Raw genomic sequence first — 54427 nt, 5'->3', positions numbered from 1 at the left:
CTTACGCACTCGGTTGTGGAATCAGGAAGCGCTGGACGACATGGAATGCGTACGTTGTTGGTAAGGCCAGCGCAATATACGTCTATATGATTTTCGAGTCTCACTTTCTCGGTGGCCTGGGCGTTTCGTCGGTTTTCCTTGGCCTGTTCGTCGGCCTTATACTTCTGTAGATTCGGACGGATCAGAACCAGAAATAAAAGCGGTTTCGGCACGCGATGCACTCGCAACCAGCCGGGCTGGACGGGTTCTCAGGTGGATCCAAACGAAAGGTCACAGTGGGGCCGATTCGCCACCCCACACACGGAGAAAGAACTGAATCTCAAGCCATCGGCTATCGGTTGCATATGGTGCCTCTGAGCTGAAGTCGAAGTTCGACATGGTGATTCCAAACAAAGAAGAAGCACATCGTCCGGATTCACGTCATCATCCTCATCCGGTGGCATAATGACTCGAACCGATCTGTGAGTTCACTTGCAAGATACTCGCCAAAGGGAAGCGACGACGTCAATCCCGGCGACACAGCATTGAGTACGTGAATGGAACAAGGGCCGTGTTCGAAGAGTAGATCCTTGATCAGTGTCCCGTCGTTAGGGAACTTGTTCAGTTCGGTAATACCCACGCTAATCATCTTTGGGGACGCGAACAACTTCCAGAATCCCTCGAATCCAAGCGTATCGAGGAGTTCAGATATATCAAATGGTGTGTTTTCGTATGCCTCACGGTCGAATGCGAGGACGGCGTTCGGACCGATAATCACTTTATCATCGGTCCGCCGGGTGTAGTGGACGCCCAGGAAGGGCAGGTCAGGATCGGGCCTTGGACAGATCATCGATCGTACCAGGTGGCGTTGCTCCGGGACCAGTTCGTAGTACTCGTCACGAAACGGAACGATCTAATACTCGGTTCCGACATCCATCTGATGGGCGAGTTCGTCTGCGTTGAGGGCTGCAGTATTGACCAGATACGAACTCGTGATCGTTCCGTTTGATGTCTGAATACGATGGCTATGATCGCCAGTACGGATCGCCTCAACCTCGTAGCCGGTGAAAAAATCCACGCCCATGTTCTCTGCATCTCCAGCAAGCGAGTAGACGTATTTCTGTGAGTCAACCGATGCAGCCTCCGGACAGTAGAGAGCAGTCACTCCAACAGCAACTGTTCCTGCTCTCGAATCGCGCCCTGGTCCTCGAGGAGTTCGGTTTTAACCCCGTTCTCGGGGCGGTGTTAACTTAGCCATTGATTCCACCAGACGGCGTGAGCTTGTAGCCATGATTCTGCGGTATCTGGATCAACGTGGCTGAAGCAGTTTGAAAACGAAGATGTTCGTCGTTCTACCTCACGAAAGACACGTTCGACGGCGTTTCGAAAGCCGTGTTGCTGGACGCGGTAGCTGAGATTTTCTCGTCGAAGGCCGGCGATGAGGTCATCTGCGTCATCGACGAGAAACACGGCGTCTGTGACGGCGTGTTTCTCGGTCAATTCAGTGAGAAACTCTCGTGCAATCGGCACCGTATACGTTGGGAACAGTCGTGAATGGAGAATTTTGTTGGATTCAGGATCAACCGCGGTGTACAGCCAGTATTGCTCGTCGTTGATCCGGATCGATTTTTGATCGACCGCAACTCGATCCAGATTCTCACCGCCGCTCGGCTGTAAATCCGCTTTTTGAACCCAGTTGTGAACCGCAGTGCGACTGCGTTTGACACCCGACTCCTCACGTAACACAACTGTATTCGAGAGTGATAGGCCCGCAAGATGGTGGCGAATACCCTTTTTAATGAGCTGCGGGGGTGTCCTCTCACGCTGCACAAACTCCAAGTCGATCCAGTCTGTAGATTCGTTGAGGCGGTCGGTTTCGGCCATGAACATCCGAATCTTCGACCGCCTCGTTCCTAACTTAACACGACCGTTCTCGGTGGCCTGAACCTGAAGTTCAGTGTGACGGTGTCGTTCTTCCTGATCGGTTGCGATTACTACGACACCGAGTTCATCGAGAGGGAGAATGTTGGCCCTGCATTACTCTTTCATTCGTCGAGTGCCCTCGGTTGCAAACCGGCTTTCAGTGACCCGGGTGGATAATTAAATCCGGGATGTAAGACCCCGGAGTTCCGACCGCTCTGGTGCTCGGCGAGGTGGTGCTCCTTCTCAATGACACAGATATCGAGAGACGAGTCCCTCGCCAGGTGGTACGCGACCGAACACCCCACGCAGCCACCCCCGACAATAGCAATGTCTTAGGTCTCCATATCTTAGAAGTAGATACTGTCTCCTTGAGTATTATGCACGAGTGAAATACTGAGGCTGTGCCTGACAAAGACGGGGGCACTCTCGCAGGTAATTAGTGCTTCGCTGTTTCGCTCGGCTGCTCATCAGTGAGAACGGTAAGGGTACGGAGACGCGCTCTCCCCTGACGAACCTTCTATCAACTCTTCATGCCGGGAAGAAACGGTAAATGTCATACTCACTCCGAAGCCACCTCCGTCGTTGAGCGCCTGTCCGGATGGCGGTCTCGTCGTCGTCGATGATTCATAATCGGTTCTCAGCCCCGCAAGAGAGTGTGGACAGACAGTTCGGATATGATCTAGGAGAAAAACTGGCAGTCGGAGCGAGCGACGAGCACAGAAAGGCGGAAAAGCAGGGAATCGCCTCCCACTGGTGGCTCGAAACTCTCGGCTCCGAAGCGGGAGACGTCAAAACTTCATAATCGGCTTGTAATGGCGAGTAAGCGTCTGTAGCGCCAGTATGGGACGCTCCGTCGTCGAGCAACCCAGCCCGGCAGATCATACGTCATACTCGACGAAAACGGAGGATAGACCGGATCTACCCGCTGGCTAACTGTGATACAGACGAGTGCCTCATGTCTTCTGACAGCCATCTCACGCCCGCAGAGGAGAAACCGATAGACGGAACCCGATTATGAAGCAGTCAACTGTGTGTTCGACGTCGACGCTCAAATCGTTGATTGTGGATACCGGGACCACAGACTGTCCACCCGCTCTGGAGGCCACTCTATCTCTTCTTGCCCTTGTGTGATTTCGTTCCTAGATCGGGGATCGTAGCTAACTTCTACACAGTACCGGACGTGAGAGCAGTATGATCGGTCCGTTACGACGTCTGAGCCACCTAGAGACTCGAAGGAGAACGCTCTGTATCGATCAGCAGCTATGTAAACGACCGTGGATTGGTCGGCTCGACTGGTACGTCCCCTACACAGAAACTACACGTAGTTAGTACAGCCACAAAAGAGGGTGAACACGAACTGAGCGAAACTGTTAGCTAGTGGCCGATCAGTACGTCGAACTGGCCGAACGCGACAGGTGACGAACAAATGTGAATACGCCAGCCGATCTCGACGCAGCGAGTGAATGGCTTGCGACACTGATCGACGTCAACAGGGAAACTTCATCGACAACGTGGTCCCGTTTCAGAGCCGATGAACTGGAATCTGCAGTTCACTCGTATCGAAGCGCCTCGATCGGATCAGTTCGCGCACCGTCCCACGCCGGATAGAGACCGGCGACCACACCGACGACGATACCGACGACTACCGCGATAACGGCCCATTCCAGTGGGAACGTAAACGGAAGATCCAGAACCCGTGTGACTGCATACCCGCCGAGTATCCCTACCAGAATTCCCACGACCGACCCGATCAGTCCGAGAATGACTGCCTCGACCAGAAATAGCTGGAGGATATCCCGATTCTGGAAGCCGACGGCTTTCATGATGCCGATCTCACGAGTCCGTTCAGTCACACTGACCAGCATGATGTTGGCAATACCGATCGCACCGACGACGAGTGAGATGACCGCGATACCGGTGATGAATCCCGTGAACGTGTTCAAAACGTTCTGGATCTGTTCGACGAACTGCTCGTTCGTTTGCACGGACGTCTCGTACGACGACGGGAGGAGTTCGCTTGCATCGGACTCGGACTCGAGATAGCCTCTGACTCTCTCGGCGACTGCGTCGACCTGGTCGAAATCCGTCGCGATAACTGTCAACCGCGAGTAGACCCGCTGGCGCTCGCCCGTAGATGGACTCGTAAGTTGAGATTGCGCAAAGGGATCGGTTGGTCCGTACACCTGTGGTCGACCGATGCCACCGGGTTGAAATCCCCCGCCATCAGTCGACGTCGCTTTGAGGACGCCCACGACCGCGGCGTCCACAGTCTCTCCGCTGCTGTACGTTATCGCAATCGTGTCTCCAACCGAGACATTTGTATCGAAGACCGTCGCCGCCGCGTCGTTGAGAACCACTTCGCGTTGACCGAGCGCAAAGGTTCCACCCTCAGAGAAGTTCTGGGTCCCCGTCGCTTCGAAGTAGTTCGGCGTGGTTGTGGTCATCGACCTGAGTCCGATGGTCTGGTTTTGAAACGTAACCCCTGATAGCGAAACGGTCCCCTCAGGAACGACTGATTCGACCCCTTCGAGGCGCTGAATCTCCTGAATATCGTGTTCGGTGAAGACCGCCTGACCGCTCTCTACGCCCGGACCACCCTGACCGTCTACTTGCTGGGCCGAGACGGCCATCGCAGGCGACTGTCCGGCGGCGACGTCACCGATGATCGCACCTTCCAGGCTGGCGCCGAGCATGACGAAGGTGATGACTGCACCGACGCCGATGACGACCCCGAGAGTGGTCAACGTCGAGCGGAGGCGATGACCACGGATCGACCGCCAGGCCATCCGAAAGCTTTCGAAGACCTCCATCAGTCTCCCTCCCCACTGTCAACTGTCGGCCGCCGTGGTGTCTCTATCCGTTCGATACGCTCCAGTTCGCCATCGAGGAGGTGGAGTATTCTGTCAGCATGTTCGGCGATTCGGCGCTCGTGGGTGACCACCAATAGAGTGTTCCCGGCGGCGTGGAGTTCGGCGAAGAGATTCATGATGGTTGCTCCCGTATCGGTATCGACGTTGCCTGTCGGTTCGTCGGCCAGAAGCAGTGTGGGGTCGTTGACGAGTGCCCGGGCGATGGCAACCCGCTGACGCTGGCCACCGGACAACTCGTTTGGCAAGTGATCGACCCGATCAGCCAGGCCGACCCGGCCCAGTAGCGACTGTGCACGCTCGACCCGCCGGTCACGAGACACGTTCCGAGCGACCATCGGCAAGGCAACGTTCTGCAGGGCGGTGAGCCGGGGCATCAGGTTGAACGTCTGAAAAACGAAACCGATCTCCTCTCCGCGTAGCCGTGTTCGCTCGCGGTCGGAGAGGCTTGTCACGTCCTGACTGTTCACGACGACAGTTCCTTCGGTCGGCGTATCAAGACACCCGATGAGGTTCATCAGGGTACTCTTCCCGGAGCCACTCGGCCCCATAACCGCCGTGTAGGAGCCACGTGGTAGTTCGAAGGTCACGTCATCAAGGGCATGCACGGGTTGACCGACGTAGTACGTCTTCACCACTTGCTGGACGGAAACTGCCGTATCTGAGTGACTGTCCGTCTCGGCAACGGTAGAATCGGTCATCTCCTGGCCCCACCTCCGCTTGGCGGGCGGCTAATGGGAGTTACCAACGCTAGCTGCAGCATACGAAAAGCTACGGCGAATTCACGGATATATGATTGTGGTGGGGTACAGTGATCGGCCAGACAAGGAGCAGATTACAACTTATCTGGGTTATTCGGCGCCTCTCGCCACTAGCGGCTGGCTTTGATACCGACGAAGGAACCGTCGCCGTATCCGTCTTCGATCGGTTCGGGATCGTCTATCTCATCGAGCCACTGATAGATCGTCTGGACGAACTCGAACTCACTGAAGCCGGCGGCTTCGAGTGAGTCGAGGAGGTCATCCGTCGAGACGAACGTCGCCTCCCTGTAGAACGGGTTCTGTTCTTTGTTCTCCTGGTAGATCCGGCCGACCGGACTGTCTTTGTCGATGTAGCCGATCACGAGTTGGCCCGACGCCGAGAGGATCCGGTCGGCTTCGGCCAGCGTTCGGGGAATATCGTCGACGAAGCAGATCGTCGTCACGATCAGCGCAGTGTCGAACGTGGCGTCCCGGACGGGGAGCTGTTCAGCGACGCCTCTGGCCACGTCGACTCCCCGCTTGCGGGCCCGTTCGAGCATCGCCTCGGCCGGGTCGATCCCGACGTCGATGCCAAGTGGGGCGGCGAAGCGTCCGCTCCCGACACCGATCTCGATGCCGCGGCCGGTCGCCGGGACGAGCCGATCCAGCGCAGCCAGTTCGGACTGGTAGGCGTCCTCGTGCTTCTCGAACCAACCCTCGTATCGTTCAGTGTGGGTCTCGAACGGCGCTGATTTCGGCATAGTCGGATATAGATTCCCCGGCACTACCAATGTATCCTTCTACTCCAGTTCCGAGAAAGCTTGTTACGAACCTGTTCCGTAGGCACCCATATGGCTGAGTCACGGGATGAGAACGATGGGTCTGCTATCGACGAGATGGATCGACCTCGCACGATCCACCGAGGGTCGTTCGACCCGGTTCGGATAGCCGATGGTGGGACCGCGTCGGGCGGTACGCTCCTCGGGATTACGACGGGAGATGGTGTACTCATGGCAGCAGATACACGCACGAGTCGGGGCACGGTCACGAGCAGTGAGGACGTCCAGAAGATGAGTCAGGTCCATCCGACCGCTGTACTGGGATCGACCGGGGACCTCGGAGAACTGCAATCGTTCGTCCGGACGATCAGAGCCGAAGCCGACCGCTACGAGACCGAACACGACGAACCGATGGACAGTGCAACGCTCAGCACCGTGACGGCAAGGGAGCTTCGAGAACACGCCGTATCCGATATAACCGTTCTCCTCGGGGGCGTCGATGACGGTTCGCACGTGTTCACCATCGGTCGGGACGAAGGCGTCGTCGAGGAGACGTATGCTGCCGTGGGAAGCGGTCGGGAGGCCGCCTATGGAATTCTCGACGCCGAAGTTCCACAGTCGCCGTCGCTGTCGGAAGCCCGACTGATTGCGGGTCGTGCCATCGAAAGCGCCATCGAGCGAGATGTCCAGACCGGGGTCGGGGTTCACGTCGCCGAAATCTCGCAGAGGGGTGTCGATATCGACCGATACGACTCCGTCGACGAATTTCGGTAGGGCATCCGACGGCTCAATCGGTTGGTCGTGTCGCCGTCAACAGTCCGTATCACACCGTCCGCGAGAACACGATGAACAACGCCAGCCCGACGCCGGCCAGAAATGCAAGCACCGAATGTGCTTTTTCGTACGACCGCGCCTCGGGAAGCAGATGGGCGGCGGAGACGTAGATCAGCACACCCGAGACGAAGCCGAGCAGGAGTCCGAGACGGTGTGCTTCCAGGCCGCTCACCAGCGGATAGGCGACGAAGGCCCCAAACGGCGTCGTCAGTGACGCGATGAAAAACGCGTATATCGCCGCGGTTCGCTCGCTGACGTTCCCTTTCAGCAAGACCAGGTACGTGATCACCCCCTCGGCGAACTCGTGGACCACCAATCCCGTTCCTGCAAGGACGCCAGTCAGGAGGGAGATGTTGAACGTAACCGTGTAGACGACGCCGTCTACGAGCGAGTGGATCCCGATGCCCTCCGCGGCCGTCACCCCGAACGCGAGGGTCGCCTCTCCGGTCCGGCGCTGGATCAGTTCGTTGGAGAGGTACATGAAGAGAAAGCCAGCCAGGGCGGTGAATCCCGCGTCAGCGGTGCTTCCGATCGCGTTCGGTAGCGCGTGAATCAGCGGCGTCGTGAGCAGGATTCCCGCGGCAAAGCACATGAGAAAGGGAAGCGTCTGTTCCGCCCGCTCCCGGTGTTGCAAGATTGCGATGATGCCTGCCCCGTTCACGACTGCGGCGACGATGGCAAACACCGCGATCCAGTAGAACTCCTCCTGAAACGCTAGCATGACCGATGTTTCGTCACCAACGGGAGATGCGCACTGTTGCTCCTGGCCACGAGAGGATGCCTCCTGCGCGGCGAGCTGTACCGCTCTGGTTGCGTCATACTGAGAACTATGCAGTCAGATGGTAAAACCACTGCTCGTCCGACTGTAGGGGCGGCTAGCTGACGGTGTTTCGGCCGGTATGGTCGTGTGGCCGTTTCTGATCTGTTGGAACCACCGTTTGTGCTTGCCCCCAGTTATCTCCCGGAAGTAACCTCCCGGCAACGAACCCGCACGTAGTTATTATGTCCGTTACGATGAGACCAGTATTGTAATGGTTGTTAACACACCGCGGTTGAAAGAGATGTACGAGGACATGGTGACGGCCAGGTATTACGAAGAGCGACTCCAGGAGGAGTACCTGGAGGGAAAGCAACCGGCCTTTGACATCTCGGCAGGACCGATCCCGGGCGAACTGCATCTCGCCGCCGGTCACGAGGCGTCCGGCGCGGGCGTCTGTCAACACCTGCGCGACGACGACACGGTGACTGCTCCCCACCGACCGCACCATATCGCCATCGCGAAAGGCGTCGATCTGAAGCCGATGACCGCCGAGATATTCGGCCGTGAATCGGGACTCGGGAAGGGCAAGGGCGGCCACATGCACCTGTTCGACCCGGACGTCAACTTCGCGTGTAGCGGCATCATCGCCGAGGGGTGCCCGCCTGCCGTGGGTGCCGGCCTCGCAGCCAAAAAGCGCAACGAGGACAGCGTTGCCGTTGCGTTCCTGGGCGAGGGCGCTATTGACCAGGGCGCTTTTCTGGAATCGTTGAACCTCGCGGCCGTCCAGAACCTGCCGGTCGTGTTCGTCGTCGAGGACAACGACTGGGCGATCAGCATGCCCAAAGATCGGATCACCGACGTCCGGGAGGGCTCCGACCGTGCAGGCGGGTTCGAGATGCCCGGCGTCCGCGTCGACCAGGACGACGCCATCGCTATCTACGACGCCGCGAGAGAGGCGATCGGTCGGGCACGAGACCGCAACGGACCGACGCTCATCGAGGTACAGGTACATCGGCGGATGGGCCACTTCATGGGCGATCCGCAGACCTACCGATCCGAAGCGGACCAGGAAGCCGCCGAAGAGCGGGACTCGATCGAGCGCCTCGCCGAGGATCTCCGAGCGGACGGCGTGGCGGACGAGACGCTCGAGGAGATCCGGACGGCTGCCCACGAGCGCGTCGACGAGGCGATCGAGTGGGCGAAAGACCAGCCAAAGCCGGACCCGGAAGAGGCACACGACGACGTGTTCGTGAACCCGCCGGCCGGCGTGACAGAGACCGAACCGGACTTCGAACTCACAGGAGGTGACGACTGATGGCACAACAGGAACCACAACGAACGATCGAGCGAGAACTGACGATGAGCCGTGCGATGGTCGAAGCGATCGGCCACGAGATGCGCGAGAACGACGACGTGTTCTACATGGGCGAGGACGTCGCCGATTACGGCGGCATCTTCGACAGCACCGAGGGCCTGCTCGACGAGTTCGGCTACGATCGGATCATGGACGTCCCGATCAGCGAGACGGCGTATCTCGGCGCGGCAGTCGGTGCCGCACAGTCGGGAATGCGCCCGATTGCGGAGCTAATGTTCGTCGACTTCTTCGGCGTCGCGATGGACCAGATCTACAACCAGATGGCGAAAAACACCTACATGAGCGGCGGGTCAGTGAACGTCCCGATGGTGCTCACGACTGCTGTCGGCGGGACCTACAACGACGCCGCCCAGCACTCCCAGACGCTCTATGGCACCTTCGCGCATCTCCCGGGTATGAAAGTCGTCGTCCCGTCGACCGCCTACGACGCGAAGGGACTCATGCATAACGCCATCCGCGACGACGACCCGGTCGTCTACATGTTCCACAAGCGCCTGATGGGCATCGGCTGGATGCCAGCCCCGACCGGGCCGAAAACGCCGGTTCCAGAGGACGACTACACCATCCCGTTCGGCAGCGCCGACGTCAAACGCGAGGGCTCGGACGTGACAGTCGTTACCCTCGGCCTGCACGTCCACCGCGCCCTCGAAGCGGCGGAGTCGCTCGCCGAGGACGGGATCAGCGCGGAGGTGGTTGACCTCCGAACGCTCGTCCCGCTGGACACGGAGACGGTCGTCGACTCGGTCCGGAAAACAGGGAGTCTGGTCGTCGTCGACGAGGATTACCGCTCGTTCGGCGTGACCGGCGAAATCGTCGCCAGCGTCGCCGATGAGGCGCTCGACGACCTCGAAAGCGTCGAACGGGTCGCGCTTCCGGACGTCCCGATTCCCTACGCCCGACCCATGGAGGACGAGGTCATCCCGGACGCTGACGACATTAAAACCGCCGTCCAGGATCTTCAATAGATGTCCGAGGCTACCGATGGGGTCGCGGTCACCGCCGACGGCGAGTGGACGGCGGACGTCGACGAAGAGGAGGGCATCGTCGTCAACTGGTTCACCAGCGAGGGGGCCAGTGTGAGCGAGGGCGACACGCTCTGTGAGATCCAGGTCGAAAAGGTGAGTATCGACGTCCTCGCACCCACTGATGGCACGCTGGTCGATATCGCTCGCGGGGAAGACGACGAGTTTACCATCGGCGATACGCTCGCCTGGATCGAGCCGGGGTGAAACGGTGTGAGCGACGACACCGACGGCCCTGCCCCGCGTACGGTTGCAGAGGAGCACTCGCTCGGGCCGATGCGTAGAACCATCGCGAACCGACTGCAGGAGAGCTATCAGAACGCCGTTCACGTGACTGTGAGCCGCGAGGTGGATGCCGAAGCGCTGGTGCGAGCGGCGGACGCCCTCGACGATCCCGTCTCGCTCACCGACGTCTTGCTCAGTGCGCTCTCGGACGCACTGGAGTCCCACCCCGCGTTCAACGGGACGTTCGAGGACGGAACGCACCGGCGCTACGAGGAGCACAACGTCGGCGTCGCCGTCGATATCGACGCCGGCCTCGTCACGCCGGTGATCGCGGATGTCGGCTCGAAGTCACCGGGCGAGATAGCCGCCGAGCGCCGTCGCCTGACGGAGCTCGTCCAGCGCGGCGAGTACGACATGAGCGATCTCAGGGGCGGGACGATCACCGTCTCGAACCTTGGCGTCCTCGGCGTCGACTCGTTCACGCCGGTCATCAATCCGCCCGAGGTGGCGATTCTGGGCGTTGGCCGAATCGTCGAGCGGGCGCGTCCGGGCGACAGTGACGATGACGGCGGCGTCGAGTTCCGCCGGCAACTGACACTCGATCTGAGCTTCGACCATCGGGTGGTCGACGGCGCCGACGCCGCCCGCTTCCTCGGGACGCTGGCCGAGCACGTCGAGGACGCCACACAGTACATTGAGACGACCTCTTGAGCGGTCTGCAGGCCTGGCGGCGAGCTGTGGCAGTACCACATCCCTGCATACCCCTGCTCGCTATGACGACTCGTCCTCGTAGAACTCCTCGTGTGGCTCGATTGCGTCGATGTTCGGCGGATCCGCGCGACGAACGACGAACACGTCGTAGACGTCCTCCGCGGCGACGCGGACGCCGACACTCGTCAGCGGCGTGACCACTCGGCCAACGTTGTCGCTCCCCAGAAAGAGGACGCTCGGGTCGTGTTCCATAGCCAGCCGTTCGATATGACCGGCGAGTTCCGCTTCGGGCGGGAACTCCCGGATCCGCTCGTAGTCGAACGATGCCTCGGGGGCTAGCTCCTGGACCTGTTCGTGCAGGGACTCAATGATCTCGTCCGGGTCGTAGGACTGGCCCGGGTCGATCCAGCCCTTCTCCCGACCGTAGCGTTTCCGTTCGGGGACGACCGTTACAGCGACCACGTCCTCGTCGAGGACGCGCGCGTACTCGACTGCCCTTGTGAGTGCGGCTTCGGCGAGGTCTGAGCCGTCGAACGGGACGACGAATGCCATGTCTAGTACGAGGAGGTATCGAGCAATAACTCCAAGGGGCGATACGGTCTCGCCCAGCGATCGACCGACTAGTCGACGGTCAGAACTGGCATCGACGAACGACGCACGACGCGGGCCGTCGTACTCCCCATGAGGCGGCCCGAACCGACCGCTCGTCCGCGAGTGCCCATCGCTATGAGGTCCGCATCGACGCCCGAGGCGTACTCGAGCAGTTCCTCACTGGGGACGCCACGCAGAATGTCCGTCCCGGCGTCGAGGCCCCGTTCGCGCGCCATCGCGGCTACCTCGTCCGTCGCGGTCCGTCCGCCCTCTTTGAGCATCCCGATGATGCTTCTGGGCGCGTCTTCCAGGTCGAACGTCGTCGGATCGATGACGTAGACGACGTGCACGTCGGCATCGTATTTCTCGGCGACGTCGAGTGCGGTCTCTGCGGCCCGTTCGGCCGCGTCGCTCCCATCGGTCGGGATGACGATTCGGTCGTAGGTCACGTCCTCGACGGGGTCGTCGGTCAGTCGAACCGATAGCACTGGGATCTCGGACCGCATGAGGACGCGTTCGGTGGTGCTGCCGAGACGGACTCGGTCTGCCCCGGTCCTCCCGTGTGTTCCCATCACGACGAGGTCGATGTCGTGCTCGTCGACGTAGTCGAGAATTGCTCTGTACGGGGTTCCCTCGCGTACCGACCGGGCGGCGTCGAGTCCGTGCTGTTCGGCCTCTTCGGCGATCCTGATCGTCGCTTCCCGTCCCCGCCGCTCGGACGACTCGTGAAGTTCGGACGGGTCCTCACCGGAGAGTCCGACCGGTTCGCCCCCCATCTCGACGACGTAGAGCGTGTGGACGGCCGCACCGTACGCCTGGGCCAGTTCGGTCGCGTGCTCGATCGTCACCTCGGCGCCCGGACTACCGTCCGTCGGAACGAGCATGGTTCTGAACATATGGACTGATTCGACGCGTGTCCTCATCAATACCGGCGGTAGTCGGGGCGCGAAGCTATCAGAACTCAGAACTGTCGGTAGTATTTTTTCTCCGAGGGTAGGACATCCGGTATGGCTCAGATCGAACTCCCCGGACCCGATACCGACGGGCAAACGAGCGTCGAACGAGCGATTGCATCCAGAGAGAGTCGTCGGGCATTCGCCGAGTCTCCGGTCGGGATGGAAGACGTAGCGCAACTGCTCTGGGCTGTACAGGGGATCACGCATCGCACCGACGGCGTCCAGATGCGGGCGGCACCGAGTGCTGGCGCGACGTACCCACTCACGACGTTTCTGGAAGTCGCTCCGGGCGGTTGTGAGGACCTCGAACAGGGCGTCTACCAGTACGATCCGATCGGCCACGCTCTCGATGTCAGCGGGACCGCACCGGTACACGAGGAACTCACGCGGGCGGCGGGAGACCAGGAAGTGATAGCAGAGGCTCCGACGACTATCGTACTGACCGGGAACTACGACCGCACGCGGCGGCAGTATCCGGAGCACGGCGATCGGTACGTCCACATGGAGGCCGGTCACGCCGCCGAGAACGTTCATCTCGTCTGCGAGTTGCGCGATCTGAATAGCTGCCCAGTCGGGGCGTTTGCCGACGCCGAGGTGGCGGAGGTGCTGGACCTGCCGGATCGGCTGGATCCGCTCTACTTGCTGCCGTTCGGTAAGCCGTTGCCTGCCTGACGCAGCGCTCTCTATCGCCCCCGGCCAAGCTAGTACCGGGGTGGTGGGAAGATGAACACCTGTTGGCCGTCTCGTGACTCCCTCCGGCTGATCATCACTCGCCGATCTCTTCGATGGCGAGTTGGGATTCCGGAAGCGTCTGTCCGCCGTCGACGACGAGGCTTGCGCCGGTGACGTAGCCTGCTTCCTCGGAGGCGAGGTACGCGACCGCGTGACCGATGTCTTCGGGGGTGCCGAGTTCACCCTTCGGGATCGACGCTCGCATCCGGTCCAGATACTCCTCGCCGAGGTCGTCGAGGCCCCCGGTGCGGATGTTGCCGGGTAGCACGGCGTTGATCGTGATGTCCTGGTCTGCCACCTCCATCGCCGCGGTCCGCATGAACCCCGTAATCGCCGCTTTGCTGGCGGCGTAGTGGGTCCAGCCAGGGTAGCCGACCATCGGTCCGGTGATCGAGGAGGTGAGGACGATCCGACCGTAGTCCTGCGACCGCATCGCGGGAAGACACGCCTGGACCGAGAGGAAGATACCCTTCGCGTTGACGTCCAGGACCTCGTCCCAGTCGTCCACCGTCATCTCGTCGAGGTCGGCAGACGGGAAGATACCGGCGTTGGCACACAGCACGTCGATCCGGCCGTACTCGTCGACGACCATTGCTGCGAGCGCCTCCGTCTCCGCCGGATCGGTCACGTCGACGCCGACAGCCATCGACTCCCCCGGAAGTTCGTCGGCCGCCGCCTGCGCTTTGCTCTTGTCCACGTCGGCCAGTGCGACCGTCGCACCCTTTTCAGCGAGTACCTCGCCGATTCCCTTCCCGATACCGCGCGCACCGCCAGTGACGACTGCTATCGAGTTCTCTACAGTCATAGTTCGCTCCGTGAGAGGCTACGATGGACGCGACCGTAATTGTGCCACGTAGTCGACAGGCATTCAGGCCAACCGAGGGTGTCACTGTCGCCTCCGGGGTGGGTCTTCGTGCCGTTCGCTCATAGTTACCAGGCAACAATCGCCCGGATATACGTATCTTCTCGTTGGCACACTACATATGAGTGAGATGACCTACTACGGGATCGATATCGGACTGCTGGAGGGTGGCGAGGACCTTGTCGACCTGATACTCGGAGCGACCGGCGAGAGCGATGTCCCGTCGCTGGAGGACGACGACGTCCTCGTCGTCTCGTCGAAAGTCGTCTCGCTCGCGGAGGAACTGCTGGTCGATCTGGATAGCCTGACCGTCTCACCCCCAGCCAGACGGGTCGCCGATGTGACAGGGGTCGATCCGCGCGAGGCGGAACTCGTGTTGCGGGAATCGACGCTCCTCGGCGCGGTTCCGGTCTCTAAAATCGGCACCGAACTCCTCGAATCGGCGGCAGTGAGTTCCGACGCGGCCGAAGACGCCCTCGAAGCACTGCCGTCGCTGCTCGTGACACTGTGGAACGGACGGCTCTGCACGAACGCCGGGATTGACCTCTCGAACTCGCCCGACAGAATGGCGACGCTCCTGCCGCCCGACCCGAACGCGAGCGCCCGCCGGATTCGCGAGGAGATCCGGGATCGAACAGGCACGGACGTGGCAATCGTGCTTGCAGATTCGGAGGTCAGCCACCACGGCGGCAGTGTGGACGTCGCAATCGGTTGTGCCGGAATCGAGCCAGTGGACAGTAACTTCGGCGCGACCGACCTCTTCGGCAACCCGAAACTCGGCGGCGTCGATCTGATCGCCGACGAACTCGCCGCCGGCGCAGCACTACTCTCTGGACAGGCGGCCGAGCGAACACCGGTCGTCCTCGTCCGCGGTGTCGACTACGAAGCGGGCGACGGGATCGAGAGCGACGCCGAACTGGTTCGCCAGGGGCTCTGGCCGTCAGTCAAACAGAGCGTGCAGGTCAACATCGTCGAACGAGTGCCGATACCGTCCCGTCGGTGAATCGCAGGCTACTGACCTCGGCCAGCGGACGGATTCTCCCCCATCGGTATCTCTGTGCGGACACCGTAGATGGACACATGCAACTCGAAGCCGACACCGTCGACCTCGGCACGACTCGCCCGATTGTCCTGCTGAATAACGGCGACGCGGACGAACTGGGTGCCCATCCACTCGACCGCGTCCGGATCGAACACGCAGACGGGGCGACGACAGGAATCGTCAAGCGAACCGACAAGCTAGTCGAACCGGGAACCATCGGCGTCACCGAACCAATCGATCACGTTCGGGGCCCCGTCGGCGTGCGCCTCGCCGGAACGCCCCAGTCGGTCCGGTACGTCCGGAAGAAACTGGACGATATCGAACTCGAGGCGCGCGAACTCGATACGATCGTTCGGGACATCCACGAGAACCGGCTTTCCGATATCGAACTCAGTGCGTACGTCTCGGCCGTGTACACGAACGGGCTCTCGCTCGAAGAGACCAAAAACCTGACCCAGGCGATGAGCGACGTGGGACAACGGCTGACGTGGGACGCCCCCGTAGTAGCGGACAAACACTCCATCGGCGGCGTGGCCGGTAACTGCGTGACGCCGATCATCGTCTCGATCGTCACGGAAGCGGGGCTGACGATGCCAAAAACGTCCTCTCGTGCGGTCACCTCGCCGGCGGGAACCGCGGACGTCATGGAGGTGTTCTGTGACGTCGAGTTCACGACCGACGAGATCGAATCGATCGTCGACGAGACGAACGGCTGTCTCGTCTGGGGCGGTGGCGTGGACCTCTCGCCCGTCGACGACAGGATCATCCGCGCTGAGAACCCGCTGTCGATGGATCCGCCGGGACAGGTTATCGCATCAGTGCTCTCGAAAAAGCGCAGTGCAGGCTCGACACACGTCGTGATCGACATTCCCTACGGGGAGGGCGCGAAAGTCGAGAACCTCGCCGAAGCACGCGAACTCGCGGACGATTTCAAGGGCGTCGGTACGCATCTGGATATTGATGTCACCTGTGCGATCACCCACGGGACTGATCCGATCGGCCGCGGCGTCGGGCCCGTCCTCGAAGCCAGGGACGTCCTCGCAGTCCTGGAAGGGGATGGCCCGGAGTCGCTCCGACTGAAATCACTTCGGCTTGCGGAGATGCTGCTCGATCACTGTGGCGTCGACGCGTCGGCGACCGACATCCTCGAATCCGGTCGGGCACTGGAGCGGGTCCGTCGGATCCTCGAAGCCCAAAACGGCGATCCAGAGATCACCTCGGACGACCTCAGCCCCGGCACCGAATCGACGATCATCAGGTCGGAGCGATCCGGCTTCACGACGCGCGTCGACAACCGACAGCTCTGCGACCTCGCGCGACGGGCGGGTGCCCCCCTCGACAGTCGAGCGGGACTGGTTATCCATCGGTCGGTCGGCGATGCGGTCGAGGCTGACGATCCGCTGTATACGATCTACGCCGAGCAGTCATCGAAACTCGACGAGGCGCAGACGCTGGCCGACCGCCTCGAACCCGTTCGGGTACGGAGCAAGGCCGACGCGCTCGTCGAGCGGCGATAACCCCGTCGCTGGAGTGACAGACACAGCAGCAAAGAGGTGTGGCCCTCGATTTCTGGTGATACCCTCCCTCTATGATGGGCCGTCTCGTATGTTCGAACATGTCTGCAGACCTTCCGACCCGGAACGAACTCATGACGGGAATGACCGTGGAGGTCGAACAGGAGAACGGCGACCGCATCATCGGGGAGGTCGGTCCCATCCTCTCCGACGAACGAACCCATCCCGAGGGGATACTCGTCAAACTCAAATCCGGCGTCCGCGGACGCGTCAAGCGGATCGGGCCGGATGTGGGCCAATGACGCTCCTCGTCCTCGGGACCGTGACCCGCACGACGGATCGCGCTCGACCGAGCCTCCATCGTTTTAGTCCTGCGAGACCGGGTGTCTGGAAATGGTGTCACAGATCGGCCTGACCGGCGACGTGATGCTCGGCCGACTGGTCGACGAGCGCCAGCAGAGCCGACCCCCTGAGGCGGTCTGGGGGAGCATGCACGAGCGCCTGCAGTCCGAGGATGCCCTGTTCGTCAATCTCGAATGCTGTCTATCGGCGCAGGGTGAGCCGTGGCAACGAACCTACCGCCCGTTTCATTTCCGGGCGGACCCGGACTGGGCGGTGCCCGCACTCGAGAGCGCCGGAGTCGACTACTGTGCGCTCGCGAACAACCACGTCCTGGACTTCCGGGAGGTAGCGCTCCGCGACACGCTCGACGAACTCGACGATGCCGACATCGCTCACGCAGGTGCCGGACGAACGCTCGACGACGCGCTGGACCCCGCGTTCGTCACCGTCGACGACCTCACCGTTGCCATCGTCTCCCTCACCGACAACGTCCCGGAGTACGCTGCCGACGACACCTCGCCGGGGACGGCGTTCATCGAGATAGATGTCGACAACGACGAAACGCGCGAGAGGGTTCGGGAGGCGCTCGACCGCGCCAGACAGGAAGATCCCGACCTCCTGGTTGCGTCGCTCCACTGGGGGCCGAACATGGTCGAAGAACCCCCCGATTCGTTCAGGAAATTCGGACGGTGGCTCGTCGACCAAGGTGTCGACGTGATCCACGGCCACAGCGCGCACGTCTTCCACGGAATCGAGGTGTACGACGGGAAACCGATCCTGTACGATACGGGGGACTTCGTCGACGATTACGCGGTCGACGACCGTCTCCGTAACGATCGAAGCTTCCTGTTCGAACTCTCCAGTACCGCCGACGGGCGGCTAACGGAACTCCGTCTGGCTCCGACCGGGATCGACGACTGTGCGGTGCACGCGGTCGCCCCGGACTCAGCACAGTGGAGCCGCGACCGGATGCGGTCGCTATCCAGTGAGTTCGGAACGGCGTTCGAACAGGAGGGCGAGGAACTCGTCCTCTCACTGGATGAGTGAGGCGTCTCGCAACTGCGCTTGCCGTCGGATGGCAGTAAACGCAACCGATGGCTCAGTAGCCGTATTCGGGTCGCATGTGCCACAGCATGGTTCATCCATACGATCATATCCGATGCCGTTGAAGCATGTACATGTATGACGAACGAAACTACTGCCGCGGAGTTCGAGGAGGTAGCAGAGATGCCGAAAGCGTCGCCGACGCTTATCGAAGGATTACCCGGTCACGGCCTCGTCGCAGCGATTGCCGTCGATCAGGTCACGGAACAACTCGGGCTTGAACACGTCGGGAACATCACCTCCAAGGAGTTCCCTCCTGCCGTGACCTTCGAAAACGGACGGGTTCATGATCTCGTTCGGGTGTACAGTGGCTCGGATCCGGCAGTGATGACTCTCGAAAGCGATATTGCGCTTCCGGCCCCGTCGTTCGAGCCACTCTCACAATGCGTGCTCGAAGAACTCGCGGAGGAGTTCAGCCGCGCGGTCTTTCTCGCGGGGGCACCGGCGGAGTCCGAAGAAGGAATCGGTCGGGTGACCGGCGTTGCGACGACCGAGGCGCTCAAAAACGAACTTATCGAAGCCGGAATCTCGGTGCCGGACGACCCCGGACTCGTCGGCGGAATCACGGGTGCGCTGGTGCAGGCGTGTTACCACGCTGACGTCCCGGCAGCGCTCCTGATCGTTCGGTCCCACCCGTTTCTGCCGGATCCCGAGGCGGCGAGGGCGGTGATAGAGACGGCACTGGAGCCACTCGTCGAGTTCGATATCGAGACGACACAGCTCGAAGAACAGGCTGACGAGATCAGAGAGCGGATGCAACAGGTCGCCCAGCAGTACCAGCAGATGGCCGAGGAACAACAGGACCAGCAACAGCAGGTCCAGAGAGGGATGTTCCAGTAAGCGGCAGAATTAGTCAGTGTCGGCCGATGCAGGACGTACTGTCGACCAGGTCGAACCGTTTGACGTGGCGGTATTATACTGTCAGCGAGCGAAGTGACGCATATGTCTCTGGTCGTCTTCGACTTCGACGGGACGCTCACTCGATCAGATACCACGCTCCTTCTGGGCAGGGAGTACGACGTAGCCGGCGAGATGGCGGAGCCTGCGGAGCAGGCGAGTCCGGATGATGGCTCGTTCGAGCAGACGTTCCGTCAACGGGTTTCGCTACTGGAAGGGATGCCGAGAGATCAGGTCATGTCGGCGTTTCAGCGGTGCAAGCTACGTGACGATGTCCCGGAGTTGCTCGCAGATCTCCGCCGGTCCGGCATGGCAGTCGCCGTCGTCACTGGGAGTCTCGAGCGCGGCATCGGGATGGCCTTCGAGCAAGCGGACGTAACTGTCGACCACCTCGTCGCAAACCGACTCATGCTGGAAAACGATGCAGTGACAGGTGGAGTCGACGGCCCCCTCCTGGATGGGACGAAACACCAGGCGCTCGAAGAAATCGCGCTCTCCGAGGGAACGCCGCTCGAAGCGACGCTGGCAGTTGGCGATGGGATCATGGACCTCCCGATGCTCCAGACGGCGGGAACCGCTATCGGATTCAAACCGGACCCTGTCGTCGAGCCCCACTGTGACGTGGTCGTGACCTCGATTCGAAAGTTGCGGCTGTACTTCGAACAACACGACATCATCGACACGGACTGAGCCGTCCACGTTTTCGAGGCGCTCCTTTCGGAGCGCTGCCGCGCTCGGACCCGAGGGGTCAGTCCAGTGTTTCGACGAACCAGTCGGCCGCGATATCGGCCACTTCTTCGAGTTCGTGCTCTTCCTCGAACAGGTGGCCCGCACCCTCGACGACGTGTACCTCGTTCCGACAGGTGAGTTGTTCCAGCGCGTCCCGGTTGAGTTCGAGCACCTGTGTATCGGCACCACCGACGATGAACAGCGTCGGGACGTCGACGTCGTCAAGCACTTCCGAGGCTAGATCGACCCGGCCACCGCGCGAGACGACAGCGTCCACGTCGTTTCCCCGACGGACCGTCGCCCGAAGTGCGGACGCAGCGCCCGTGCTCGAGCCGAAGTATCCGACGTTCACGTCGCGGGTTCCGTCCCGGTCCCACAGCCAGTCGGTCGCCGCTATGAGACGGTCCGTCAACAGTTCGATATCGAAGCGGTTCTCACGCACCTGGTCTTCCTCCTCGGTGAGCAGATCGAACAACAGCGTTCCGAGACCTCGATTTCGGATCGTGTCCGCGACGAAGTTGTTCCGCGGGCTCTTTCGGCTGGAGCCGCTTCCATGTGCGAAGACGACTACTCCTGACGCGTCAGCCGGCACTTCGAGCATTCCTTCCAGTTCGACGCCATCGACCGGTATCGAGACGAGCTGTTCGTCGGACTGTGTCATACGTGGAGATACTGCAACCAGGATATTTACCGACGGGGGTGTTTCAGGCTCGACCGAGCCCCTACACCCGTGTATTATGCGGATTCGCGACGTATTTGCAAACGATGGTGCCATCTCAGCGATTCAAAGACCGGACAGACGCGGGAGAACAACTCGCGGACGCACTCCGGGAGCGAGAGATCGATGCCGACATCGTCCTCGCGATTCCGAGAGGGGGGCTTCCGCTGGGACGGGCAGTTGCAGATGCGCTCGATGCACCGCTGGATATCGTCGTCGCGAAGAAGATCGGTGCCCCGGGCAATCCGGAGTACGCTATCGGCGCGGTCGCAAGCGACGGAAGCGTCTGGCGAAACGAAGAGGCCATCCGTGGGACTGGTGCCGACGAAGAATACTTCGAGCGACAGCGCGAAGAGGAAGCGGAGAACGCCCGCCAGAAAGCCGAGCGGTATCGGGGAGACCGATCCGCCCCGGATCTGGCTGACAAAACCCTCGTCGTCGTCGACGACGGCGTAGCGACGGGATCGACCGTTCGGGCCTGCCTCAAGCGCCTCAACGCCACCGATGCGGACCGTATCGTACTGGCGGTGCCGGTCGGGCCGCCGGGTAGGATCACCGAACTGGAAGAGTCAAACGAGGTGGTCTGTCTCCAGACGCCGAGTGGCTTCAGAAGCGTCGGACAGTTTTACGAGCGCTTCGATCAGGTCTCGGACGAGGAGGCAATGACCTATCTCGAGGACTGATCACCGTCGGTACGTGCGGGTGGTTCGTCCACCCGCCGTCTCGCGAGTACCCTCGAATACTTGTGAACAGCTATCGAACTACACCTGTGGAAGCGACCGTGACAGTATCGCGACACAACTGCCAGTACTGTAATATCGATTCCAGATGAATATAGCCGACATCGTCTCGACGGAGTACGTCGAACTGGATCCGGAAGCGTCAGTCTCGAAACTGGTCGGAACGTTCGAGGATTCCGACGTCAAGGGCGTCCTCGTCCGTGGCGACGAGTTCGAGGGCGTCGTGACCAGAAAACAACTCGCCTCCTCGCATCATCAGCCGAACGAAAAGTTGGGCTCGCTGGTCTGGCACGTCCCACGACTCGCACCGGACGAGGATATCCGCGAAGTCGCACAGCTAATGATCGACACCGATGCACAGATCCTGCCCGTGTTCGAGGGGCGAGAACTGATCGGCGTCGTCACAGTCGATGATATCCTCCGGAAGGTCGAGCCGTTCCTCGATGCGGCGACCGTCGCGGAGGCTCACTCCTCCGATCTCGTCACGCTCGATCCTGACTCGACGCTCGGTGACGCGATCAACACCTTCCGGAGCAACCGGATCACGCATCTCCCGGTCGTCGAGGACGACACGGCGGTCGGTATCCTCAGCCTGTACGATATAACGGATCTCACGATCAGAGCCGAGGTGCAGAGCCAGGGCGGCGATGCCGGTGGAACCGACCCGTTCGGCGGTGAGATTTCCTCGAGCACTGCTCGGTCACGGCGCGGCGGCTACGGCGCGCGCGAGGGCGAGAGCGATCGGATGCTGGATCTGCCGATCCGGGACGTCATGACCGAACCCGTCAAGGGGATTCACCCGAGTGCAACCCTCGACGAGGCGGTCGCAGACATGTTCGAAGCCGGCGCGTCATCGCTGGTCGTCACCGAGGACGGGTCGCCACACGGGATCGTGACGAAAACGGACGCCCTCGACGCGCTGACGTGGGAAGCCGGTGGGAACCGAAGCGTCCAGATCTACGGCATCGAGATGGTCGACGATCTGAGTTACGACGACATCGTTGCGATGATCGACAAGTTCGACGATCGGGACCACGGCATGAACGTCCTCGACGCCAAGGTCCACTTTCACAAACACGACGAGCGGCTACGTGGCGTCCCGCTGCTGCTCGCTCGCGTTCGGCTTCACACCGACCAGGGGCTCTATATCGCTTCGGGTGAGGGATACGGAGCGAGCCATGCGTTCAACGAGGCCAGAGAGATCATCGAGCGCCAGATCCGTGATCAGAAGACCCACGGTCGAAGCAAAAAGCCCCCGGACAAGGAGTTCTGGGACAAACGGTTTGGCTGGCTGCTAGAGAGCTAGCTGACGACGCGACCCTACCCACGCGACGCAGTCAGCGGACGACTGTTACGGGGACGGTCGCGCGCTCGACGAGTGACTTCGCAATGCTACCGAGAACCCGCTCGGTCTGCTGGGAGAGGCCATGGTGGCCGACAAAGATGATGTCGAATTCCTGGCTCTCGGCGTAGCCGGAGATCTCCGCGACCGGATCGCCGTAGAGCAGTTCGGTTTCCACGCTGTGGCCCAGTTCGTCCGCGAAGGCGGCAGCCTCGTCGAGCAGGTCCAGCCCACGCTGTTCGGCCTCTTCGACGCTCTCGATGATCAGTCGCTGGTCCGCATCCGAGAGCGACGATATCGGTTCGGTCCCGCCCTCCTCGTAGACGGTGGGGTCGACCGCGTGCACCATCGTAATCGCTCCGTCCGTCGCATCCGCGATGTCGGTCGCGAACGCGAGTGCTGTTTCTGACTCGGAAGAGCCGTCGACGGCGACGAGACACCTCATAGGTGTACGTTCGACCTGAGTGTACGTAAATGTCGAGGCGGAGTTCCGATCCTCGCGATGGGATCTCGAACGGATGGGGTCCGTAGTTCCGGGCCGATCAGACAGTCAACACGGGCCGATCCGGACTTCGGAGTATCCGCTCCGCGATGCTACCGATTCTGCCCGTTCGCTGGTGGCTCTGTCCCCGGGATCCGATGACGATCAGATCCGCATCGATTTCGAGTGCCTTCTTGTGGACTTCTTCCCAGGGCCCCCCGCGACACACTGTCTGGTCGCTCTCGATGCCGATATCCGCTGCCCGGTCGTCGACCTCGTCTAGCATCGTCGCCCCTCGATCCTCGAGGTCGTCGAGGACGAGTTCGCTGCTGCTCAACGCGGGTTGGCCGTACCGATTCGTTTCGACACAGTAGATCGTGTGCACGTGGGCGTCGTACCGGTCGGCGAGTTCCAGCGCGTGTTCTACTGCTCTGTTCGCCGGTTCGCTGCCATCGGTGGGTACCAGAATCGTTTCGTACATTTTCACACGTTTAATTACGACGAAAGTTGTCAAATAGGTCGTTTACTGTCGGATGATACGACGGCAGTGGGAGCGAGATCAGGCCGTGAGCACGGGCCGGGCGACGTTCCTGACGACGCGTTCGGCGGTGCTACCGATATCCTCACCGCTCCCCATACCCCGGTTCCCGAGTACGATCAGGTCAGCATCGATCTCCGTCGCGTACTCCGCGATCTCGACGTGTGGGCGACCCTCACGCAACTCGGTCGTGACATCGAGGTCGGCCCGGGAACGCACGTCCTCCAGGAGTTCGTCGGCATGCTCCTCGAGGTCGCCGAGGACCTGTTCCGAATCGGATAGCATCGAATCGCCGTACCGGCGGGTATCGATAACGGAGATGCCGTATAGCTCAGCATCGAACGTCTTCGCCAGGTCTAGAGCCTGATAGATCGCCCGCTCTGCCGAGTTACTCCCATCCGTTGCTACGAGGATTCTATCATACATGGGGTGGTATGTAGACGACTGACAGCAATAAATACGTTTAGCTCTGTAGAGCGAGCAACAGTACAGTAACCCGTTTGATCAGTAGGCTTCAGACTCGTTCGCGGCCCGGATACAGGAGTTACGCTGTGGCGTCGAACTGGTCGCGAGTATCCCGTTCGAGATGCCGAAATGCGCCAATCGTTCTCGGTAAGACTAGTATACTTCTCACTAAGCTTATTATTCGCTCTGGCTTGCTAGTATTCACGCTTTTATTACAACGGTACGACTGTCAATGCAGATCTGTCACTACCACCTCACTTACCCTCGTGCGAACCCTGGACTTCCGAGACAGACCACCTCAGCGGGATCAACCGGACCACTCGGAAAGCTACACTTGTTCGCCAGCCAGATCGTTTCCGTCCATACAGCGTCCTGCGGTATCTGTAATATAACGAAGACCGAGGCAACCGGTAGACTAGTGCATGAAATCCAGTGCCGAACCGAGGCTTTCGCTGCCGGACGAACTGGACTCAGCCGATGCAAAGTTGGTGTATCTGTACCTCACCACCACCGACGAGGCCGCGGTGAGTGAACTGCAACGGAGGCTCGATATCCCGAAACTGACGCTGTTTAGCGTTCTCGAAACCCTCACGTCCAGAGGATTGGTGCAGCAAGCGGAGAATGGCTACTGCTGTGACTGATATCCTCGGCCTGCCCTCGCCACTCGCACCAGTACTCCACGAGACGGATCCGGGAGGGACCGTCTTCGAACCGCGGAGGCAGGACTTCGATGAGGCCAGGTCCGGACTCGATCAGACCGATGACGTGATAGGCGATGATCTCTTCGTCGACGAAATCGGTCGGTGTTGTTTCGATCGGTTTTCTAGAGCGCGGGGACCGCTGTCGGCAGGAAGATCGCTCTCGCCATACGTGAGCTGTGGTACGCACTCTCAGTGGTAGACGCAGATGATCCCGAACGAACGGTTCATCGTGGCAACCCAGCCGTTAGCGGAGGCCAGTATAATATTATAATAAATCCTGTATATAGTTCGAACCATAATAAATACGGTATTAAAAAGTACGGTGGCTGTGCGTTACTTCGATTCGGACCCTGACTCTATCAAGTATCGTCAAGATCCTCTCGTGTGCTGCGTCGATATCGCCCACTGATGCCGCTATCGTCTTTTCAATGGGTCTGAACTATAGACACATACATACAGTCGCGGAGTATTTTCTCTGTGGCGTCATAGACATCGACATACTTCTATAGTCTATCTAAAGTGGTTTTATCTACTCCTCTCGGTGCTAATCGTCTTGACGGGAGTTGTACGTCTATCCGCCGTCTTCAGATGCTAACCGTTCAGATTCAGCACTGATCGTAAATAATATTGTTCTAAATTAATACTAACTATTTTGATGAAATTACCCAGATGGTCCGACTATCGGACGTGACGCCACCGTCGACGTAGCGATCTGGAAACAAACGCTCGCTCATCAGCATTGCAACTGCATCTCAGAACGGGTAGGCGGGAGAGTAACGATCCATCGGACTCGACCGGCCCGCTCCCTCGTCTGCACCTAGATACTTGCTCCGATCCTGTGTAGTTTGCATATGATTATTCAGATCAGGGCCGAGGACGTCATGACCGAAACCGTGGACATCGTCGACCCCCGCGAATCCGCGCAGAAAGTCGCGCGGACGCTACGGGATGGCCCTGTCGGTGCTGTACTCGTCGGTGAGGAGCCACGAGGAATCATTACCCAGACGGATATCGTCGACCTACTGGCGACTGAGACCGACACAAATCAAGTGACGGCCGCCGATATCATGTCGTCACCGCTGGAAACGATCCGGGCCGACGCAACGATCGAAACCGTTGCTCGAAAGATGGACCGGAAGGGGATCAAACGTCTCGCCGTCACCGAGGACGGAATCGTCGGTATCGTCACGACCAAATCGGTCTCGAACTACGTTCCGAGGCTCGTACTCGGGATTCCGGAGGAAAATCACGATCTGGACCCGCATCTCGGGGTGACCTACGAAGAGGAGGACTGGAAACTCGAATACGTCGACGGTGCGGAAGAGGAGACGATCAACATCGGGGACACGGTCCGATTCACGAAGCGCATCGACGAAGCCGACGTGCGGGCGTTCGCACAGGCCAGTGGGGACACGAACCGACTCCATCTCGACGAGTCGTTCGCCAGCAAAACGGAGTTCGGCAAACCGATCGTCCACGGCGTACTCACCCTCGGGTTGATCAGTTCGGCGCTCGCTCGCATCCCCGGACTGACGATCTATCTCTCGCAGGACGTCAGTTTTCGCGAGGCGATCCCCGTCGGCGAGACGGTCACGGCAATGTGCGAGTTCGTCGAGGATCTCGGTCAGAACAGGTATCGGCTGGCGACCCGGGTGTACGGCGAGGAAGGGACAGTCGCGGTCGACGGGACGGCGACAGTGCTGTTGCAGGAACTGCCGGACTAAAAGCCGTGCCGATCAGGTCCACTCGTCGCGGATCTCATCGGCCGCGTCCGCGAACCGATCCGCGATGTCCGCACCCTCGTCGAGCACGTCCACGATAGCGTCGTCGAGTGGCCCCCAGACTGCTTCTATCGACTGGTGGGCTGGCTGGAGGCGGGCCTGTCCGAACGTCTCGGCGAAGGCCGCGACGTCATCGGAGAGTGTCGCGGGATCGATGTCGTCCTGCACCGGGATACGCGAGTGATCTTCGGCCATCCGTTCGGCGACCTCGTCGTTGGTTGCGTACCACTCCGCGAAATCGATTGCCGCGTCACGCCGTGCGTCCTCCTCGTCGTCGGTCATGCTCGTGGTGAAGTACAACAACGAAACGTTGGCGTACGGCGTCAACTCCCCGTCGGCTAGCTCCGGGAGCGCCGCGACGCCCAGTTCGACGTCGGCCTCGTGCAGGTCGTTTACCGCCCACGGACCGTTGATGTGGAACAGCGCGTCCCCCGTCGCGAAGGTGTCGGTCTGCTCGTCGTATGTCAGTTCCGTCGGTTGGAGGTCGGACAGTTCGTCGCGGTACAGCGCCATCCCGTCGTGGAACTCCTGATTTTCGATCCCGAGTTCGGGTGAGCCTTCGTCGTCCAGTCGAGAGACGAAGCCGCCGAATGCGAGGAGCCACGCGCTGATGAAGTATGCTCGCCCGGGACAGGTGAAGCCGTACTGGTCGTCGCCGGGGGCGTGAAACGCCTGGGCATCGGCGATCAGTTCGTCGAACGTCTCGGGCGGGCTATCGAGATGTGCCTCGTTGTACAGTAGTGTCGGTACTTCCGCCGAGCGGGGTAGTCCAATCGTCTCCCCGCCGTCGGGGGTCCGTACCGACTGGGCGGCCAGATCGTCGAACGTCTCGTCGACGTCGACGTCCAGATACTCGCTCCCGTCGAACAGGAAGCCGCGGTCGTCGTGGTTACCGACGCGGTCGTGCGTCCTGATATATAGCTCCGGGGCCGACCCGCCGTCCACCGCCGTCGCGAGTTGGCTCTCAAGGGCGGACTGCTGCTGAACGCTGATCTGGGCATCGGTCTCTGCCTCGTACGCGTCGACGCTCGTCGTGAACGCCTCTGCGAGTGGATCGGAGAGTTCGTGCCAGACGCTCGCGTCTCCGGGCGCGTCCTCGCCGCCGAGACACCCGGACAGCGCGCTCGTCGCGACGATCCCACCTGCGGTCTTCAGAACCGTTCGTCGATCCATTATGCTCTCTTGAGGTAGTATCGACATATGGCCTGCGGTACGGCTATTGCGATCTGAAGCGCGCACAGGGTGGTCCAAAAAGAACGACAGACGAACGGCGACTCAGTAGCCGCGTTCGATCAGGTAGTCGGCAAGCGACTCGAGCAGTTCACGGGACTCGTTTTCCGGAAGTACTTCGAGCCGTGATTTCCCCGATTCGACGAGTTCCGCCGCCGTCTGGCGGGCGTAGTCGATGCTACCGGCTTCCTGAAGCCGGGCCACCGCCTCGTCGATTTCGGCTTCCGTGACCGCTTCGACCGAGTCGGTCTCGACGAGCGACTCGACGTCGACGCCGTGTTCCCTGGCGTGCAGGGTCAGGAGCGTCTGCTTGTTCTCGACGAGGTCGCTGCCGCGCTGTTTGCCGAGCGTCTCGCTCGGGACAGTCAGATCCAGCACGTCGTCCTGGATCTGGAAACCGCGACCGATGTCGATTCCGTAGCCGTAGAGCGCGTCGACCGTTTCGTCGTCGGCACCCATCAGGATGGCCGGGAGACAGGCCGAGGCCCCGTACAGCACTGCGGTCTTCTGTTCGACCATATCGAGATACTCGTCGGGCAAGACGTCGTCGCGCGTCTCGAACGCAACGTCGAGGGCCTGTCCCTCGCAGATATGCGTACACGTCGACGCGAGGACGTCGAGCGCGCGGACGGTCCGCTCCGCCGGCGCGTTCGTGTCGAGCATGATCTCGAAGGCTTTCGAGTACAGCGTATCGCCGGCGAGAATCGCCGTTTCGAGATCGTACTCCTGATGGACTGCGGGGACCCCCCGACGAAGGTCGTCGTCGTCCATGATGTCGTCGTGGATGAGCGTGAACGACTGGATGACTTCGACGCTCACCGCCGCCGCCATCAGATCGATCTCTTCGCCGTCGACGAGCGTCGGGAACGAGCGATAGTCGCCCGGAACCGGCTCTGTCGCGGCGAGCGCTTCGGCGACGAGCAGCGAGACCGTCGGGCGGAGTCGCTTCCCACCGGCGTCGAGTAGATAGCGCGAGGCCTCGTAGAGCCGTTCTGGCTCTACAACCGGTAGCTCTTCTGGAATCGCGGCGTTGACAAGTTCGCGTCGCTCGCGAACCGCCTCCAACACGCGCTCTTCGCGGGCCTCGGTATCCGTCATATCAGTCGACGAGCTGGATGCGGTTGCCGTTGCGGGTTACGTGCAGGTCGCGGCCAAGTTTGTAGCCCTGGCTCGATGCGAGGTCGACGTAGCCCGAGTATCCTTTCATATCCTGGTGGGCCGGGATGACGTGCTGGGGCTGCAGCGCGTCGAGCATCTTGTAGTGGCCCTCCTGACGGAGGTGTCCGGAGACGTGGATGTCGCTATAGATCCGTGCGCCCTGCATGCCGAGGAGCTTCTCCGCCTGATAGCGCTGTCCCTCGTTGGTCGGCTCCGGAATGACGCGGGCCGAGAAGACGACCTTGTCGCCGTCGTGCAGGTCGTACGGCGTCTCGCCGCGGGCCATGCGGGTGAGCATCGCACGTGGCTCGCCCTGGTGGCCGGTGACGATGGGCAGGAAGTCCTCCTTGCCCTCGTTCATGATCCGCTTGAACGTCCGGTCGACGCTCTTTCGGTGGCCGAACATCCCCAGGTCGTCCGGGAAGTCGACGAAGTCAAGGCGTTCTGCCGTGCCCGAGTACTTCTCCATCGAGCGACCGAGCAGCACTGGCTGTCGGCCGATATCCTTGGCGAACTCGACGAGGCTGGAGACCCGCGAGATGTGACTGGAGAACGTCGTCGCGACGATTCCACCGTCGTAGTCCTCCATGCTGTAGAGCGTGTCTTTCAGGTGGTTCCGAGCGACTGACTCGCTGGGCGTGCGGCCCTGCTTGTTTGCGTTCGTACAATCCTCGATATAACAGAGGACACCCTCTCCCTCGCGGCCGATCTCACGGAACCGCTTCATGTCGATCGGGTCGCCGATGACCGGATCGTGGTCCATCCGCTTGTCGAGGCCGTAGACGACCGAGCCTTCGGGCGTGTGAAGGACCGGGTTGATCGCGTCGATGATCGAGTGTGTGACGTTGACGAACTCGAGTTCGACGTTACCGGAGTCGCCGATGCTCATCGTCTCGCCAGCGTTCATTTTCACCAGATCGTTCTCGACGCCGAACTTCTGTTCGCTCTCGATCTGCTGTTTCGTCAGTTCGATCGTGTAGGGGCTCGCGACGACCGGTGCGTCGTATCGATGTGCGAGTTTGCTGATCGCACCGATGTGGTCGAGGTGACCGTGGGTCGGAACGATGGCCTTGACGTCGCCTTCGAGTTCGCTCATGACCCGATCGTCCGGGATCGCTCCCATGTCGATCAGGTCGAGACTGTGCATCCGTTCGGTTTCGACGTTGTCGTGGATCAGCACCTGGGACAGGTTCAGTCCCATGTCGAAGATTACCACGTCATCGCCTGCGCGGACGGCAGTCATCTGCCGTCCGACCGCTTCGTAGCCGCCGATTGTTGCAATTTCGATTTCCATAGTTGGTCCGAGCATTCAAAGCCACAAGCGTGGCGCGTCCGCTCACTGAAACGCCCGCGAGCAACGGGAACGTGACCCCGGCGTCTTACAGCACGTCGGCCTCGCACCCGCCCGCAGTGCCGGTCCCGGCGACGGACACTACTACCCGCGGGTCGTGATACTCCTGCCTACGAGTCCCTGTACTAAAAAGGCGCGGCTTGGCCGTGACTGAAATGGGGGGGCGTACAGCGGATTTGAGACTACTCCGGCTGACAGACTCACCCACAGCAAGCATATATTTCTGAGAGACGTTCGGTGATACACGATGATGCTCTCCACCCACGTGCTGGCAGGGCTTGCACTCGCGCTACCAGTCGTGGCCGTGGCTCCCGAACTCGCACCGGCGGCCCTCGTCGCCGGGGCGCTCGGCGGGGCCGTTCCGGACCTCGACATGTACGCAGGCCATCGTCAGACGCTGCACTTCCCGGTGTACTACTCGATACTGGCTGTTCCCGCCGCAGCAGTCGCTCTCCTCGTCCCGACCGCCCTGACGGTCGCGCTGGCGGTCGGCGTCGCCGCTGCTGCCGCCCACTGTCTGATGGACGTCTTCGGTGGGGGTCTCGAACTCCGGCCGTGGGAAGGGAGTTCCACTAGAGCGGTCTACGACCACTACAACGGCCGCTGGGTCGCGCCACGTCGGCTGATCCGCTACGACGGCGCCCCCGAGGATCTGGTGCTCGCGAGTGGGTTCGCCGTACCAGCAATCGTGTGGCTGGACGGTCCAGCGATCACCCTCGTTGCCGCCCTGCTCTCCATCTCGCTCGTCTACGTGCTCTTGCGGAAGTGGTTGGCAGACCTTGCACCGACGGTCTTCTCGAAGGTCCCCGGACCGGTCGAGGAGTACGTCCCCGAGCGGTATCTGCAGTAGTCGGGGCGAGACGGGAACGGTTTTCTCGCTGGCCCAGCGAACCCCAGCCATGACCAGCGAGAAGGAGAAGATGGTTATTGGAGAGCTATACGATCCGGAGGATCCCGAACTCGACGCCGCACACGACCGTGCCCGTCGACTCACCCGGCAGTACAACGATGCCCCGATAGACGACGAGGAGCAACGACAGGAACTGCTGGCCGAACTGTTCGGATCGGTCGGAGAGAACCCGTACGTCGAACCCGACTTCCGATGTGACTACGGCTTCAATATCACCGTTGGCGACGACTTCTTCGCGAACGTCAACTGTATCATCCTGGACGTCTGCCCCGTGGAGATCGGCGACGACTGCATGCTCGGACCGAGCGTTCACATCTACACTGCGACCCATCCGATCGACGCCCACGAACGATCGCAGGGGCTGGAGTACGGCAAACCGGTGACAATCGGCGACGACGTCTGGATCGGCGGGCAGGCGGTAATCAACCCCGGTGTGACGGTCGGCGACGGGGTCGTGATCGGATCGGGTGCGGTGGTTACCGAGGACGTCCCTGACGATGTCGTCGTGCAGGGGAACCCTGCGACTGTTATAAAGGAACTCGACAACGACTGAGCAGATAGCGAAAGACGCTACAAACGGACTACTGGATAGTCGTCCCGACGCGCTCGCCTGCGAGGAACGGCCCGACGGCGTCGAGGTCGAAGATAGACGCCTCGACGTCCAGTTCGAGTAGCGCCCGCACTTTCCCGGCCATCCCCCCGGTCACATCCGTTGCGTCGCTTGCGCCGAGTACGTCTGCGACGTCGTCGTACTCGTCGACCAGCGGGATGACCTCGTCTTCAGCGTCGAGAACGCCCGGCACGGCAGAACAGAGGCCGACCCGGTCGGCGTCGACGCCCTGTGCCAGTTCCACGATCAGTTCGTCGCCGCTGACGACGGTGACGCCCTCGCCCGCGTGAGCGATGACATCGCCGTGAAGCACGGGGACGAACCCCTCGTCGAGCAGGGTCCGTACCTGCTCCGTGGGCAGGGTCAGTTCCCCATCACCATCCCTGCTCGCCGCCGAGAGCGGATGGACGGGGACGGCGGGCACGTCGTGCTCGCGAAGCCGTCGAAGGACGAACGTGTTGAGCGTCTTCATCGCGCCGTGGATCGCCAGCACACCGTTGGAGTCGTGCGTGCCCTGCGTCGTCGAGACGTCGTAGGCCGCGGCGTTGGGATGGCCGAAGCTTCCGCCCCCATGGACGACGATCAGGCCGTCCAGCCCATCCAGCGCGTTGCCCACCGCGGTCGCCGCGGCGTCGAGCGACTCGCCGTCGAGCGTCTCCTCGCGGTCTTTCTCGGTGACGACGCTCCCGCCGAGTTTCAGGACGACGGTCATTGGTTCTCCACGCGGACGCCTTTGCGGTCCAGTCCGGCCCGGAACGTCTCCTCACAGCCAGGGGTGAACCGGAGTGCCGTCTCGGTCTCCTCGCTGTCGTCGAGCGCGACGATACAGCCGCCGCCGCCCGCACCGGTGAGCTTTGCGCCGTACGCGCCGGCGTCGCGGGCCGCCCACACCATGTTGTCGAGTGATCTGGAGGAGACGCCCAGCGCTTCGAGCAGTCCGTGATTGAAGTCCATCAGTTCGCCGAGGCGTTCGACGTCGCCATCTGCGAGTGCGCGCTCGCCCTCGCGAACAATGTCGCCGATGGCCTCGACCGTATCGGCGGCAAAGCCGTACGCGTCTCGGAGTTCCCTGACACCGGCAACGAGTTCGCCGGTGTCGCCCGCACCGCCGTCGAAGCCGACCACGATGGGGAGTTCGGGCGCGTCGACGGCCCGACAGTCGTCGCCCTCAACCCGGACTGCGCCGCCCATCGCCGAGCAGAAGGTGTCGGCGCGGGAGGCCTGTCCGTCCTGCACTTCGTACTCGGCCTGGAACGCGCGGTCGGCGATCTCCTCGGGATCGAGGGTGACGCCGAGTTCGCGCGTCGCCGCGTCGATGCCGGCGACGGTCACAGCGGCCGAGGAACCGAGACCCGCCCCGAGCGGGATGTCGCTCTCGATGGTGATGTCGAAGCCGGCTTCGGGTGCGTCCGCGGCGTCTCTCGCCTGCCTGACAGCGGCGTCGACGTAGCCCATCGCGGCCCGGATCAGCGGCTCGGCGACGTCAACGTCGGGCGTCTCGTCCGTCGCACCGCTGTACTCGACGGTGAAGCCGTTCAGGCTCAGATCGTCGGCATGGACGCGGAGGCGACTGTCCTCGCGTTGTTCGACCGTCACCCGCGCACGGCGCTCGATAGCGCACGGCACCGCGGGTTCGCCGTACACCACGGCGTGTTCCCCGAACAGGTAGACCTTGCCGGGGGCGCTCGAAGTGGTCATGGCACTGTCTCTGGGTGCCTGAGTTACAATGGTTGCGGAACGTCGCGACCGACGCTACTGCAGGCCGAGTGCTTCGGCGAGCGAATACCCGACCTCGACGTCGTACTCAAGTGCCGCTCCGACAGCCTCGTTTGCGTCCTCACGGTGTCCGCGCGCCTCGGCGAAGTTCTCGTCGGCCCGGGCCGCCGCCATCAGCGCGTATGATTCGGCGGCGTCGCCGTACAGGTTGGCGAAGCTCTCCGTTTCGCCGAGTAGCGCTACGGCCCGGTGGGCGTCGATAGATTCGGCATCCTCTCGCATCTCGGTTAGCGCGTCGCGGGCGGTGTTGTAGTGTTCGCTGGCCTCCTCGAACGGCTCAACGGCTTCGGCCCACTCCAGGTCGCCGAGCAGTTCGGTTCCCCGTTGGTACCGATCCGTCCCCTCGTTGATCTGCTCGACTGTCTCGCGATAGCGCTCGTGGATCTCGACACGGAGGTCGTAGTCGGGGATCCGGTCGCCGGGGTCGTCGGACATGATCTCGACCGGATCGTCGTCGTGGCCGAGGCCGAGCGTATGGCCGAACTCGTGTTTGATCGTGGTGAGGGTTAGTTCGTCCGAAAAGCCGTCCTTGATCTCGATCGTCGCAGTGTCGGGCGCGTCGCCGACGATTACCGGGGCACAGCCGACCGCTTCACGGTTGTGGCCATCGACCGAGCAGGTCTGGACGTTCTCGACTAACTCGACGATAACGTCCGTGTCGTCCCGGTCGGGGTCGAAAGCGTACTCGATCCCGTAGCCGGCGAACTCCTCGCTCCGTGCCTCCCAGTACTCCATCCCCTCGACGAGGAGTGCCTCGAACCCCTGCCGACCGCCATCGGTCCGGTCGTCGAGAGAGACGGTGACCGGTAGCTCCCCCCAGGGGCGGTCCGGGCCGGAGTCTCCGCCTAACCGATCCCCCGCTTCGTCGAGCGAGGACTCCAGATCGGTACAGCCAGCCGTACCGGCAAGGACTGCTCCGACGGAGACAAGTAGTGTTCGACGGTTCACAGTCGCTACTGTGTCTTCGTTGGAAGCTAATTGAGTGTTGCGGCCTTCAGATCAGCGCCCTTTTTGTAATACAGACGACGAAGCTACTGACGTAGCTACCCGAACCGAGATCGGTTGGGAGATACCGCGCTCCGCCCTGCCATCTCAGATCTGTGACTCGATCCGTCCCCGAGACCTTCATTAGCATCCAGCAGTAATCACGCGTGTGGTCTGGCAAACACTCGCTGTGCTCCCCGACTGGCTCATCGGCGGTATCACCCTGGCCGGTGTATTCTCGGCTATCGTCGCTGGAATCTTCTTTATCGGCCACCGGTTCGCTCCGCAATCGAGCAGCCAGCGCGAGCGGAGAGCGGACGGAGCGGGCGACGGGATGGCACGACGGCGCGCCGAGATCAGACATTATTTCGAAGCCATCGGCGAACGATACGAGGAAGGACGTACCATCGAAGGCCAGACGACCGAGTTCTATCTTCCACAACGCGACGTCGCGGTGACGTTCGATCCCCGCGTCTACTTCACGCTACGATCGAGCGATAGCGAACCCGTACTGGTCGAACACGAACTCCCCGGCATCGCGCTCGGCGGCCGCCTCCCGTTCGAGACGCCGACTGTGACCATCGATCGCTCCGAGGGTGTGCCGACGAGCGCGTACGCCGAACTCGGCCTCTCGACCGACGCCGACCTCGCCGAGGTCGAACACGCCTACCGGGATCGAGTCATCGACGTCCACCCCGATCACGGCGGGGACCACGCGGAGTTCAAACAGGTCCAGGACGCCTACGACGCCGCAAAAGAACACGCGAGTTGAGCGCGCGACGGGCTAGAGATCCGCGACTTCGTACGCGATCTCTTCGTCCCGAAGCGCGTCGGTCACGCGCCCGACGTTGTCGGTCGTCGACGCCACGAGCACATCTAGCCCCCTGCCCGCCGCATCCACGGCCACCTCGCCGGCGGCGAACTGTGTATCGATGTCCACATCGGCCGAACGTAGGGCAACGACGGCCTCGACACCCGCGGCCGCGACGATATCTACCTCGCTACAGCGTGTTTCGAGCGCGTCGCTTTCGACGGCCCGGCTTCCACCCGACCGTACCGGCGGGATCTGGAGTACTGTGACGTCGCCGGGGTCGAGATCGATGATCCCCTCGAAGCCGGTGACGCCGACGTCTTCGCCCCCCTCCGCGTCGGTCGTCGCGACACCGGTCGCGGGTCCCGACTCGCCGGGAGTCGCGTGCAACAGGCCGTCCTCGACGGTGAGCGTGACGCGTTCGCCCTCTTCGATCGTATCGGCGGCGATGGCGGCGTCTTCCTGTACGCTCCCGAGGATGTCCTCGGTGACGTGGTCGGCGAACCGGCGGACGTCAGTCGCTTCAGAGAGTAGCCAGTCGACGCCCTCCTTTGTGACCCGATAGCGCGACCGGCCCTCCTTCTCGACGAGGCCATCGTCGACCAGTTCCCGGATGTACTCGCTTACCGCCTGACTCGTGACGCCGACGGCATCTGCAATCTCACCCTGACTCACTGCAGGTTGTCGATCCGCGATTTCGACGAGGATACGAAAGCGAGTCGCAGATCGTTTGTTCTCGAGAACGTCGGACATATCCCCACAGTAGCCGCGCAGCCGTAAAAAAACACCACGGTGTCGCCGTGCAGTACCACGTCCTCGCCGTGAGTGTGGGCCAATGCCGGTCATGTGCGAGCGCCGTCAGATCCCGATAAGCCTATATTTAATCAGGGATTACCCGTCTTCAGTGACTGTAGCTTCGAGTATGCCGCTCGTGGTCGATGGGATCGTCTCCTTCGATCCGACGGACCACTTCGTCTGGGTCGCCATCGGTGCCTTCCTCCTGACGGCCGCGCTCGACGCGGCTGGGAACCGGAAGCAGGCCCGGTACGTCGGTACCGGTGCGTGGGTACTGTTCGGCGTGTTCTGGCTCACGATGGTTCCGCACTTCTACTACGAGGCCCAGAGCCCCCTCGAAACGATCCTCAGTATCGCAGGGCTGCCACTGAGCGTCTACGCCGGCTACCTGCTCTACGGCGGCCGCGACTCGCTGTTGATGCTGACCAGGGCCGTCGGGCTGATGGGTCTGATCTACCTGCCGTTTACCACGATCGACCCGCTCCGGATCTGGCTCATCGAGACGGTCGCGATCCAATCGCACATGGGGATGGAACTGCTCGGCTACTCTCCGGGGCTCGAAGAGGGCTCTAACGGCCTCGTGAGCCGTTTTGCGTTCGAGGGCTACTCGACGTACATCGTCCTCGCGTGTACCGGGATCGGAAGCATCTCCATCTTCGGCGGCCTGATCGCCTCGGTGCGCGCGCCACTGGCCCGGAAAGTCAAGGCGTTCGCGCTTGCCGTCGGCGTCATCTGGATCCTCAACCTCGCCCGGAATGTCTTCGTCGGACTGGCCTCCCCGCTTGCCTGGTTCGACTACCCGATCCTCGAATCTATCACCGTACTGTTCGCCGGCGAAAGCATGCGAACCTCGTTTTTCGTCTCCCACCACATGATCTCGCAGACGCTCTCGATCGTCGCGCTGGTCGGCATCACGCTGCTCGTGGTGCGCGTCCTGCCGGAGCTGTTCGACGTGCTCGACGAACTGCTCTTCGTCCTGACCGGCGACGAGTACGACCTCCGGGCCGAACTCGGGGTAGACACGGTTCGTACCGATGGCGGCGACGAGTGAGCTACGGATCGGTCGCCGTTCGGTGTACCTGCCCGACGCTGACGCGCTGGTTCTCGCCGACGTCCACATCGGTCGCGACGCCGCCTCGAACGTCGAACTGCCGCTTGGCGAACGCCAGGATCTGACCGAGCGTCTGTCCTCCCTTCTCGACCGGTTCGCCCCCGGGACCGTCGTGTTCGGCGGCGATATCCTGCACGCGTTCGACAGCGTTCCGGAAGGAGCGGACGAGACGCTCGCAGCGCTCGTCGAAACCGTCAGGGACGCCGGCGCGACGCCGATTCTCGTCGCCGGAAACCACGATGGGATGCTCGACGCGATGTGGGAGGGCGACGTGGTCGACGAACACCGCCTCGCCGACGACCGAACCGTCGTCCTGCACGGCCACGAGACACCGAGCGCCGACGCCGAGCGCTACGTGATCGGCCACGATCACCCATCTATCGAGATCGAGGGACAACGCCGCCCCTGCCATCTCTACGGTGAAGCCGTCTACCGGGGGAGCGACGTGTTCGTCCTGCCGGCGTTCAACAGGCTCGCACCGGGCGTCCTGCTCAATCGCACGCGGAGCCTGGAGTCGCCACTCGTCGACGCTCTAGGTCGGTTTCGACCGATCGTTCGGGACGCCGATGCCGAGGAGACGTTCCGCTTTCCGCCGCTTTCGGAGTTCAGAGAGATGCTGTGAAGTACCACGGGCACGGTGGCCCGTGGCGTCCGGGTTTAGGGCTGCACTGCACCAGCACCAGACTTTAATCCCCCTCGCACTCGCCTTACGGCTCGTGCCCGGCACGGGTAAACACCCGAAGCGAACGTTGCTCCGTGAGGGTCGGTCGCTCCACCACGACCCGACAACTCCCGTCTCACCGCCTCGTGACGGGTTTTGAGAGGAGCCGCATTTTCATGCCATCGGACGACCAGCAAAAGAATTGAGGTCTTCAATCCCATACTTTGCGTATCGTTTTCTGGTCGTTCTCGAACAAACGTGTACGAGATACTTAATCATTTGGACAATAGTTGACGCGCTTCACCCACGGGTGCGGTGACCCGTGGTACTCGCGCTGCTCTTTTTTATAGATCGCTCAGCACGGCCTGGGCGGCGTCTTTCCCGCTCTCCATCGCGCCGTTGATCGCGGACCAGCGGGTGTAGTCCCCGGCGAGATAGCACCGGCCCGCCGGGTCGTCGACGTTCGGAAGGTCAGAAAGCGACCCCGGCGGCTGGCGGAACTGGGCGAACGGGACGCGCTCGGTCCGGAGCAGTCGGAAGTCCGGGAAGTTACGCTCGGGATACCACGACGCGAGCGCCCGGCGAGTCATATCGTCGAGTCGTGCGTCGGCCTCCTCACGGTCGCCGAGGAAGGTTGCGCTGACCAGTTTACGTCCCTCCGGCGCGTGCTCGGGCGCGACTTTGGAGTTGACGAGTAACTGGTTCGGCGAGTCGCTCTCGGCGTTGAGAATCAGTCGCTTGCCGGCGTCGAGGCTCTTGCTCGCGGGCATCGAGTAGTACTGGGTGACACAGCCACGGCCAGCGACCGGGATCGTGTCGACATCAGTGAGATCGGCCGCGGTCGGCGGATCGGTCGCGACGATGGCCGCGTCGACCGCTCTGGGATCGCCGTCGACGGTCACCGTTGCGCCGTCGTCGCTCGCCGTGACCTCTTCGACCGTCTCGTCGAGGCGAATCGTCGCACCGGCGTCGCGGGCGATGTCGGCCAACTGCGCGGGGATCGCACCCATCCCGTCGGCCGGGACAGCGATCAGCCCCTCCGTCAGCATCTTGAAGGTGTACTCGAAGACGCGCGCCGAGTTCGAGAGCGAGCGGTCGAGGGTGATTCCGCCGTAGAAAGGGGCGGCGAAGTTCTCGATGAACTGCTCGGAGAAGCCTCGTTCTTGGAGATATTCCCGGATCGACCGATCCGAGCCACTGAAGATCGCTGTGTGGGACTTTTCGGCGAGGTCGCGCCGCAGTTTCAGGATACGTAGCTTGTCCCGTGTGGTCACCTCGCGGTTGAACAGGGACTGCGTGAACGCACCCGGGTCGCGCAACGGGTCCGAGAGGATGGAGCGCTGGCCCTCGCGGGCGATACAGGCCCCGGGTGTGAAATGTCTCAGATCGAGAGCGTCGAGATCCAGTTCGCGCTGGACCGCCGGATAGGCCGTAAAGAGCACCTGAAAGCCGCGGTCGAAGGTGTAGCCGTCCTCGTGAACCGTTCGGACGCGCCCGCCGACCTCGTCGCGCCGCTCCAGTACCTCGACGTCGACGCCCGTCTCTGCGAGGTGGCGTGCCGCGACAAGTCCCGCGAGACCGGCGCCCGCGACGAGCACCCGCTTTGCTTCTGACATGCCTCGTCGTTAGTACCCCCGGGTCAAAATTCCATACATATTGATCCGTCGCGAGGGTCGCCGGGTCCATCTGTGTTCGCCGATCAACGGATTCGCCGGGATGGACAGGAATTAGGCCGCCCCGTCGTAACTCGGGGTATGGAGACGACCCACGCGTTTCGCGGGCTAGAGTGTCTCGACTGTGGCACGACGATGTCGGCCGAGGAGTCGACTGGCCGCTGTCCCGACTGTGGCGGCGTTCTCGACCCGCAGTACGAGTACGACGAGATCGACCTCGATCCGGCGACGCTCGCCGACCGAGGGGATCGGTCCCAGTGGCGATATCGGGAGCTACTACCGTTCACCCGCGAGAGCGCCGTGAGCCTCGACGAGGGCGGCACGCCGCTGGTAGAGTGTCCGGCAATCGCCGACGAACTCGGCGTCGGGCGCGTGCTGATCAAGGACGATGGGCGGCTTCCGACGGGATCCATCGAGGACCGCGGACAGGCGCTCGCGCTCACCGCGGCCGAGGGACACGGTGAAAGCGACGTTGCGCTCCCCTCCCCCGGTGCGAGCGCGCAGTCGGCCGCGGCGTATGCCGCGCGAGCGGGGCTGGATTCTCACTCGTTCGTCCCCTCGCGGACACCGTTTACCAACAAGTCGATGATCAACGTCCACGGCGGCGATATGAACGTCGTGGGCGGGCGTTTCGACGATGCTGTCGAGGCGTTCGAGGACGCTATCGAGGGCGAATCCTGGCACTCGCTGGCCGCCTTCGACACGCCCTATCGCCACGAGGGGCACAAGACGGCGCTGTTCGAGGTCGTCGAGGAACTCGACTCGCTCCCCGACGCTATCGTCGCGCCGACGGGCAGTGGCCTCTCTATCGTCGGTTTCCACAAGGCGGCCCGAGAGCTACGAGAACTCGGCTTCATCGAGGACCTCCCGGCGCTCTACGCCGCGCAGGCCGCTGGCTGTGCCCCCTTCGCCGAGGCGTGGGGCGCTGGCGAGGACGAGAGCACGCCCGTCGAACTGCCCGACACGATCTGTGGCGAGTTAGAGATACCCGCACCGAAGGGTTCGAAACACGTGCTCGATGCGCTGGCAGACACGGACGGCGGTGCTGTCTCGGTCGAAGATCCGGAGATTCTGGAGAGTGCCGTCACCGCGGCGTCGAGCGAAGGGCTGGAGGTCGGAACGAGTACGGGTGCGGCGCTCGGCGGAGCGTGGTCGCTCGGTGAACAGGGCGAACTGGGCGAGGACGACTGCGTCGTCGTCCTCAACACCGGTGCCGGGAGCAAGGACGACGACGTACTCCGGAGCCACCTGATGAGTCAGGGGATCAAGGGAACCTTACTCCCCGATATCGTCGAGGTCGATCGCTGCGACCTCATCGTCGAGCCATTCGCTGAACCATCGTACGCGTTTAAGCCGGCGGTGTGCGATGTCCTGTGCGGTCTCGCTTTCGACCCGTTCGGCGGCGCTTTGCCCGCGTTCGAGCACCCGCTCGACCATCTCGGCGGTATCCATGTGGGTGCGCGCCTCGTAGCCCATCCGGAGCAACATCAGCGCCGTCCCGTTCGCACCGATCTTGTCGAGGAGATCGGCCTCGATCAGACACCGGGTCTCCAGCGGGAGGTCGTCCAGTGGTCCCTGGTAGGAGTGATCCCGCACGGCCCGGCAGACGTTATCGACGAACGATTCGGGGAACTCCCCGTGGGTTTCGAGATACTGGCGCGCGACACTCGCGCCCTCCTCCGCGTGGACGTCCTGTTCTGCGTCGAGTTTCGCGATATCGTGAAAGAGCGCGGCGACACGTGTGACGTCGACGTCCGCGCCCTCCTTGCGCGCGATCTCGGTCGCGAGTTCGACGACGTTGAGGATGTGGTTGTGTCGGTACTCGGCGCTGTGCCACGGGTACCACCGCATTCGCCCGCCCTCGTCCTCGTTCTGGACGCTTGCAGAGAGATACTCGAAGACGAAGTCGGCCATATCCGCGAACTCCTCTTCGGAGACGCGGGACTCCTTTATTTCAACCACCACGGAACCACCTCGTAGGCGTATGTGCAATGTTCATGTTAGTATCACAAAGGTCCGTTCGACTCTTAGGCGTTACGTATATTGGAGCGCGAGTAGCGAAACCGCCGCGAGAGCGTTTCCAAAAGTCCATGCTCCGGGAAGGCGAGGGCATTCTGTGAGCACTCAGAAGGGCCGACGGGACAGTTGCGGTCTGGTGCCCGCCCCGATAGCGAACGCGAAGCGTTCCCTGTCGGTAACGCCTGGTTCTCCATCCCCTCCGAACAACGTCTGTGTGTAGGAGATGCGGCCGACCCCGACCGACGGCGGGAGTCGCTCACAGATGACGACTGTCCGCATCGTCTCGCCGGGATCGAGTTCGACGTCGGAGCCACGCCAGTCGTCGGGGAGAAGCGTATCCGAGGGTCGAAACCGTCTCGATGGATCGTACTTCTCGCCATCAGTGCCGACGAACGTCGTGGACTGGGTGCCACGCCACCGGAACGGCCGGTCACTCGTGTTCTCGACAGTAAGATACGCGACCCGTCGTTTCGGTTGGTCGTCCTCCGTGTTCCAAGCGATGCCGTCGAGCGGGGCCTCCTCGACGAGCGAAACGAGGGTAAGCGTAGCATACTCGCCCTGTAGTCCGAGGCCGATCCCGGCACAGCACGACATCGGCGTCGCATCCGAGTGTTCGGTCACCCGTTCGTCGCCCGAAAGCCGCCAGTTCGCGTTCTGGTCTCGTATCGTCGCTCCGCCATCCGTCGCCGTCTTCGTCTGTGCCGTCGCCGAGGTAGACTGCTCCGAACCGCCCCCGCTGCGCTCCTGGATCGCCTCGTAGGCACGCTTTATCCGCAAGAACGCCTCGGTCGATCCACCCTGATCCGGATGGTGCTCTTTCAACAGCGAGCGGTACGCCGATCTAACGGTATCGAGATCGGCACCCGGGTCCAGACCGAGGACAGTGTACGGACGATCCATCGTATTTGTTCACTCGAAGCCATTACAAAAATATCTTGTGTAACCATTGGTAAAAATGATGCAGCAGCTACAACTTCGGGGAGCGCGTCTCAGCCGATTCGGGCGACGACCGCGATGCTCGCTGTGATCCGCTCTGCTCGCCGGTTCGATTTACTCCTCGATCGGCGTGTGAGTCACCGCGTATCCCTCGTCGGTATCCGTGATCTCGTCGACGGCGTAGAGACGGAGCCGCGTTTCCTGTTTCGTCGTCACCGGGAAGCCGTACTGATCCGACTCGTACTCGAAGCTCTCGCCGTCGTCAAGACGCTTCTCGACGAACTCGCGGTGGTCGTCGAGGCGCTCCCCACCGATTTCGGCCGAGAGCGCCGGCAGTTCCAGTACCTGCTCGTCGAAGAGACGAGTGAACTCCTGATCGAGTTCGTAGCCGACGGAGTTCCGGCCGGCGACCATCGCCGCGAGGCTGGTCGTGCCCGTCCCCCAGAAGGGGTCCAGCACGGTATCGCCGTAGACGCTGTACATCGAGATCAGTCGATAGGGTATCTCGAAGGGGTACGCCGCCGACCGACTCCGGAGTTCGTCCTCTTCGAGGGTTTGCGCGCGACCCCTGATGTCCGTCCAGACGTCCGAGAACCACTGATTGCGCTCCTCCCAGAAGTACGCGGCCTCGTAACGCCGGTCGGCCCCTGGCTCGAACGACCGACTGTCGGTGCCGTTGCGAAACACCAGCACGTACTCGTGTTCGAGCGTGACGTAGGCGTTCGGCGGCACCATCCCACTGCCCATGAACTTCGTCCCGGAGTTGACGGGCTTTCGCCAGAGGAGTTCGGGCAACGGCTCGAACCCCAGGTCCTCGAAGGCATCGACGATCCGCGAGTGGTTCTGGTACACTCGAAAACTGCCGTCGACTTTCCGCGTCGCGTCGCCGACGTTGATGCAGGCGATGCCCCCGTCGACGAGCACGCGCTGTGCCTCCGCCCAGACCGTGTCCAGAGCCTGATGCATCGCCTCGAAGGCCGCCTGTCCGTCGCCCTCTTCCAGCAGTTCCGCGACCTCTGGCCGTAGCTCCGCAAACAGGTCGTCCCACATCTCCACCATGGGATACGGTGGCGACGTGACGACGAGTTCGACGGAGTCGTCGTCGAGTTCGGCGAGCGTCCGGGCGTCGCCCACGACGACGCGATGACGTGTCTCCATTACCTGCTACTGGTCACCCCCAATTTATCAGGCTTTGCACGACGGGCCGACGGTGACGGCTCAGAACCGCTCGTGGATGTCCCGGCGGAACAGATCCAGTTCGGTAATCGCGCCCGGCGCGTCCTGTCCGATGGCCGTGGCGATGGCGTCCGCAACGTCGTCCGCGGAAATCGCCTCGTCGGGGTCTAGCCGCTCGACGTTGGTCGTCTCGCGCCGTTCGCGGGCGAACTCGGTCGGAACGCCGGAGGGATTGATCAACGAGACGGCGACACCGTCGGGTCCGGCGCGCCCGGCGAGGCTATGGGCGAACCCCCGGAGCCACCACTTCGAGGCCGCGTAGACCGGTGTCGACGTGCTGGGGTACTTCGCCTTGAAACTGCCCAGAAACACCAGCGTACCGCCCGACTCGCGGAGCGGTTCGAGCGCGGCCCGGGCGGTGTAGAACGCCCCGTCGACGTTCGTCGCCCGGACGGCGTGATACTCCGCCAGCGGGAGGTCGTCTATCGGCTGGTTTCGTTGCTCGCCGGTGCCGGCGTTGGCGACGACGGCGTCGAGTCGGCCGAACCGCTCGACGGTGGCATCGACGAGCGACTGGACCGCGGCCGGATCAGTCACGTCGGTCGGGACGACCCGAACCTCGACGCCACGCTCTGCAGTGATTCGGTCGGCGACTGCCCGGAGGTCGCTCTCCGTCCGCGACGCGAGCACGAGGTCGTAGCCGTCGCTGGCCAGACGAGTCGCGGTCGCCGCACCGATGCCCCGACTCGCCCCGGTGATCAGCGCGACGGGATCATCTGTCGTATCCTCGTCAGCCGTCTCGCCGTCGCCCGTCATTGGGTGCCGGCAGTGAGCACCTGCTCGACACGGTCGGCCGCCGGATCGTACTCGGTATCGCGGAGTCCGGCTACCGCGTCCTTGAACGCGACGTTGTAGCTTCCTGGCCCGTGGACCTCGCCGAACGCGCCGTTCGCGGCCGCTTCACCGGCCAGACCGAACGCGACAGTCCCGGAAAGTGCGGCCTGCTCGGTGTCCGCTATCGCACCCGCGAACGTGGCGACCGACGCGCCGAGCATACAGCCAGTGCCGACGACGGTGCCCATGTCGGGATGACCGGCAGTGACCTCGTAGGCGCGTTCATCGGTCGCGACGACGTCCGTTTCGCCGGAGGCGACGACGACCGTGTCGTACTTCTGTGCGCACGCGACTGCGGTCGTCGCGATGTCGCTGTACTCGCCGACAGATTCGACGCCCCGGACGTCGGCGTCTTCCCCGGTCAGCGCGGTGATCTCGCCGTAGTTGCCCTTGATCGCGGCGACGTCGATATCGGCCGCGAGTCGCTCCGCGACGCGGTTGCGGGTGGGTGTCGCGCCGACGCCGACGGGGTCCAGCACGACCGGCACGCCGTGTTCGTTCGCGGACTCGCCCGCCTCGACCATCGTCGCCTCACCGACTTCGCTGACGGTACCCATGTTGAGCAGACAGGCCTGTGCGCCGGCGACCATATCGCCGACCTCGCGCTCGTCGTCGGACATCACCGGAAGCCCACCCCAGTGCAGGATGACCTGGGCGACGTCGTTGACCGTGACGTTGTTCGTGACGGCGTTCACCAGGGGCGACCCGTCAGCAACCGCCGCCAGGTCGGCCTCCAGATCAACCGTCATGCCGACCCCTCCATGGCGGCCTCGTCACTACGGCGGCGCTTCCCTTCGGCGACGGCCTCGGAGAGCGCCCGTGTCGCGGCCTCCGGATCGTCGGCGGCGGTGATCGCCGAGATGACGGCGACGCCGTCCGCACCCGCCTCGATCACGTCGGGCGTACGCTCGGACGTGACGCCGCCGATCCCAACGATCGGTATCTCGACCGAATCGGCGATGTCGGCGAGGACGTCCAGTCCGATCGCCTGTTCGGCCTCGTCGACGTCTTTGGAACTGGTCGCGTAGAGCGCACCGACGCCGAGATAATCGGCCCCGTTTGCTTCCGCGTCCAGGGCACCCTCGACCGTCGAGACCGATCGGCCGATAATGGCGTCGTCGCCGAGTTGCTCGCGCGCGACTGCGACTGGCAGATCGTCGTCGCCGAGGTGGACGCCATCCGCGTCGGCGGCGACAGCCACGTCGACTCGGTCGTTGACGACGAGAGTGACGCCGGCATCGGCGGTCGGTTCTCGCAGGGCCGCTGCGATCGCCAACTGGTCGGCCGCGCTACGATGTTTCTCCCGGACCTGTACGACGTCAACGCCGCCAGCGATCGCATCCTCGACGATTTCGAGAGTGCGTCGGCCCGCTGAGATGTCCTCCTGCGTTACGAGATACGTCCCGATATCTACATTCATACTACTCGGCCGTATTTCGTACCACGCGGTTTTACTACTGGCGATTGTCACGGCAGGGGCGGCAGATACAGAGGTATTCCCCAAAAATCCTATGTACTTATCCATCTCGGGTTGCTAACGAATACCAGAAATGAGTAGTAGCATATCGCAGTCGATCCGGAAGGTCGATATGGATACTCGCGTCCAGTACGCGCTGATGATCCTGTTTGGTGGGCTGTGTCTGCTCGCCGCCGTCGCACCGCTTGCCGAACTGACGCAGGTTGCGCTTGTCGGCACCCTGTTCGGGTTTACCGCCGGCCTCTGGGTGTCGCACCTGGTCGGAATCGTCCACAACGCTGTGAAAGAAAAGAATGCAAGCGTTGCCAAATCATGAGCGAAGAGTCCGTCTCCGAACACGACGAACCCGGCGCTGACGTCGAGGAGATAGAGAGTTCGTCGGTCATCGACGGGTTCGTCTTCGTCACGGGCGAGAACCCGAACGCGGGATCGTTCCTGTTGGTGGTCGGTATCGTGACCTGCGTGTTCATCGCAGCCTTCCAGTTAACGCTCCCGTCCCCGATTTCGAACCTCCTTACTGCCGCCGTGCTGGTCGTCGCCATCATCAGTTTCCTGCTCGGAGCCATCCTCGACATGCTGGACTACTTCGACACGCCGAAACCGGAGAACTGAGCGACCGACGGATTCAGTAGTCGCCGAGGACACCCAGTCGTCTGGCCCGACGAGTCGCGTAGTGGAAGACGAGATAGCCGCCTCCCAGATAGACGACTGCAACCCCGACCAGCAGCGCGAGGTCGGCCGGATCGAACATCCAGAGTCGGGTTCCGTCGACCATCGCCTGCTGGAGCAGGGCGCTGCCGTGTGCCAGCGGGAGCAGTCGGGTCCACGGCGCGTCGAACACGGGTGCGGAGATCAGCACGATGAAGCCGAACTGCAACAGGTTGAGCCAGTTCCCGATCCGCTTGTACAGTACGGTGATTCCTCCTGCAGCGAAGCCAAGTCCGAGGACGGACGTGATCGACAGCACTGCAATGGAAACGACCGTAATCGGCTCTAACTGGAGTCGCGTCCCGGTCAACAGCAGCATCGCCGCCAGCACGATCAGCGAGGTCAGAAACGTACGGACGATCTTTGCGACGCCCTTGAGCAGGGCGACTGGCGCGAAGCCAAACGGCGTCATGATGTGTCGCTCCAGCGTGCCCCACTGGACCTCGCTCCCGATATCGTTCGATACCGACGAGTACGCGCCGACCGACAGCGTCCACAGGAAGTAGCCGACGATGATCCCCGCCAGCGAATCCGATAGCGCCTGTCCCGCCAGGAGTTGACCACCGTAGAACAGCACTCCGAAGAAGAACAGCGAGATGACGATGCCGCCGATAGCGTTCGCAGGATACCGGACGAACAACAAAAACTCGCGGTACAGCACGGCACGAGCGAGGTGGTAGTAGGTCGCCGGTCGTGGCTCATCGAGTTGGTCGTGACTGCTCTGTGCGTCGGATCTCGATTGTGAACTGCCCGACTGTGGCCCCTCCTCGGCGTCGACGGCGCCCGTCATTCCGACCCCCTCCGACCGTCCGGGGAGACGAGGCCTCCCTCGTCGCCAGTCAGCGCGACGAAGACGTCCTCCAGATCCGGTTCGGCAGTGTGGAGGCCCTCTATCGTAACGCCCGCCTCGCGAAGGGCGTCGAGCAGCGTATACAGCCGCTCGCCCTGCGCTTTGACGTCGATCTGCCGACGATCACCGATCGGGACGTCACGGAGTATCTCGAACCCGTCGGCGAGGGTCGCGACGACGCTATCGTCGATGTCGCCGCTGGTGATGCGGACGACGTCCTGCTCGGCACGCGCCAGAAGCCCCTCGACCGAGTCGTCCGCGACGATTCGGCCCGAGGACATCACGATAACGCGGTCGCAGACGTCTTCGATGACGCTCATGTTGTGGCTGCTCACGACGATAGTGAGTCCCTCCTCGCGGGCAAGTCTGCGGAGTTCCTCGCGAAGCGTCCGGGAGCTATCAACGTCGAGGCCAAGCGTCGGTTCGTCGAGAAAGACGAGTTCGGCACCGCCGGCGAGTACGCTCGCCAGCGACACCTTCTGTTTCATTCCCCGCGAGAGGTTGCGGACGGCGGTGTCGGCATGTTCGGCCAGGTCGAGGCGTTCGAGCAGGCGGTCGTGACGCGCCGTCACTGAGTCGGGATCGACGCCGCTGATCGTTGCGAAGTATCTGAGGTTCTCCCGGACGGTGAGCCGCCAGTAATCGTTGCGAGCGCCCTCCAGCATGGCGTCGACGTCGGCGTATGCCGCTCGACTCCCGGGGGTTACGTCCGACCCAAGGATGGAGACGGAGCCGTCGTCGGGCAGGACCATGCCGAGCGCGGACTTGATGAGCGTGGTCTTTCCGGCCCCGTTCGGGCCGAGCAGCCCCACCACCGAGCCTCGTTCGACGGTGAAACTCACGTCGTCGACCGCCAGCACGCTTCCCTCGCCGGAGCCGTAGCGTTTCGAGACGCCGTCGACGACCAGTGCAGGAGCCGACTGCCCATCGGTCTCGTCGGTTGCAAACGTCTCGGTACCGCGACGGGAACTGTTCTCACTCATCCGTCCTCGATCAGTTTCAGTCACCCGCTCGGGAGGGTCTTCGGCCGCCGACGAGGTGTCTGCCATCGACTACTGGTAGGGACTCGATATGGATAAGCGACACCCGTCTCTGTCCAGAACTCTCCGGCTCAGTCGTCGTCGGTGGGCGGGGCTACGGAAGATTCGCGCGGACCACCCGCGTGCCCTTCGTGTTCGACCGCCGTCGCGAGTAGTTCGGGGGAGATTGCCGGCACTTCCTCGTCGCTCACCGGGCCGTCCGCTTCGACCGCCTCTGCCGAGCGCGGGAACTCGCGCAGTTCCTTGTGGATCGCGAGGCCCGCTTTCGCACCCTGTCCCATCGCGACCGGAATCTGGTTGTGCCCCGGCGTGATGTCACCGACGGCGAAGACGCCGTCGACGCTGGTTCGGCCGTGGTCGTCGACGTCTATCGTTCCGTCGTCGGTTAGCTCACAGCCAAGCGACTCCGCGAGGGCCGTATTGTAGTCGGAGCCGTACATCGGGAAGCCGCCGCGGTACTCCCGGCGGCTACCGTCTTCGAACTCCATTGCTTCGAGCCAGCCAGTTTCGGAGTCCTTCTCGATTCCAGTTACGTCCTCGTGGATGACGTCGACAGGGTGGTTCTCCAGCATCGTTGCCGTCTCGTCGCTCCACGTCGGGTCGTCACCGCGAGTTAGCAGATCGACGTCGTCGGTGACGTTGAGCATGATCATCGCGACGTGAGCAGCCGAGTCGCCGTGACCCATCACGAACACCGGTTCGTCGACGAACATGTACGAGTCACAGTGAAGACACCAGTGAAGACCGCGGCCGGTTCGGGGGAGGGGCGGATCCGGGCGCTCGTCAGAAAAGCCGGTCGCAAGCGTCACCCGCTCGGCGACGATTTCGCTGTCGGTCGTCGACAGTCGGAACCGGTCGTCGTCGGTCCGTTCGATATCCATCACGAAACCACGCTCGAACTCGCCGCCGTAGGAGGCTACCTGTTCGCGAGCGGTTTCGAGGAACTCGTTGCCCGAAACCTCCTCGGTGACACCGATCACGTTGTGGGTGTCGGTCATCATCGCCGCCCGGCCGCCACCGCGGTCGATTACCACTGTTTCGTGTCCGAGTCGGGCACCGTATAGCGCGGTCGTTAGACCGGCCGGTCCGCCCCCGACGACTGCAAGTTCGTACACGTCGTTATCGGTCGCACTCATTGTCTTCCCTAGCGGATATATTCGTATAAACCTGCGCTCTCCGGCACGCTGTCGGGAGAGAATCCCAGCGGTCGTCGCTCGAAGGTTCTGGCCATAGCGACGGAGAGAACCGCACCTCGGCGGTAACTACAAATCCGATTAGTCACTAGCAGGCGTATGACAATTCTCGTCGCAGTTGCCGACGACGAGGTCTCTACGGCGGTCGTCGACGTCGCCTGCAAACTCGGGGCAGGGTTCGACGAGGACCTGTACGTGGTACACCTCACTGACAACGAGTACGCGAACGCACACGAACGGCGGATCCGGGACGACGTCCGCGAGCAGTTCGAGGACAGGGACGTGGCCTTCGACGTGGGGATCGAGTACGTCAATCGGAACGGATTTCGATCGAGCGGTGCCATAGGTCGTCAGCTAATCGACCTCGCGGAGGACGTCACCATCGATCACATCGTCATCGGTCACCGCTCGAAGTCCTGGCTCGGAGAGGTCAGGAAAGGACACACCGGACTCGTCGTCGCGGATGGGGCCCAGGTTCCCGTGACCATCGTCCCGGCGGATCTGGATCGGTCGGCGTTATAATCGCGGTTACTCGTCGATGGTCAGTCCTCGACCGACGGACTCTCCACGACAACCGTCGCGAGGTCAGAATAGTGCATCGCAACCGTCGCGTCGACGTCTTCTTCGTCGAAATCGAGGCGGTCGAACTCCGAGACAACGTCGGCCTCCGATTCGCCACCCTGCTCGAACGGATGAATGTCGTAATCCCAAGCGGTGTAGCGGAACCGGACGTCCGAGCGCTCCTCGGGGTTCCACAGCACGATGCGCTCCTCGCCGTCGTGATCGAGGCGGTCCATCCCGGCACCCGTGAGCGTCTCGAAGAACGCCCGTTTCTGTGAGGCGGACATGACCTGCAGGTAGTCCGCGACCCACGACAGATCGTCCGTGTCGAAGGTCTCTTCGAGCAACTGATCTTTCGCACTGACCGGCATCTCGCAGTGGTGCAAGATCCGCTCGACGTGTTCGTCGGTTCGGTCACGGCGTGAGACGAGCGAGTCGTCCTCAGTATCGAGGCTGATCGTCACGCCGTCAGTAACCGCGACGGCTGGCAGTTCGACTGCGAGCGTCGCCTCCTCGGCGATATAGTTCGTCTCGATACTCCCGTCGCCAGCCTGCTCACCGTCCAACGAAACCGACACGCTGTCCGGGTCGACGACGCCGCGGAACGCCACCTCGTACTCCCGTTCGTCGGGGACGAGCGAGCGGTCCCCCTCGGCCGGGTCGATTTCGAACTCTAGGCGGTCGCCCTGATACTGCTGCGTGAGTGTCGTCGTGACGAATGCGCCGTCCCGATGGTCGAGCGAAGTACCGTCGTCCTCGTAGAGTTCGAACTCGTTGTCGTCGCCGGGAAAGGCGACGATCCGCAGTCGCTTGGGGGTGTCGACATCCCCCGACCCGACGTCCGGATCGGTCGGAACGATTGCGCCGGCTTTCGCGTACACCGGCAGGTCCTGGAGGTCGCCGTAGCGAGCGTGCCAGCGGTCGCCATCGTACTGTTCACCGGAGAAGACGTCGAACCACTCGCCCTCGGGAAGCCAGACGGAGCGCCGGGCGAGGTGGGTGTCGTCGTCGCGCTCGCTGAGATGCGGAGCAACGACGAGTTCGCTCCCGAAGTAGTACTGATGAGGCGTCGTGTAGGCCGCTTCCGCCTCGGGATGGTGGAAGTACATCGGCCTGACGAGCGGGACGCTCTCGGTGTGGTCGCGCCACGCCATCGTGTAGAGGTAGGGCACGAGCGCATGGCGCAGTCGGAGCGCATCCGCCAGCGCGGCGAAGACGTCGCCGCCGAACTCCCAGGGCCGTTTGTCCACGGATGGGGACTGGGTCGTATGGATCCGATTGATCGGGTTGAACGCGCCGAACTGGGTCCATCGAGTGTACAGTTCGCCGAACCCATCCGGGTCGCCCGTACCGCCCATGTGGCCACCGATGTCGTGGCTCCACCAGCCGAAATCTACGTTCGCCGACCGCGCGGTCAGGTGTGGCTGGAACCGCAACGAGTCCCACGAGATGATCGTGTCGCCGGAAAACCCGATCGGATAGCGATGGCCGCCGAGTTCGGGCCAGCGCGAGAGAATGAAGGGGCGCTTGCCGTCCCGCGTCCGGTCGAGCGCGTGGAGATGGTTGAGCGCCCACATCGGGTCGAGGCCCTCCATCTCCGGCGCTTCCTCCCACTGTTGCCAGTCGATCCACCAGAAGTCGATTCCCTCCTCATCCTCCATCGGATCGATGAGGTAGTCGAAATAGCCCCGGAGGAACTCCGGATCGGAGGCGTCGAACGGTATCGGCTCCTCGCTCTCGGGGTCGATACCGACGAATTCGGCGAACTCCTCGTACTGGTCCTCGTGCGGATGGACGCCATCGGCGGGGTGCAGATTGAGCGAGGTCTTCACGTCCTGCTCGTGGAGCCAGTCCACGAACCCCCCGGGGTCCGGGAAGGACTCGTCGTCCCACGTCCACCCGGTCCAGCCGTTGTGATGGGGGTTGTCGACGACGTGCCAGTCCATATCGATCATACAGACCGAGAGCGGCAGGTCGTACTCCTGGAACCCCTCGACGCGCTGGCGAAGTTCGTCCTGAGAGTAGTCCCAGTAGCGACTCCACCAGTTGCCCAGCGCCCAGCGGGGAAGCATCGGCGCCTCGCCCGTGATATCGGTGTAGGCGCTCAGACACGCCTCGAAGTCGGTGTCGTAGCCGAAGAAGTACAGGTCCTCGTAGCCGGCGGCGGCCTCTCTGTGCGTTACCCAGCCCTCGTCGTCGAAGACGAGTCTGTCGGTGTCGTCCACGACGGCCCAGCCATCACGCGAGAGCAGACCGTCCTCGAGTTCCGCCGGCCCGTCGACCATGTCCAGCGTCCGGAGCGCCCCGCCGAGGTTCTCCTCCTCGTCGTCGTACGACCAGACGGTCCCGTCGGCGAGTTCGATCGAGATCGTCTCCCCCGTGAAGCCGTCGCCATACTCGTACTCGAGCGTGAGGTGGTCGGTCTCGATACGGAGCCGTTCGTCCGTCTTCTCGACGTCGAACTCGGGGACTGGCTGGTCCCGATACCAGACGAGCTGGCTCGGCCGGTCCTCGAAGGTCTCGTTGGGGTCGTGTTCGAGCCGTACGAGACGTGAAGAGAGCACGGTAAATCGGCAGTTCGGCCCTGTGACGACTGAAGCGTCGTCCGCCACTGGCTCGAAATCCGGGACGTGGTACTCCTGTAAGTCCATGTTTTTGAGCCACTCGACTACAGGTGATAAATGATAGTGATTAGTTCCAGAGATCGCACACGGGCTTCCCGACGCCCGGTAGAATCAGGATGGTACGACAGTCCGTTTAGTCGGTCGTTGAATACCTGAGGCCTGCTCTCCGGATCCACGGCTGGATCGGGAGACCGCCTGACAGAGAATTTAGCTACGCCAGTCGTAGGTCGGCGTCGATCCGACGCCCGACCGCTGGGCCGGCGACGTGAACGTGCGATTGCTCCCGCTCTCCCACGTTACCGTGCCGTCGTCGGCAATCTTGACAAACTTGAACTCCAGGTTGGTGTCTGTCGGCACGCCCACCGGCAGGAACCACTCGGGGTAGTTCGGGTTGTGCATTGCTTCGGGCGCTTCTGCCGGGTCCCAGTCGCCGAGTTCGGGGACGTTGCCGACAACGTGGATGTTCTCGCCGGGATCCGTTTGGGCGTTGACGTGGAACACGACCTGGGTTTGCGGCCCCGAGAGGAGCGAGAAAGCCAACTCGTTGCTCGTCTGGCCATCGCGGGATGCCGTCACGGCAACATCTCCCGGGGTCGCGTTCGGCACGACAACTTCGACGTGATTCTCCGATCCGTCGACGACGGTTGCGTCTACACCGCCGAACTGGACGGACACGTCGGTGCCGAGTCCGTCGCCGTAGAGGTAGACCGTCTGACCGGCCGATCCCATCGTGCTGACGAGTGTCCCCAGTCGCGGCGTCGTCGGAGAAGTCGTCGGCGTCGATGCCCAGACGTTGACTTCGCCCCCACCGAGCGTGAACGAGTCGAGCGTCCCGCCGGAGGCGTTGATCGAGCCGCCGCCGAGGAGGTTGTCTAGCTCGTCGCCATATGTTCCGTCGGGAAGTTCGGTGCTGACCGAGGGGACCGCTTCCGATTGGTCCGGTTGGCGGTTGATCGCCACGACGACGTCGTGGTCGTAGAACGACCGCTCGAAGACGATGACGTCGTCGGAGTCGTGTCGGATGAACGTCTGACCGTACGCGAGCCCCAGATTGTCCTTCCGGAGCGAGGACAGTTTGGAGATCACGTTGTATGCCGTGGACGTTTTGTCGAAGGAGTAATCGGCCTCC

59 protein-coding genes and 1 pseudogene (1 of these 60 cut by a window edge) are annotated in these 54427 nt (G+C 62.4%); 26 read left to right on the top strand and 34 right to left on the bottom strand.

The genetic code is table 11. The features are described from left to right. Positions 1-415: 415 nt before the first annotated feature. The 4 genes from ACFQL3_RS07960 to ACFQL3_RS07945 form a co-directional block, all read right to left on the bottom strand. A complete protein-coding gene (locus tag ACFQL3_RS07960; protein ID WP_377053037.1) occupies positions 416-829 on the bottom strand; it encodes a hypothetical protein in 414 nt (137 codons plus the stop codon). Positions 830-892: 63 nt separating this feature from the next. Next, positions 893-1144: an FAD-dependent oxidoreductase gene (locus tag ACFQL3_RS07955; RefSeq protein ID WP_377053035.1), complete on the bottom strand. Its 252-nt coding sequence runs from the start codon at positions 1142-1144 to the stop codon at positions 893-895. 80 nt (positions 1145-1224) lie between these two features. Continuing rightward, positions 1225-1863: an IS6 family transposase gene (locus ACFQL3_RS07950; RefSeq protein WP_377053033.1), complete on the bottom strand. Its 639-nt coding sequence runs from the start codon at positions 1861-1863 to the stop codon at positions 1225-1227. Between the two features lie 161 nt (positions 1864-2024). Continuing rightward, positions 2025-2207, bottom strand: coding sequence for an FAD-dependent oxidoreductase (locus tag ACFQL3_RS07945; RefSeq protein ID WP_377053031.1), 183 nt, complete (start codon positions 2205-2207; stop codon positions 2025-2027). 350 nt (positions 2208-2557) lie between these two features. Here ACFQL3_RS07945 and ACFQL3_RS07940 point away from each other — a divergent pair, with 350 nt between their 5' ends. Then, on the top strand, positions 2558-2704 hold the full coding sequence (locus ACFQL3_RS07940) for a hypothetical protein (RefSeq protein WP_377053029.1): 147 nt from the start codon (positions 2558-2560) through the stop codon (positions 2702-2704). 748 nt (positions 2705-3452) lie between these two features. Here the strand turns inward: ACFQL3_RS07940 and ACFQL3_RS07935 are convergent. The 3 genes from ACFQL3_RS07935 to ACFQL3_RS07925 form a co-directional block, all read right to left on the bottom strand. Next, positions 3453-4712: an ABC transporter permease gene (locus tag ACFQL3_RS07935; RefSeq protein ID WP_377053027.1), complete on the bottom strand. Its 1260-nt coding sequence runs from the start codon at positions 4710-4712 to the stop codon at positions 3453-3455. Beyond that, positions 4712-5470: an ABC transporter ATP-binding protein gene (locus tag ACFQL3_RS07930; RefSeq protein WP_377053025.1), complete on the bottom strand. Its 759-nt coding sequence runs from the start codon at positions 5468-5470 to the stop codon at positions 4712-4714. The genes ACFQL3_RS07935 and ACFQL3_RS07930 overlap by 1 nt, the downstream gene beginning before the upstream one ends. Positions 5471-5640: 170 nt before the next feature. Further along, positions 5641-6270: a class I SAM-dependent methyltransferase gene (locus ACFQL3_RS07925; RefSeq protein WP_377053023.1), complete on the bottom strand. Its 630-nt coding sequence runs from the start codon at positions 6268-6270 to the stop codon at positions 5641-5643. A 90-nt stretch (positions 6271-6360) separates the two neighbouring features. On the opposite strand from ACFQL3_RS07925, the gene ACFQL3_RS07920 reads away from it, so the two are divergent. After that, positions 6361-7062: a proteasome subunit beta gene (locus ACFQL3_RS07920; RefSeq protein ID WP_377053021.1), complete on the top strand. Its 702-nt coding sequence runs from the start codon at positions 6361-6363 to the stop codon at positions 7060-7062. Positions 7063-7111: 49 nt separating this feature from the next. Here ACFQL3_RS07920 and ACFQL3_RS07915 read toward each other — a convergent pair whose 3' ends face one another. Further along, positions 7112-7843, bottom strand: coding sequence for a ZIP family metal transporter (locus ACFQL3_RS07915; RefSeq protein ID WP_377053019.1), 732 nt, complete (start codon positions 7841-7843; stop codon positions 7112-7114). Positions 7844-8183: 340 nt separating this feature from the next. Between ACFQL3_RS07915 and ACFQL3_RS07910 the strand changes: the two genes are divergently transcribed. Genes ACFQL3_RS07910 through ACFQL3_RS07895 form a run of 4 tightly spaced genes read left to right on the top strand, consistent with a single transcriptional unit; the run spans position 8184 to position 11215 of the window. Continuing rightward, positions 8184-9197 carry a thiamine pyrophosphate-dependent dehydrogenase E1 component subunit alpha gene (locus tag ACFQL3_RS07910; RefSeq protein ID WP_377057062.1) on the top strand — a complete coding sequence of 338 codons (1014 nt, stop codon included), beginning with the start codon at positions 8184-8186 and terminating at the stop codon, positions 9195-9197. Beyond that, positions 9197-10222 (top strand): alpha-ketoacid dehydrogenase subunit beta, encoded by a 1026-nt coding sequence (locus ACFQL3_RS07905; RefSeq protein ID WP_377053017.1) that lies wholly within the window; start codon positions 9197-9199, stop codon positions 10220-10222. Before ACFQL3_RS07910 ends, ACFQL3_RS07905 begins: the two co-directional genes overlap by 1 nt. Beyond that, positions 10223-10486 (top strand): lipoyl domain-containing protein, encoded by a 264-nt coding sequence (locus ACFQL3_RS07900; protein WP_377053015.1) that lies wholly within the window; start codon positions 10223-10225, stop codon positions 10484-10486. It abuts the gene before it with no gap. Between the two features lie 6 nt (positions 10487-10492). Continuing rightward, positions 10493-11215, top strand: a complete 723-nt coding sequence (locus ACFQL3_RS07895) for a 2-oxo acid dehydrogenase subunit E2 (protein ID WP_377053014.1) — start codon at positions 10493-10495, stop codon at positions 11213-11215. A gap of 60 nt (positions 11216-11275) precedes the next feature. Here ACFQL3_RS07895 and ACFQL3_RS07890 read toward each other — a convergent pair whose 3' ends face one another. Continuing rightward, positions 11276-11767: a universal stress protein gene (locus ACFQL3_RS07890; protein WP_377053012.1), complete on the bottom strand. Its 492-nt coding sequence runs from the start codon at positions 11765-11767 to the stop codon at positions 11276-11278. Positions 11768-11835: 68 nt separating this feature from the next. Then, positions 11836-12702 carry a universal stress protein gene (locus ACFQL3_RS07885; RefSeq protein WP_377053010.1) on the bottom strand — a complete coding sequence of 289 codons (867 nt, stop codon included), beginning with the start codon at positions 12700-12702 and terminating at the stop codon, positions 11836-11838. Between the two features lie 111 nt (positions 12703-12813). Between ACFQL3_RS07885 and ACFQL3_RS07880 the strand changes: the two genes are divergently transcribed. Then, positions 12814-13434 (top strand): SagB/ThcOx family dehydrogenase, encoded by a 621-nt coding sequence (locus ACFQL3_RS07880; protein WP_377053008.1) that lies wholly within the window; start codon positions 12814-12816, stop codon positions 13432-13434. Between the two features lie 94 nt (positions 13435-13528). Here the strand turns inward: ACFQL3_RS07880 and fabG are convergent, their stop codons facing one another. Further along, positions 13529-14299 (bottom strand): 3-oxoacyl-ACP reductase FabG, encoded by a 771-nt coding sequence (gene fabG, locus ACFQL3_RS07875; protein ID WP_377053006.1) that lies wholly within the window; start codon positions 14297-14299, stop codon positions 13529-13531. A gap of 178 nt (positions 14300-14477) precedes the next feature. Between fabG and ACFQL3_RS07870 the strand changes: the two genes are divergently transcribed. From ACFQL3_RS07870 to ACFQL3_RS07845, 6 genes are all read left to right on the top strand, one after another. Continuing rightward, entirely contained in the window at positions 14478-15359 is an 882-nt protein-coding gene (locus ACFQL3_RS07870) for a coenzyme F420-0:L-glutamate ligase (protein WP_377053004.1), read from the top strand. 77 nt (positions 15360-15436) lie between these two features. Further along, on the top strand, positions 15437-16915 hold the full coding sequence (locus tag ACFQL3_RS07865; protein WP_377053002.1) for an AMP phosphorylase: 1479 nt from the start codon (positions 15437-15439) through the stop codon (positions 16913-16915). 98 nt (positions 16916-17013) lie between these two features. Continuing rightward, complete coding sequence (locus ACFQL3_RS07860) at positions 17014-17214, top strand: DUF2196 domain-containing protein (protein WP_377053000.1); 201 nt, start codon at positions 17014-17016, stop codon at positions 17212-17214. Positions 17215-17305: 91 nt separating this feature from the next. Next, a complete protein-coding gene (locus ACFQL3_RS07855) occupies positions 17306-18301 on the top strand; it encodes a CapA family protein (RefSeq protein WP_377052998.1) in 996 nt (331 codons plus the stop codon). Between the two features lie 135 nt (positions 18302-18436). Next, positions 18437-19198, top strand: coding sequence for a proteasome assembly chaperone family protein (locus ACFQL3_RS07850; RefSeq protein WP_377052996.1), 762 nt, complete (start codon positions 18437-18439; stop codon positions 19196-19198). Positions 19199-19300: 102 nt separating this feature from the next. Further along, complete coding sequence (locus ACFQL3_RS07845; RefSeq protein WP_377052994.1) at positions 19301-19945, top strand: HAD family hydrolase; 645 nt, start codon at positions 19301-19303, stop codon at positions 19943-19945. 58 nt (positions 19946-20003) lie between these two features. Here the strand turns inward: ACFQL3_RS07845 and ACFQL3_RS07840 are convergent, their stop codons facing one another. Beyond that, positions 20004-20645, bottom strand: coding sequence for a dienelactone hydrolase family protein (locus ACFQL3_RS07840; protein ID WP_377052992.1), 642 nt, complete (start codon positions 20643-20645; stop codon positions 20004-20006). Between the two features lie 104 nt (positions 20646-20749). Between ACFQL3_RS07840 and ACFQL3_RS07835 the strand changes: the two genes are divergently transcribed. Both ACFQL3_RS07835 and ACFQL3_RS07830 read left to right on the top strand, forming a co-directional pair. Further along, entirely contained in the window at positions 20750-21385 is a 636-nt protein-coding gene (locus tag ACFQL3_RS07835; RefSeq protein WP_377052990.1) for a phosphoribosyltransferase, read from the top strand. A gap of 145 nt (positions 21386-21530) precedes the next feature. Continuing rightward, positions 21531-22748 (top strand): CBS domain-containing protein, encoded by a 1218-nt coding sequence (locus ACFQL3_RS07830; protein WP_377052988.1) that lies wholly within the window; start codon positions 21531-21533, stop codon positions 22746-22748. A 31-nt stretch (positions 22749-22779) separates the two neighbouring features. Here the strand turns inward: ACFQL3_RS07830 and ACFQL3_RS07825 are convergent, their stop codons facing one another. The 3 genes from ACFQL3_RS07825 to ACFQL3_RS07815 form a co-directional block, all read right to left on the bottom strand. Next, positions 22780-23229: a universal stress protein gene (locus tag ACFQL3_RS07825; RefSeq protein ID WP_377052986.1), complete on the bottom strand. Its 450-nt coding sequence runs from the start codon at positions 23227-23229 to the stop codon at positions 22780-22782. Positions 23230-23326: 97 nt separating this feature from the next. Then, positions 23327-23746, bottom strand: coding sequence for a universal stress protein (locus ACFQL3_RS07820; protein ID WP_377057060.1), 420 nt, complete (start codon positions 23744-23746; stop codon positions 23327-23329). Between the two features lie 78 nt (positions 23747-23824). Beyond that, positions 23825-24229 (bottom strand): universal stress protein, encoded by a 405-nt coding sequence (locus ACFQL3_RS07815; RefSeq protein WP_377052984.1) that lies wholly within the window; start codon positions 24227-24229, stop codon positions 23825-23827. A 461-nt stretch (positions 24230-24690) separates the two neighbouring features. On the opposite strand from ACFQL3_RS07815, the gene ACFQL3_RS07810 reads away from it, so the two are divergent. Both ACFQL3_RS07810 and ACFQL3_RS07805 read left to right on the top strand, forming a co-directional pair. Next, positions 24691-24909, top strand: a complete 219-nt coding sequence (locus ACFQL3_RS07810; RefSeq protein ID WP_377052982.1) for a helix-turn-helix domain-containing protein — start codon at positions 24691-24693, stop codon at positions 24907-24909. A gap of 911 nt (positions 24910-25820) precedes the next feature. Then, positions 25821-26693: a CBS domain-containing protein gene (locus ACFQL3_RS07805; protein WP_377052980.1), complete on the top strand. Its 873-nt coding sequence runs from the start codon at positions 25821-25823 to the stop codon at positions 26691-26693. Positions 26694-26705: 12 nt separating this feature from the next. On the opposite strand, the gene ACFQL3_RS07800 is transcribed toward ACFQL3_RS07805, so the two are convergent. The 3 genes from ACFQL3_RS07800 to ACFQL3_RS07790 form a co-directional block, all read right to left on the bottom strand. After that, positions 26706-27923 carry a sugar ABC transporter substrate-binding protein gene (locus ACFQL3_RS07800; RefSeq protein WP_377052978.1) on the bottom strand — a complete coding sequence of 406 codons (1218 nt, stop codon included), beginning with the start codon at positions 27921-27923 and terminating at the stop codon, positions 26706-26708. A 102-nt stretch (positions 27924-28025) separates the two neighbouring features. Continuing rightward, complete coding sequence (gene idsA3 / locus ACFQL3_RS07795; protein WP_377052976.1) at positions 28026-29078, bottom strand: geranylfarnesyl diphosphate synthase; 1053 nt, start codon at positions 29076-29078, stop codon at positions 28026-28028. Position 29079: 1 nt separating this feature from the next. Beyond that, entirely contained in the window at positions 29080-30432 is a 1353-nt protein-coding gene (locus tag ACFQL3_RS07790; protein ID WP_377052974.1) for an RNase J family beta-CASP ribonuclease, read from the bottom strand. A 304-nt stretch (positions 30433-30736) separates the two neighbouring features. Here ACFQL3_RS07790 and ACFQL3_RS07785 point away from each other — a divergent pair, with 304 nt between their 5' ends. Together ACFQL3_RS07785 and ACFQL3_RS07780 are read left to right on the top strand one after the other, a co-directional pair. Next, complete coding sequence (locus ACFQL3_RS07785; RefSeq protein ID WP_377052972.1) at positions 30737-31339, top strand: metal-dependent hydrolase; 603 nt, start codon at positions 30737-30739, stop codon at positions 31337-31339. Between the two features lie 49 nt (positions 31340-31388). Next, a complete protein-coding gene (locus tag ACFQL3_RS07780) occupies positions 31389-31952 on the top strand; it encodes a sugar O-acetyltransferase (protein ID WP_377052970.1) in 564 nt (187 codons plus the stop codon). A gap of 28 nt (positions 31953-31980) precedes the next feature. On the opposite strand, the gene ACFQL3_RS07775 is transcribed toward ACFQL3_RS07780, so the two are convergent. Genes ACFQL3_RS07775 through ACFQL3_RS07765 form a run of 3 tightly spaced genes read right to left on the bottom strand, consistent with a single transcriptional unit; the run spans position 31981 to position 34733 of the window. Next, on the bottom strand, positions 31981-32721 hold the full coding sequence (locus tag ACFQL3_RS07775; RefSeq protein ID WP_377052968.1) for an isopentenyl phosphate kinase: 741 nt from the start codon (positions 32719-32721) through the stop codon (positions 31981-31983). Next, positions 32718-33707 (bottom strand): mevalonate kinase, encoded by a 990-nt coding sequence (gene mvk / locus ACFQL3_RS07770; RefSeq protein ID WP_377052966.1) that lies wholly within the window; start codon positions 33705-33707, stop codon positions 32718-32720. Before mvk ends, ACFQL3_RS07775 begins: the two co-directional genes overlap by 4 nt. A 54-nt stretch (positions 33708-33761) precedes the next feature. Beyond that, entirely contained in the window at positions 33762-34733 is a 972-nt protein-coding gene (locus ACFQL3_RS07765) for a hypothetical protein (RefSeq protein WP_377052964.1), read from the bottom strand. A 205-nt stretch (positions 34734-34938) separates the two neighbouring features. On the opposite strand from ACFQL3_RS07765, the gene ACFQL3_RS07760 reads away from it, so the two are divergent. Continuing rightward, entirely contained in the window at positions 34939-35541 is a 603-nt protein-coding gene (locus ACFQL3_RS07760) for a J domain-containing protein (protein ID WP_377052962.1), read from the top strand. Positions 35542-35553: 12 nt separating this feature from the next. On the opposite strand, the gene ACFQL3_RS07755 is transcribed toward ACFQL3_RS07760, so the two are convergent. Further along, the gene (locus ACFQL3_RS07755; protein WP_377052960.1) at positions 35554-36333 is read right to left on the bottom strand and encodes a MarR family transcriptional regulator; all 780 of its coding nucleotides are present in this window, start codon (positions 36331-36333) and stop codon (positions 35554-35556) included. 151 nt (positions 36334-36484) lie between these two features. On the opposite strand from ACFQL3_RS07755, the gene artA reads away from it, so the two are divergent. Then, the gene (gene artA, locus ACFQL3_RS07750) at positions 36485-37426 is read left to right on the top strand and encodes an archaeosortase A (RefSeq protein WP_377052958.1); all 942 of its coding nucleotides are present in this window, start codon (positions 36485-36487) and stop codon (positions 37424-37426) included. Next, positions 37410-38108: a metallophosphoesterase gene (locus ACFQL3_RS07745; RefSeq protein ID WP_377052956.1), complete on the top strand. Its 699-nt coding sequence runs from the start codon at positions 37410-37412 to the stop codon at positions 38106-38108. Before artA ends, ACFQL3_RS07745 begins: the two co-directional genes overlap by 17 nt. 383 nt (positions 38109-38491) lie before the next feature. Here ACFQL3_RS07745 and ACFQL3_RS07740 read toward each other — a convergent pair whose 3' ends face one another. Further along, positions 38492-39763: an NAD(P)/FAD-dependent oxidoreductase gene (locus tag ACFQL3_RS07740; protein ID WP_377052954.1), complete on the bottom strand. Its 1272-nt coding sequence runs from the start codon at positions 39761-39763 to the stop codon at positions 38492-38494. A 138-nt stretch (positions 39764-39901) separates the two neighbouring features. Here ACFQL3_RS07740 and ACFQL3_RS07735 point away from each other — a divergent pair. Next, positions 39902-41086, top strand: a pseudogene (locus ACFQL3_RS07735) (threonine synthase); the annotation flags it as partial. 9 nt (positions 41087-41095) lie between these two features. Here the strand turns inward: ACFQL3_RS07735 and ACFQL3_RS07730 are convergent. From ACFQL3_RS07730 to thiE, 6 genes are all read right to left on the bottom strand, one after another. Next, positions 41096-41785 carry an HD domain-containing protein gene (locus ACFQL3_RS07730; protein ID WP_377057058.1) on the bottom strand — a complete coding sequence of 230 codons (690 nt, stop codon included), beginning with the start codon at positions 41783-41785 and terminating at the stop codon, positions 41096-41098. 159 nt (positions 41786-41944) lie between these two features. Then, a complete protein-coding gene (locus ACFQL3_RS07725; RefSeq protein WP_377052952.1) occupies positions 41945-42739 on the bottom strand; it encodes a J domain-containing protein in 795 nt (264 codons plus the stop codon). Positions 42740-42889: 150 nt separating this feature from the next. Beyond that, a complete protein-coding gene (locus ACFQL3_RS07720) occupies positions 42890-43933 on the bottom strand; it encodes a DNA-methyltransferase (RefSeq protein ID WP_377052950.1) in 1044 nt (347 codons plus the stop codon). 60 nt (positions 43934-43993) lie between these two features. Beyond that, positions 43994-44767, bottom strand: coding sequence for an SDR family oxidoreductase (locus tag ACFQL3_RS07715; RefSeq protein ID WP_377052948.1), 774 nt, complete (start codon positions 44765-44767; stop codon positions 43994-43996). Next, a complete protein-coding gene (gene thiM / locus ACFQL3_RS07710) occupies positions 44764-45594 on the bottom strand; it encodes a hydroxyethylthiazole kinase (RefSeq protein ID WP_377052946.1) in 831 nt (276 codons plus the stop codon). The genes ACFQL3_RS07715 and thiM overlap by 4 nt, the downstream gene beginning before the upstream one ends. Beyond that, the gene (thiE, locus tag ACFQL3_RS07705) at positions 45591-46265 is read right to left on the bottom strand and encodes a thiamine phosphate synthase (RefSeq protein ID WP_377052944.1); all 675 of its coding nucleotides are present in this window, start codon (positions 46263-46265) and stop codon (positions 45591-45593) included. The genes thiM and thiE overlap by 4 nt, the downstream gene beginning before the upstream one ends. Positions 46266-46395: 130 nt before the next feature. Between thiE and ACFQL3_RS07700 the strand changes: the two genes are divergently transcribed. Both ACFQL3_RS07700 and ACFQL3_RS07695 read left to right on the top strand, forming a co-directional pair. Further along, entirely contained in the window at positions 46396-46638 is a 243-nt protein-coding gene (locus ACFQL3_RS07700; RefSeq protein WP_377052942.1) for a hypothetical protein, read from the top strand. Then, positions 46635-46934: a hypothetical protein gene (locus ACFQL3_RS07695; protein ID WP_377052940.1), complete on the top strand. Its 300-nt coding sequence runs from the start codon at positions 46635-46637 to the stop codon at positions 46932-46934. Before ACFQL3_RS07700 ends, ACFQL3_RS07695 begins: the two co-directional genes overlap by 4 nt. A gap of 13 nt (positions 46935-46947) precedes the next feature. Here ACFQL3_RS07695 and ACFQL3_RS07690 read toward each other — a convergent pair whose 3' ends face one another. From ACFQL3_RS07690 to ACFQL3_RS07680, 3 genes are all read right to left on the bottom strand, one after another. Beyond that, positions 46948-47820 carry an ABC transporter permease gene (locus tag ACFQL3_RS07690; RefSeq protein WP_377052938.1) on the bottom strand — a complete coding sequence of 291 codons (873 nt, stop codon included), beginning with the start codon at positions 47818-47820 and terminating at the stop codon, positions 46948-46950. After that, positions 47817-48929 (bottom strand): ABC transporter ATP-binding protein, encoded by a 1113-nt coding sequence (locus tag ACFQL3_RS07685; protein WP_377052936.1) that lies wholly within the window; start codon positions 48927-48929, stop codon positions 47817-47819. The genes ACFQL3_RS07690 and ACFQL3_RS07685 overlap by 4 nt, the downstream gene beginning before the upstream one ends. Before the next feature lie 62 nt (positions 48930-48991). Next, positions 48992-50056, bottom strand: coding sequence for an NAD(P)/FAD-dependent oxidoreductase (locus tag ACFQL3_RS07680; protein ID WP_377052934.1), 1065 nt, complete (start codon positions 50054-50056; stop codon positions 48992-48994). Between the two features lie 156 nt (positions 50057-50212). On the opposite strand from ACFQL3_RS07680, the gene ACFQL3_RS07675 reads away from it, so the two are divergent. Continuing rightward, entirely contained in the window at positions 50213-50635 is a 423-nt protein-coding gene (locus ACFQL3_RS07675) for a universal stress protein (RefSeq protein ID WP_377052932.1), read from the top strand. Positions 50636-50655: 20 nt separating this feature from the next. Here the strand turns inward: ACFQL3_RS07675 and ACFQL3_RS07670 are convergent, their stop codons facing one another. Beyond that, positions 50656-53325, bottom strand: coding sequence for a glycoside hydrolase family 31 protein (locus tag ACFQL3_RS07670; protein WP_377052930.1), 2670 nt, complete (start codon positions 53323-53325; stop codon positions 50656-50658). A gap of 180 nt (positions 53326-53505) precedes the next feature. Beyond that, positions 53506-54427: the end of an alpha-amylase family glycosyl hydrolase gene (locus tag ACFQL3_RS07665; protein WP_377052929.1), read on the bottom strand. The gene runs 1343 nt beyond the window's last position; the window shows 922 of its 2265 coding nt (coding positions 1344-2265); its start codon lies off the right edge, out of view; its stop codon occupies positions 53506-53508.

This window comes from Natronoarchaeum sp. GCM10025321, from assembly GCF_042663585.1.
In the GTDB taxonomy this organism is placed as follows: Archaea; Halobacteriota; Halobacteria; order Halobacteriales; family Natronoarchaeaceae; genus Natranaeroarchaeum.
This window is presented reverse-complemented; position numbering and strand designations above follow the sequence as displayed.

Bases quoted from the DNA above. Each gene is read 5' to 3' on its own strand.
- ACFQL3_RS07960 (WP_377053037.1), bottom strand. From the start codon at position 829: ATGATCTGTCCAAGGCCCGATCCTGACCTGCCCTTCCTGGGCGTCCAC.
- ACFQL3_RS07950 (WP_377053033.1), bottom strand. From the start codon at position 1,863: ATGGCCGAAACCGACCGCCTCAACGAATCTACAGACTGGATCGACTTG.
- ACFQL3_RS07935 (WP_377053027.1), bottom strand. From the start codon at position 4,712: ATGGAGGTCTTCGAAAGCTTTCGGATGGCCTGGCGGTCGATCCGTGGT.
- ACFQL3_RS07930 (WP_377053025.1), bottom strand. From the start codon at position 5,470: ATGACCGATTCTACCGTTGCCGAGACGGACAGTCACTCAGATACGGCA.
- ACFQL3_RS07925 (WP_377053023.1), bottom strand. From the start codon at position 6,270: ATGCCGAAATCAGCGCCGTTCGAGACCCACACTGAACGATACGAGGGT.
- ACFQL3_RS07920 (WP_377053021.1), top strand. From the start codon at position 6,361: ATGGCTGAGTCACGGGATGAGAACGATGGGTCTGCTATCGACGAGATG.
- ACFQL3_RS07915 (WP_377053019.1), bottom strand. From the start codon at position 7,843: ATGCTAGCGTTTCAGGAGGAGTTCTACTGGATCGCGGTGTTTGCCATC.
- ACFQL3_RS07910 (WP_377057062.1), top strand. From the start codon at position 8,184: ATGTACGAGGACATGGTGACGGCCAGGTATTACGAAGAGCGACTCCAG.
- ACFQL3_RS07905 (WP_377053017.1), top strand. From the start codon at position 9,197: ATGGCACAACAGGAACCACAACGAACGATCGAGCGAGAACTGACGATG.
- ACFQL3_RS07900 (WP_377053015.1), top strand. From the start codon at position 10,223: ATGTCCGAGGCTACCGATGGGGTCGCGGTCACCGCCGACGGCGAGTGG.
- ACFQL3_RS07890 (WP_377053012.1), bottom strand. From the start codon at position 11,767: ATGGCATTCGTCGTCCCGTTCGACGGCTCAGACCTCGCCGAAGCCGCA.
- ACFQL3_RS07885 (WP_377053010.1), bottom strand. From the start codon at position 12,702: ATGTTCAGAACCATGCTCGTTCCGACGGACGGTAGTCCGGGCGCCGAG.
- ACFQL3_RS07880 (WP_377053008.1), top strand. From the start codon at position 12,814: ATGGCTCAGATCGAACTCCCCGGACCCGATACCGACGGGCAAACGAGC.
- fabG (WP_377053006.1), bottom strand. From the start codon at position 14,299: ATGACTGTAGAGAACTCGATAGCAGTCGTCACTGGCGGTGCGCGCGGT.
- ACFQL3_RS07870 (WP_377053004.1), top strand. From the start codon at position 14,478: ATGAGTGAGATGACCTACTACGGGATCGATATCGGACTGCTGGAGGGT.
- ACFQL3_RS07865 (WP_377053002.1), top strand. From the start codon at position 15,437: ATGCAACTCGAAGCCGACACCGTCGACCTCGGCACGACTCGCCCGATT.
- ACFQL3_RS07860 (WP_377053000.1), top strand. From the start codon at position 17,014: ATGTCTGCAGACCTTCCGACCCGGAACGAACTCATGACGGGAATGACC.
- ACFQL3_RS07855 (WP_377052998.1), top strand. From the start codon at position 17,306: ATGGTGTCACAGATCGGCCTGACCGGCGACGTGATGCTCGGCCGACTG.
- ACFQL3_RS07850 (WP_377052996.1), top strand. From the start codon at position 18,437: ATGACGAACGAAACTACTGCCGCGGAGTTCGAGGAGGTAGCAGAGATG.
- ACFQL3_RS07845 (WP_377052994.1), top strand. From the start codon at position 19,301: ATGTCTCTGGTCGTCTTCGACTTCGACGGGACGCTCACTCGATCAGAT.
- ACFQL3_RS07840 (WP_377052992.1), bottom strand. From the start codon at position 20,645: ATGACACAGTCCGACGAACAGCTCGTCTCGATACCGGTCGATGGCGTC.
- ACFQL3_RS07835 (WP_377052990.1), top strand. From the start codon at position 20,750: ATGGTGCCATCTCAGCGATTCAAAGACCGGACAGACGCGGGAGAACAA.
- ACFQL3_RS07830 (WP_377052988.1), top strand. From the start codon at position 21,531: ATGAATATAGCCGACATCGTCTCGACGGAGTACGTCGAACTGGATCCG.
- ACFQL3_RS07825 (WP_377052986.1), bottom strand. From the start codon at position 23,229: ATGAGGTGTCTCGTCGCCGTCGACGGCTCTTCCGAGTCAGAAACAGCA.
- ACFQL3_RS07820 (WP_377057060.1), bottom strand. From the start codon at position 23,746: ATGTACGAAACGATTCTGGTACCCACCGATGGCAGCGAACCGGCGAAC.
- ACFQL3_RS07815 (WP_377052984.1), bottom strand. From the start codon at position 24,229: ATGTATGATAGAATCCTCGTAGCAACGGATGGGAGTAACTCGGCAGAG.
- ACFQL3_RS07810 (WP_377052982.1), top strand. From the start codon at position 24,691: ATGAAATCCAGTGCCGAACCGAGGCTTTCGCTGCCGGACGAACTGGAC.
- ACFQL3_RS07805 (WP_377052980.1), top strand. From the start codon at position 25,821: ATGATTATTCAGATCAGGGCCGAGGACGTCATGACCGAAACCGTGGAC.
- ACFQL3_RS07800 (WP_377052978.1), bottom strand. From the start codon at position 27,923: ATGGATCGACGAACGGTTCTGAAGACCGCAGGTGGGATCGTCGCGACG.
- idsA3 (WP_377052976.1), bottom strand. From the start codon at position 29,078: ATGACGGATACCGAGGCCCGCGAAGAGCGCGTGTTGGAGGCGGTTCGC.
- ACFQL3_RS07790 (WP_377052974.1), bottom strand. From the start codon at position 30,432: ATGGAAATCGAAATTGCAACAATCGGCGGCTACGAAGCGGTCGGACGG.
- ACFQL3_RS07785 (WP_377052972.1), top strand. From the start codon at position 30,737: ATGATGCTCTCCACCCACGTGCTGGCAGGGCTTGCACTCGCGCTACCA.
- ACFQL3_RS07780 (WP_377052970.1), top strand. From the start codon at position 31,389: ATGACCAGCGAGAAGGAGAAGATGGTTATTGGAGAGCTATACGATCCG.
- ACFQL3_RS07775 (WP_377052968.1), bottom strand. From the start codon at position 32,721: ATGACCGTCGTCCTGAAACTCGGCGGGAGCGTCGTCACCGAGAAAGAC.
- mvk (WP_377052966.1), bottom strand. From the start codon at position 33,707: ATGACCACTTCGAGCGCCCCCGGCAAGGTCTACCTGTTCGGGGAACAC.
- ACFQL3_RS07755 (WP_377052960.1), bottom strand. From the start codon at position 36,333: ATGTCCGACGTTCTCGAGAACAAACGATCTGCGACTCGCTTTCGTATC.
- ACFQL3_RS07745 (WP_377052956.1), top strand. From the start codon at position 37,410: ATGGCGGCGACGAGTGAGCTACGGATCGGTCGCCGTTCGGTGTACCTG.
- ACFQL3_RS07740 (WP_377052954.1), bottom strand. From the start codon at position 39,763: ATGTCAGAAGCAAAGCGGGTGCTCGTCGCGGGCGCCGGTCTCGCGGGA.
- ACFQL3_RS07725 (WP_377052952.1), bottom strand. From the start codon at position 42,739: ATGGATCGTCCGTACACTGTCCTCGGTCTGGACCCGGGTGCCGATCTC.
- ACFQL3_RS07720 (WP_377052950.1), bottom strand. From the start codon at position 43,933: ATGGAGACACGTCATCGCGTCGTCGTGGGCGACGCCCGGACGCTCGCC.
- ACFQL3_RS07715 (WP_377052948.1), bottom strand. From the start codon at position 44,767: ATGACGGGCGACGGCGAGACGGCTGACGAGGATACGACAGATGATCCC.
- thiM (WP_377052946.1), bottom strand. From the start codon at position 45,594: ATGACGGTTGATCTGGAGGCCGACCTGGCGGCGGTTGCTGACGGGTCG.
- thiE (WP_377052944.1), bottom strand. From the start codon at position 46,265: ATGAATGTAGATATCGGGACGTATCTCGTAACGCAGGAGGACATCTCA.
- ACFQL3_RS07700 (WP_377052942.1), top strand. From the start codon at position 46,396: ATGAGTAGTAGCATATCGCAGTCGATCCGGAAGGTCGATATGGATACT.
- ACFQL3_RS07695 (WP_377052940.1), top strand. From the start codon at position 46,635: ATGAGCGAAGAGTCCGTCTCCGAACACGACGAACCCGGCGCTGACGTC.
- ACFQL3_RS07690 (WP_377052938.1), bottom strand. From the start codon at position 47,820: ATGACGGGCGCCGTCGACGCCGAGGAGGGGCCACAGTCGGGCAGTTCA.
- ACFQL3_RS07685 (WP_377052936.1), bottom strand. From the start codon at position 48,929: ATGGCAGACACCTCGTCGGCGGCCGAAGACCCTCCCGAGCGGGTGACT.
- ACFQL3_RS07680 (WP_377052934.1), bottom strand. From the start codon at position 50,056: ATGAGTGCGACCGATAACGACGTGTACGAACTTGCAGTCGTCGGGGGC.
- ACFQL3_RS07675 (WP_377052932.1), top strand. From the start codon at position 50,213: ATGACAATTCTCGTCGCAGTTGCCGACGACGAGGTCTCTACGGCGGTC.
- ACFQL3_RS07670 (WP_377052930.1), bottom strand. From the start codon at position 53,325: ATGGACTTACAGGAGTACCACGTCCCGGATTTCGAGCCAGTGGCGGAC.